This is a genomic window from Clostridium sp. SM-530-WT-3G, assembly GCF_012843905.1.
Lineage (GTDB): Bacteria > Bacillota > Clostridia > Clostridiales > Clostridiaceae > Clostridium.
On record NZ_JABAGC010000009.1, the window covers coordinates 1 to 57,671 of the forward strand.

Genomic DNA, 57,671 nt, shown 5'->3' on the forward strand with positions numbered 1-57,671 from the left:
TTATTCAAAATTTTAATGGAAAAGTATCAATTAAAATCCAATGGTAAATTTTCTTAAATTAATGCACAAGTCAAGTAATATTATTAAAGTATCTGCCAATCAGATTTATAGATTAGCAGATACTTTTAATTATTTTTATCTTTATAAAACTCTTAAAATATTAAAATGAAAACATATAATTCACCTAATTTGCAATTCTGGACATAATAGATATACTACAGCTATATCTATACAATATTCATCATATCCCATCAAAACAACATCTTGAACTCCTATGAATATATTATCTATTGTATTTGTACACCTTGCATATGATATTGCATTTACATTGATTATGTCACAAAAATTATTTCTGCATTCTACCATATGAAGCGACTGTCTGCAAGTATCTGCCGTATAAATAATCTTAGTGTATATTTCAGCACTTACTATTATTTTAGGCCCCTTCATTGTTTTTATTATTTTATAGTCTGTAACAAATGCATCAACTATTATCCTATTTATAAATTCTATAGGTAGATTTTTTTGAAATATTTCAATTTTAAAACACTGCTTTCCTTCAGTACACATTCCCTTAATATTATACTTAGAATATTCATCAATATCTGTTATTCCACTTATACCTATATTATCTGATATCACTTTAAACCCTCCAGTTTCCTAAAATCATTAAATTCATACGATTACACTGCTTTCAGTAATACGAACTGTTTTAACAAAATATATATTTATATAAAATCTGCTACATTCTATATCATTAACAAATAAACTAAATTCATTTTTCATCATATTATTTATATTTTCAATAGTTTTAATAGCCATACATATTTTCACATATACTTTTTTAGCCCTTATTTCTTTCGAATTGTCAATGGAAATCTCTACAGTATCGTTCTCATAATTAAACTTATAATCTTTAATTTTATTTTCGCCAGCTGTCACAAAGCTTTCTTCTTGAATAAATTCCATATTACTACCAATAAAATTAACTATTTTAATATTGTATTCTTTTTCCGTATTCAATGAATTAAAGTATACTAACAATACTATTTTTTGATTTTTAATAGCAGGAATTATCATTTCATCATTTTCACTTTGTAAATCAATTTTTACACTTTCAAAATAAATATCTTCCAAATATAGTTTTGTAGTAAGATCTTCTACGTTCTCATATCCTAGTATCTTCATTACAAAATCATTAGATATTGAAAAATTATTATCTACTATAACAGATAAATCAATAATTTTAGAGCATATACAAAGTTCAACTTCGCAATCCTCATCTTCTGCAGGATTATCAAATTCTATCCTCAAATAATTTTCCTTATGATCATAAACATAATTTCCAACTATAAGCTCTCCATTAGAAATTATGTACGTATTCTTTAAATCGAATGCTAAAGCCTTATTCAAAATTCCTTCTAACACAAATCCCTTATATATTGATTTATTGTTATCAGCTATAAACTTAATATTAAACTTTATTTCTTTATTATAATAGGCTATATTATTTTCCTTTTCCATAAAACTTTCCTTTTATTAAAATACTCCAAGATAAGTAATCTTGGAGTATCTAATTGAAATTTCAAAAATTATTAATAAAATTTCACCTTTTACAACATTACTATAATCGCAATGATTCACCTTTTTATTCTTCACAAGAAGGTGATGGACAAGGTCTAGAATTGTTGCACTGTGTCATTGTTGGACAAGTAGGTGCTGTAGCATTTCCGTCACCGCATACTACTTGAGCTCCTAAATTAGTCATTACTGCTAATTTCTCAGTTACTGTAGCATATACATTTTGGTTTATTACCAATGATAAATCTCCACTTGCAACAAAGCTTGAATAATTGCCTGGGAATTTATCTTCTGTCTTACAGTAATTTGAATTTATTGGTCTTATACAATCTACGATTAAACAGTTATCAAAGTCTTCAGTAATATTTAGCTTAGTGTTTGTTGGCAAACAAAATCTTCCAGCAAAGTTTATATGCTTTGGAAAGCCTATTTCTTCAAGAGCTAATCCATTAGGTAAGAAATCAACTTTATCTGATCCACTATTTGCTTTTTCTGTTCCTATTAAGCTAGCTGTAAATGGAGTTCCTCCTATTGTCCCTGAAATAGAAATTTTTAAATTACAAGCATAAAAAGGAACTTTTTTTTCAACTAATTTTGTTAAAGAATAAGCTTGTTCTACTTGGTTACAGCAACATGCTGAAGTCTTAATGCTTCCACTAAATTGATTACAAATATTAGTTACAGTAGTCTTTGTTAACATACCCTCTTTAGATATATCTTTACAAGAACATGATATTGAAGTTCCTGATAAATTTGTACATTTACTATTAACATATGCACTTATTATTGGAGTAGCTGGAACTGGGTCATTATCATCTTTACACCAATTTGGTATAAATGGATATTTCTCTAAATTCTGAGCCTGTTCTACTTCTTGAATTTGTTCAAACTCTTCATTACCATCTATTTTTTTTACTTGAGTACTATTTTTCATATAGCCTGGCTTACAACATGAAGCAGTAGAACCAACTCCTATACAATCATAACTATAAGTTATTCCACTTATACAAATTGGTCCTTCAGGTGTGCAATCTTTTGGTAAGTTAGTTTGAAATACTAAATTGTTAGGATATGCAGTTTCATATTTATTTATATTCATGCAATTTTGAATAACATCTGCAAGTACAGGTACTAAAACTTGTGTTGATATATCTCCTTTATCAATTATAACTGGTGCATCACATGGTGTGCATCCACAATTAATGTGAGAAACAACCTTAGTATCACTTTGATAACAGCTAGTAGGTTTTGTTGTTTCGTTACAATTTGCCATTATAAAATAACCTCCTTATAAGAAAAAGTCGTCTTCTTAAATTATTTTTCACCTATACTGTATATTATGATAATCCGAACACTTTGTTCCAAAATTAGGAATACTATTTACAGCTTTATCTCCACAACTATTAGTTATGTAATATATGAAAATTAAAAGTTAAGGAATTAAGGCATACTACTTAAATTCCTCAACATTCATTTACTTCTAATTTTATTAATATAACACTTTTTTTCTATTAACTATTTTAATTATAATCAAAATCATTTATTGACTTATCATAACATCGACCACTATATATAGAGTAGTTATCTTCTAAAACAGATAACAAAGTCAATGTTGATTTATAAATTCCATAAACAGAAGCACTAAAGCTTCCACTTCCATTATATAATTCATTAGGCTGCACACAAGTCACATCAAATTCATTATTAAATATAGCAATTATTTTGGATGATTTACATGCATTTGATAAGCATAAAGTACCATAATAATCATTTAAATTATACCCATTAAATCCTCCTGATGATCTTATAATAGTTTGAACATTTTCAGACACATCAATTACAATATTATTTTCTAATAATTGAGCACTATTTATTGCAATATATGAACATCTATCACTATTTAAGTAACCATCATAAAATGATTTAGCCTCAAAATGATTGCATCCAAGTGTACCACTTACTTTTATACATCCATTATCCATATAAGCTTCAACCCCACTTATGCTTAAAACTTTTTCACTCCACTGTTCATCATCACAATAGCTATTAGAATAATATCTGTTTTTTCCTTCAAAATAATTATATAAATTATTAAAGTTATTCTTTCCAATAAGAGATATACAATCTCCATTAATATTTGCCTTAATACTTGAATCAGGAATACCAATATTATCATAGTATGTTCCAATACTATCTATACATATATTGCAATTAACCGAATCTAAACTATATGGAAAATCACATGATAAATCAAAATTTATATTTCCTAAAAACTTCTTTTGTTCATCTACAATATTTATACAATCTACAATTTTTTTTACTCGTAATGGTAAAAGACTTGCATTATCTGCCTGCATTTCTGGTTCTGTACATGAACTATCGTAATCATGGTTCCAATTAGGTGGCTTATTATCACTACGAAATATCATCTATCAAATTTCATCCCCTTTTATATATAATTTATAATATTGCCAGAGTAAATACATATTATTGAATTATTCTTAACCTATCTTATACCCCTTACCAATCCAGTTATATCAACAGTAATAACTTGGTTGCCTCCAATTTCTAATGGCTTATCATTAGTTCCACCTATAGTTATCTCATCACAAGATATTGTCAATTTATAATCTATATTTTCTGAAAGAATTTTACTATTTCTCATTACGACTATTCCCTTATCTGCAATTTTAAAATTATTCGGTAGCATGTCAACAATTGATAATCCACTTTCCGGCAAATCACCACTATTTTTCACTATGATTCTATAAGTAAATTCTTCGTTACAATTAACACTTTCCGGTCCACTCTTTGTAATACTTAAATCTGAAAAAGAATTTATCAGCATAACATCTTCTGATTCTTCAGGTTCATGATTAGGACTTTCTTTATAATATACTTCTGCATTATTTAATATAACTTCTCTTAAAGGTATAGTTCCATCACTTTGTACATTAAAAGTTATTACTACATCATCATTTGCTAATACTTCTGGAATTAATACTGCCATCTTATTATTCGAATCTAAAATATACCTATACTCTCCATTATTATATTCATTAAAGCTTCTAATTCTTTCTATACGAATAGCTTTTTCATTTTGCAATAAGACAACTGAATTCTGTATTAATCTAAGAGCCTTATCAATATTATCAACAATTTTTATTGCTCTAACATTTTTGCCACTTTCATCAGTAAATATGTTTTTGCCCGTTGCTGGAAAAGAACTATAATTAATAATCTGTATTTCAAATGTAATAATTTCATCCTTTTTAAATCTACTCACTGGCCTACTGTCGATTATGTCGAGATTATCTGTAACTGCTCTTTTATGAACAGAAAGTATATTGTAGTTTACTTGTGTAGTTATTGTACAAGTCTTTACCATTTTATTATTATAATAAATCCTTGCTCCATTTTCTAAAAATGTAGACATTTCATCCTCCAAATACACTTACTTATCATTAAAGTATATTTCATTTTTGATAATTTAAGTATATTAAATTATTTATGACTGTATTTTAATCATAAATACAGTCACTTTTTAATTAATAATCTATATTTAACACTCATAATCCACTTGTCCAGGTATTGTTACATTTAAAGTCTTGCCTCCAGGTATTTGTAAATCTTTAGAATTAGCTCCCCTAATAGTCAATAAATTATTTACTATTGAAACACTATAATCAGATCCTAAAATAAGAATACTTCCATCTAATATTACCTTTATCTTGCTGCAATCAATTCTAAACTGAGCTGGAAGTTGGTCTGTTATTACAACATTATTTGCAGTAAGATTTCCTATATTCATTATTGATATAGCATAACTAAATATTTCACCACATCTTACTGAAACAGGACCTTTCTTCTTTGCTACTAATTCAACAAATGAATATTTAACTTCAACTTCTTCTGATTTCACAGGACAATCATAAGGATTTTCTTTATAGTCTACTGTTGCATAATTTAATACACAATCACCTGGATTTAATGTTCCGTCATTCTCAACATTAAATACTATTGCTACATTTGAATTTCCTGGAATTTCAGGCATTAACACTGTTAGCTTATTTCCTACTATTATAAAACTATAATCCCCTTTATAATAACTATTTATATTATTTATCTGATTCAAAGTTATTGAAACTTCATTTATAAATAACCTTATAGACCCATTTACATATTTTAACCCTGCAGGTATATTATCTACTACCTCTATAGCAGTTACTTTTTGAGTTCCATCCATTTTTAAAACTTTTCCTGTAATACATTTATCTCCATAATTAATTAACTCAATTTGAAATGAAAATATTTCATCTCTTGCAAAAATATTAGTTCCATCTTGATCTATTCCAGAAGTAATAGCTCTCTTATGAATAGCTAGCATTTCACCCTCTATTAGTGTAGTAACTTTGCATGTTTCTATTGATTTATTATCATATCTAATTCTAGCTTTATTTTCTAATAAATTACGCATTTAGTATCACTCCACAATTATATAATCTTATATACTATTATATTAATTTTAGTATTTAAATGTTACATTACTACTTAATAGCTTCCTTCTCATCATTAACCGCTATTAATAAATCAATATCCATACGATTTTATTCATTATATATTATTTAATTTTCACATTTATATTACTTATTTAATATCATACCTTATAATCATTTTGAAACTTTAAGAAATAGAGGATAATGTAATGAAAATAAAAAAAGCCCGAAATACTCCTATCCTTACAAATTTATTATTCTATAGCAATAATATTTCAAACAATGTCACTGGAATAAAAAGAAACGCAATTATTAATATAGATTCTGATATATCATTATTTACTGACAAATCAAACATCAAGATTAACACAACAAGTATTTCTTACTCTGATTTAGGATTTTTATACTCACCTACAATGATCAAAACAGAAACGCATACTTTTATTAAAAGTAACAATTTAAATCAAAATACTTTAAAATTTTATTCTATTTTAGAACTAGAACCCAATCTTGAACATACCTATAACAAAATTAATGAAATTATATGTAAAAGTATAAACTCTAAAGATTTTGTCATAAAAGAAACATATGAAATTCTAGCAATACAGTTACTTTCAAATTTTTCAATAAAATTATCAGAAAACATATCTTTAATGGCTGAAAAGCTATTCTCAAAGGAATCTTTAATTGCTCATAATATAGTTTCTAATATTTGTATTAGTTTTAGTAAAATATCAAAATCATTAAAGTTATTAACTGCTTCAATAGGTAAAAATCATATCTCTTTAAATAATTCACACAAAATTTCACAAATATTATTATCAGTTGTAAATACAATGGATTCTATTATAAAAGAAACTATAATTAATAAATTTATTCAGGCAGATGAATTTATTGTTAACTCACTTTCTTTACAAGTATTTCATTGCAGAAAATTACTAACTTCAAAGAAAACAGAAATTTGTATATCTTATTTTATAAGCTCCATACAAGAATTATTAGATTTAGAAAATTTAATACTAAATACCCTTATTACTTATATTATACCAATGAGTAATATATCATTATCTGTTCTTATTAATTCACTAAAAAACAATATAAAGATATTAAAACTTAATACCGATTGTATTTCTCTTTCATATTCTAATCTATCTAAAAATTATAATTTAATTATAGATGACATAAAGCATGCTCTTATAAATTCAAAAAATATTCTGCTTATGGAAAATAAATATACATTATATCAAAACCTAAATTTTCATTTTACAAACTTAAATTCATATTCAAAATATTTAGATACAACTAATACAAAAAACTTTTCTAATCAAAATTCATATATAATAACTGAAAGCATTAAATTAAATCTATCTTTTTATATTCGTAATCTAATTATTAAAATAAATGGTACTATTGGCTCTAAAAATTTTACTGGACATATTCATTATCCGCATTTATATAATCTTACTTTTTTCCATATAGATAATTCTACTATAAACACTAAAGTTACAATTCCTAGTGAAATAAATGCTTTCGATTTTAAAATTGATGTCGATCCTACAATTGAGATTAAAGATATAATTATACGCAAATCTTATAGTTTAGAATTTCCTTATAGCTTTATTGCTGATATAAAATTCTCTTTTTCAGTTAATAGTAATCTTTATGCTATAGCTAAATCTCAATTAGTAATAAGAGAATAAATAAAGCATTAATTGAGTACTATGTATAAACTTATATTTAATTTAATATAAATAATTAAAAAATAGATTCTGTTGGGTTGTAATATAATAAATCTTCTCTTTCAAGTGAGATATTTATTTCTAAACGAAATTATTATATCCCCTGAAATTGAGAAGAACATTTCCTATATAACTTAACAGAATAAAAAAAGTTTAGGGGGATTTTCATGACTTTTCTAAGGCAGTTTTGCACACTTTTACAAAAATCAAATGGCAACATTTATAAAATAGAATCTAAAGACGGTATTATACTTAATAGTTTTAATAAAAACTTCGAATTAATAACTTCCAAAAAATTATTAGAAGGAAGCTTTTCTTTTTTAAGTTATTGGTTTGATATAGCTAAAGATGACAATATTTATGGTGTAATAAATGACAAAAATGGAACCATTATCAATTATAATGTAATAAATAACTACATTATAAAGAGTAATTTATTAAAATATGATATAGAAGAGATATTTATAAAATTCATATATATAAAGAATATAGATAACAAAACTCATATTTTTTACTATTCTCTGAACAAACAACATCCATGTAATGGTCATATTATTCATCATTACAAAAATAATGGAGTATGGAATACACAAATTGTTGATGAAATAACATATAATATTCTTACAAATTTTGTAGTAACATATACCTCTGAAAACTCCCCCGTAATATTTTATTATAATGTTATAAACGGTTTTGAAGAACTTTTTGCTTCCGTATTTGATGCTAATTCAAATTCATGGTGTAACCCAATTCAAATAACAAATTCAAGGAAAAATAAAATTTATTTATCAGTTATTATGAACTCATTAAATTGCTACCATATATTATTTTCTGAGAATAATAATAATAAATATTTCTGCACCTATATAAAAGGTTATATAAATAATAATAAATTTGATATTGCCTCTACGTCTAAATTAGTTAACACAGTAGCTTGTACATTCCCAAGCATTATAGAATCTAATGGTACTTTATACGCTAACTGGATAGAGTATCATAATTTATTTACAGTTTCCTCTAAAGATTTCGGAGTAACATGGAATGAAACATCTATATTTAATAATTCTTATAAAATACCTTTTGTATGTTGTAACTATCATTCAAATTATGATATCAATAAATCCTTTACTTATTTTACTTTATTTATCAAAGATAATTCCTTAGAGATTTTGGGTACAGATTAATTTATAATTTTTCATAACTAAGCTACTATAAATCATATTATATACTGTAATTTTTAATATTTAAGGAGATAGTGCATTGTCTAGTATAATAAAAATAAATTGTTCACGGGCATACTTTATTGATAAGTATAATCCATTAAATAATCCATACAAATTTAATACTTTAATTACAGGTTCTATAAATAACCACAATTCTGGTTTACACTTATTTAAATCTCAACTCTACTTTAACCATATACCAGAAATAAACAACAAAAAGATACTTACTGCCTATTTATTTATCTTTATTAATAAACTTCATCATAACAATATTAATCCTACAGATATTGGTATATGTTGCTGCTATAAGGATTTAGATTATGACCATCCAAAATGGGACATATATAAAAAAAATAATTATACTCCTGTATATCATCTTAATATTCCAAAAAATTCGCCTAATTCTTATATAAAAATTAATGTTACAGACATAATAAAAAACTATCCTAAAAACACTGATTTTATTAACTTTATATTATGTCCACTAGATACAACATCACAAACTTTAGTTACTTTTAATTCCTATAATTCAGATAATCCGCCTTACCTAAAAATTGAATATGAAAATACTCAATATACTTCTGACGATGAGAATATTAATTCTTCAGATAAAATTCATAAAATTTTACCATTAAAACATAATGATACTAATAACATAGTCAAAAACTGGCCGTTACTATCATATAATAATGAATTAAAAAAGCTTGTTGAGAATATATTGACAGATTTGAGCTCTCAATATGATATGATTTCATCATTTAATAAGAATTTAGAAGAAAGTTTATCTGTTCAAAATTCAAATATTAATTCATTATCTTCATCTAACTTAAATTACTATGAAAATATAATAAATTATCTTACTAACATAAATGATAATACAACTTCAAATTTATCGTATAATGATGAATTTAAAACAATTGCTAACAACATATTAACAAATCTAGATTCTCAATCAGACATAATCTCATCATTTAAAAATGATTTAGAAGAAAATATATCTATTCAGAATTCAAATATTGATTTATTATCTTCATCTAACTTAAGCAACTATGAAAGTTTACTGAATTCCATAAATATTATAAATAAAAAACTTGATTCTTTTACTGAATTAACAACAAATATATCTGCTTATTATAATAATGAAGGAACTGATTCAGAAAATTATCAAAACTTTTTAAAACATTTTGATACTCTAATTAATAAAATATCTGAACAACAGAAATCAATAGATGCTTTGAATATTAATGTTAAAAATATAAATGAAGAAATATCAAATATAAAAAGCTCTATGCAGAGTTTTTCCGATATTCATAAACTACCTTTAGAAAATTATTCTGAAATAGATATTGAACAAATAATCAATAAGCTTTCTAATTTGAATACATCTTTAAATAAAATTTCAAAATCTATTGAAAATATTACAATTGAGCCTTTAGATTGATAACAAATAATTATTTAGTAAAATTTAAAGAGCTATCACCATAATAGTTAAAAACTATTGGTGAAAAGCTCTATTTTTTCAAACAAATTTGTGCTTTTATAATAGCTCTATTAAATGTCTAAAAATACTACCAAATTTACTATATTTTATTAAAAATTAATCATTTTGTTCAAAATATCTTTTATTATATAAAAATGCTTCATCATAAGGTTTTATTATTCCTGCTTTTTCATTATACTCTATAGCTTTTTCTTTTTGATTAAGATGATCATAGCATACACATAGTTGTATATAAGGAATATATCCATAACAATCTAGTAATTTAAATCCTCCTGATTCAAGATTTACTTCTCTAGTCAATGCTAATTCATACCAAAAAATAGCTTTTTTATGTTCATTTTCATTCATAAAATATAATCCAATTTCACAACATATTTCTGCTCTAGGTTCATCAAATTCAAAACTCCTTAATAAAGCTATTAGTGCATCATTTTTTTATTCTGTATTAAATAACAGTGTGCTAATTCATCACAAGCACTAATTTTATTTTCAACCCACGCATCTGATGAGTTAATTACATTAATTAGTCTCTCTATAGCTTTATCTATCTTATTATTATAAAATAGTTCTTTTGCATAATAATATTCTTGTCGTGAATCTAATTCTTTTCCACTTGATATTATTTTTACATAGATTCTTAAATTTCTATCTAAAGTATTTGCTTTTATCTTTTTATGAGTGACAGCAATATCCTCATATATTATATTCCCATAAAGTTCTATAACTTCATGAATCTCTCCTGTCCACATATATTTCATATCTCTTTTTAAGATTCTTTCTCTATAATAAGAAAACGTTGGTCTTCCACCTTTGTCAAAAGCCACATTATATTTGAGCATTACTAAATCTACATCATCTTTTATATTATATTTTAATTTTTTTAATTTTATCCTATCATTTTCAAGTATAACATCATCAGCATCAAGCCAAAGTATATAATCTTTAGTTGCCTTAGAAAAAGAAAAATTTCTAGCTGCTGAAAAATCATCTATCCACTTAAAATCATATATTTTATCAGTATAACTTTTTGCTATATCTTTAGTCGCATCTACTGAGCCAGTATCAACTATAATTATCTCATCTACAATGCTTTTTACAGAATCAATACATCGCCCAAGTACATCTTCCTCATCTTTTACTATCATACATAAACTTAATGTTATCATTATCATTTCCCTTTAATAATTTAGATAAAAGATTACCATTAATTAAATGTTATTCCTGCACTTGCATATCCTAAAATTGTAGTTATTACACCTAGACCTGGTGTAGATACTGAAAATACAACTAAAATCCTATTTCCTTTTTTTACATTTATAGCCAAACCTTCAGCAATATTACTAACATTGGTACCAACGCTAATTACTCCAGTCAATCCTGGTAAAGATACACTTCCAACTTGATTAAAAATATTAGATGGAGGATCAGATAAATAAATATAAGCAGTAACAATAGCTGAAGATCCAAGTATAGTCACAGCAGTTGTAACTGAAAAATATGCAGCAATAGCAGTTATAGTACCAGCCCTAGGTGCAGAAAATGCGAAATTAGTCAATCCTGTGGCTGTAGTTAAATCAATAGTCGCTCCTAATGCAGTTAATCCTACTCCCGAATTTCCAAAACCAATTAAAGCAGGAGTTCCAGCCAAGCCTGATAGCAGTGTCACAAGAGTAACAGGATTTCCTGAAGCATATGGTATTATTGCACTACTGCCAGTTGGCCCAGTTGGTCCTGTTGCTCCGACTGGACCAGCTGATCCGGTTGCTCCATTTGCTCCCGTTGGTCCTGTTGGTCCTGTTGCTCCATCAGCTCCCGTTGGGCCTACAGCTCCTGTTGGCCCTGTCGCTCCTGTTGCTCCCCTTATTCCCTGTTGACCAGTTGCTCATATGGCCCCCGTTGGACCTATAGAGCCCGTTGCTCCTCTAGGCCCTGTTGCCCCGGTAGGTCCTGTTGGTCCTTGTACACATACATCAGATCTAGTCATATCAATAGAAGAATAAAATTCAATAAGTTTATTATGTGAATTATTATTTTCAAAATCCATATAATCTCTTCTTTCAATATATTTTTTATATAATAATATATTCAAAAAATATATTATTGTGATATATTTATCTGTAAACTTAACTGATATACTACTCTTATATAAAATATATATACTTAAATGATGATAGAAATTATACTATATCCAATTTATATAATTTAAATAGTTACAAAAAAACCTTCTGTAATATTTCACAGAAAGTTTTTTTACATTTAAACTATTTATTTAATTTAACATTCAACGTCAGTAATTGCTTTATCAACCATTTTAATAAATGTTTTGTAAGCCCGTCTGCCTTTTTCTTCATCATCTAGTCTTAAGCAAAATGCTTTAGCTTGATTATACATTCCCTTAACATAAAAAACTATACATTTATGCCATAAATTCTGTTTTTTACACTCACTACTAAATATAGCTTTTAGAGAAAAAACTTCTGCTATTATTCCAAAAATAATGAAAATAGGCATTGATAATCCACATAAAATTAGAATTAATCCAACAATAGAATACATATTTGATTTTACTAATAAATCTGTTTGAATCCCAAGCTCCTTTTCTATAGCAATAACTTCATTTGCTACATCTTTTCTTTTTAGTTTCTTTCTATTCTGTTCTTTTCTCACCTTTATACTGGCCACTTTATCTCCATATCCAATCTTTTGTTGTCCACTTTTTAAATCCATAACCTCCACACCTATCCTTCAATTTATAATAAAATAAACTACTATATACCTAATTTTTACTTTATCACTTTTAAATTAGAAATACTATTATGATTACTTCCAAAAATATTTATTTTAATTGTAATAACTTTCATTTAAAAAAATAACCAAGCTCAAAAAAGCTTGGTTTACAAAATAAATTACCAAATAGTTCCAAATTACTATGAAATTTCTTTTTTATTTGATATCTTTTTAATACTATTTTGTATAAATTTCACACTTCTATCTATTACCAATGAAACTATATAAGTTATTAAAGTAAGCCAGCATACTATTATTATTGGATTATGCACTCTATATATATATGATTGAAAATAATAGTAACAAAAAAAACTATGCATAAGCCACATATATGTTGATAGCTTTCCAATTGATATAAATATATTTTTTATGTACTTTATTTCATTAACTATATTAACACATGAAATTATAAATATTGGTGCATATATATAATCATAATTCATATCTACACCTGTCTTAAATCTTAAATCAAATACTGCTACTACTGCAAATAATGACACTATAATTTTTACAAAATTATTAGTAAATAGTGAATTATATCTTTTAAACAAATCATATTTAGCAAATATATATCCGCTAAAGAAACTTGGAAGTATACTTAATGTTTCCTTTAATATGGTATAATATTTAGTTTCTCTAAAATGCTCAAAAAAAGCCAGGTCTAAAATTTGAGGCAACATAGTTGTAATAATAACAGCAGAAATAACAGTTTTTATTATATCTATGGAAATTATATTCTTCTGTTTATCTTTATCTGTATCTTTAAAAAACCTTACTATTAATGGAAAAAAAAACATTACTGCAACAAATGGCCTTGCAAACCACCATTCCCAATTATATGATGACTCTAATAAAAAAACATTATTTATAAATTCATACATGCTAAATTTTAATTTTCCTAATATCATTCCCATAGGTACAAAAATCGCAAATACTATAAGATAAATCTTATAAAATTTTAATATTTTCTTATTAACAAAATCACTTTTTCTATTTTTATATATAAAGGTTTTATACGTGGCATATCCACTTAAGAATATAAATATACATACACAAAGCTTTCCGAAGGACCCCATGAATATTTCAAGCCTTTCCCCCCACAAGTTACCAATACTATTGTAATAATTTCCATCTACAATTCTATCATCAAAATAAAATAAATGATGAAAGTACATTAATATAATAGCTATCCCTTTTGATACCAACGTATCATTCTTGCTAAATTCATAATTCATTATTCTTTTCTCCTAAATCATACTATAATTTTTTATAAATTTACACTCCCCTCCTACATCATTAGTTCTTTCTACATAAAATTCATTCTTCCTTTTTATTTTTCATATTAATTAAATATAATTATCAAATCACTATAAAAAGTACTTTTATTACAACAATTTCAATAACTTATTCATGATTTTCTAAAAAATTAATAATTATTTAACATAAAATGTACACCTTATTAAACACCATAATATTATATTCCAACAACATTTTATAACGTATAAACTATTATATCACATTAAACTCACTCATTTTCATATAATATTTATTTGATCCAAACATAAATATATAAAAAAATCAATGTTATTCACACTCTTATCTAGTTAATATTATTTTTTTACTCTATAATATATATCAGCTATTAAATTTACTGGAGGTATTACTAATGTATAGTTTTAAAAATGATTATAGTGAAGGCGCACATGAAAGAATTATAAGTGCACTTGTAAAAACAAATTTTGAACAAACTACTGGCTATGGAGAAGATCCATATTGTTTAGAGGCTATAGAACTTTTAAAAGATAAGATGGATAGAAAAGATGTTAACATACATTTATTAGTTGGTGGAACACAAACTAACCTTACGGCTATTTCTGCTTTTTTAAGACCTCATGAAGCGTGTATAGCAGCAAATACCGGGCATATATTTGTTCATGAAACAGGAGCTATCGAAGCTACTGGACATAAAGTTATTCCTGTTACTGTTGATGATGGTAAGCTTAATATAAACCATATTCAATCTATTTTAGATTCACATACAGACTGCCATATGGTTAAACCAAAATTAGTATACATATCAAATCCTACTGAAATAGGAACAATTTACAGTAAAAATGAATTAGAAGATATATATTCATTCTGTAAATTAAATAACTTATTATTATATGTTGATGGTGCTAGATTAGGATGTGCCTTGACCTCCAAAGAAAATGATATGACTATAAAAGATTTAGCATATAATTCAGATGCTTTTTACATTGGTGGAACAAAAAATGGAGCATTATTTGGTGAAGCCCTTGTTATAATAAATGATTCTCTTAATGAAGATTTCAGATTTTTAATTAAACAAAGAGGAGGACTTCTAGCAAAAGGAAGACTTCTTGGAATTCAATTTATAGAACTATTCAAAGATAATTTATATTTTGAACTTGCAGATCATGCAAATAAAATGGCTCAATTGATTCAAGATGCAGTTAAAAATTTAAATTATGAATTATTAATAGAGTCATCAACTAATCAGGTATTTCCTATTGTTCCAAATTCAATACTAGAAAAGCTTAAAGAAAAATACGACTATACACTTTGGGAAAAATATGATGAAAACAATTCAGTAATACGTCTTTGTACATGCTGGGCTACTATTCCTGAAAAGGTAGATGAATTTATATCTGATTTAACTAAATATACTTGTGAAGTATAAAACTAATATTGATAAATAGCATAAAAATAATTTTCTATCTTTATGCTATTCATCAAAAAGAGGATTTGTATTACTTATAGAATACAATATTTTTACTCCTTCAAAATTAAATATATATACTATTTGTGCAAACATTGCTCCTATGAATATTTCTTTATTAGCAGTTCTAGTTAATGCAAATCTACTTGAACTAATATTACTGATATTCCCTGGAAATCTCTGAAGTTTTATATAGTCTAATCTTGTTAATATTGTCTGTGCGTAAATTTCTAGTTTTGCAGCTAAAAATGCTATTTTATCTGCATTTATTGCTTCATTCATCATATTTTGATTTTCCTCAGAATTGTTATTTGACTCTTGCAATGAATTTATATTCTTATAAATTAATCCTATAGCCTGCTGAGTTGCTATATATTCAAAATAATATGCAAGAACTAAAATAAGCTGTGCATTTGATTGGATAGTTAATATATCCAAGTCCTGAATATCATTAATATACGTTTCCATATTATTATTAGATTGTGTTTCATCCGAATTTTGTGTATTTTTATCTTTACTGCTCATTTAAATTTCCTGTGTATTCTTATAATTTAATTATATACACAAAGCATTTACTCTGTGATAAAAAGCCATTCTTAATTTCTAGCAAAACATAATGTTTTTTTATAAACCTTATTAATAATAAATACTCTTTTTATAATAAAAATAATTTCATATTATACTTCATATATTAATCATATAAAAAGATATAAAGGAGAATTTTTTAATGAGTAATATTAAAGTAAGACATCTATTTCCAGGAAACAATACAAGTGAAGGCTTTTTCTCTTTTTATGAATATATCTTACCTCAAAAAGAAGCAAAAAGAATATTCTGTATGAAAGGAGGACCTGGCACAGGCAAATCTTCATTCATGAAAAAGATAGGAGATCATTTTTATGGCCTCGGATATACTATTGAATATCATCATTGTTCATCAGACCCTAATTCATTGGATGGTATTGTAATTAAAGAATTAAATGTAGCTATATTAGATGGTACTTCACCACATGTAGTTGATCCTATTCATCCTGGCGCAGTAGATGAAGTAATAAACTTAGGCGATTCTTTTGATACAAGCTTGCTAGAGCCTCACAAAAAAGAGATTATGTTATTGACACAAGAAATAAGTTCCTATTTTAATAGAGCTTATCGTTTATTTGCCAGTGCCAGAAAAATTCACGAAGATTGGGCTTCTATAAATTCATCTGCAATAAATATAAATAAAGTTTACCTATTAATAGATGAACTTAAGAAAAATATTTTAACTTCTAAACATAAAGATTTTGGTTTAGAAAGACATTTATTTAGTACAGCACTCACTCCAGATGGAATACTATCATACAACAAAGAACTTGCAAATGAAATAGAACATCTATATATAATAAAAGGAGGACCTGGACTTAAGAAAACACAAATTTTAAAAGCTATAGGTCATGAAGCTCAAAGGCAAGGATACTTTGTTGAATATTTCCATGACCCACTTATTCCAGATAGAATTGAAAATGTTTTAATACCAGATATATCTACAGGATTATTTACTACAAATGAAATAAGCAGAATCAATTATAACAGCAATGTATTAGATATGAAGAGCTTCTGTGATTTAAAAATCTTAAACGATAATTCTCAAAAGATATTATTTGATAAACGACATTTTGATATTTTGATAAATGAAGGGTTATCATGCATTACAACTGCTCATGAAATACATGATAAATTAGAGACATATTATATTGGTTCAATGGATTTTTCTAAAGTTGATTCAACATATGAAGCCATATTAAATAAAATTGAGAGTATTAAAAACTGATGATAGTCCTGTCCTATGAAAATAAATATTAATTTTAAAAAGTATTCTATAACAAAAAATTCTTTTTAAATTATTATTTTTATTACTTTTCTCATTAAAATAATATTTACACTTTAAAGGAGTCTTACTATCACAAAAGTACTATAGATTTAAGACTAATTAAATATATAAGAGCATTCTTATAAATATATTATAACAATTAAAAAAGCCATGAATACAACTATACTCATGGCTTTTTTTATAAATAAAATCGTACTATATGTAATATACTAATTCAATGAAATATTTGCATCAATCTTTATATCATCTATATTCATTGTTACACATATTACTTTATCTGTGCTAGCATTTGCAGTAAAAGTCCCTTGAATTAACGTAGGCGTAGAAATATCTACATTTATATTTTCTCTAGAAAAGTTTGTTGCAACATTAGCTGTAAGCATGTTTACAAGTTCAGAAATTGCACTCTGTGCCATTTCATTAAACTCATCAACAGGCATTCCCATCATCATTGTTGATGCTATTTTCTTAGCATCATCCATGCTCATTCCATATATTATATTGCCTTTAACATCTCCTATTAATCCTATTATAATTATAACTCCAGGACTTTCAATAAAATTACCTTTTAATGATATTCCACCCTTGCTCACATTGCTTAATCCAAGTTGTGGCATTATATTTTCAAATGATTCTATAACAGGGTTTATATGTTTAACATCCATTCGCATTCACCTCTTTTAAATCCTATCTTTATATCAAATTCTCCAAATTTACTATCCATTTTTGCAGAATAGTTCACTTCTAATTCAGCCTTCGATATACTTATTGATTCGCCATAAATTGTTGTAGCTGGGGCAACTCTTAATCCAAAGATTTTATTCTTTTTATTTAACATTGAACATGCATTTCCAGCATACATATTAGCTACTTCGGAAATAGCATTAAACACTTCTGTATCATCTTTAGGTTCTCTTCTTAATAACTCTGTTGCTAACGCTTTAGCTGTATTGTAGGATGATTCAAAAATAAATCTTCCACTATACTTACCAATAATTCCAATTATAATTGAAATCCCACTATTAGTACTTTCCGTATTATCAAATGATTCACTAATCATTTTTGGAAGTGTTTTTGTTAATCTATTTAATAGATTTTTTCCTGCTTCCTTAAATATATCTACATATAATTGAGTTAATTCTTCAAAACTTTCATCATCTGCAACAGCTCTCTTTATAATCAGACTCAATTCTTCTCCATCAACTGGTTTCTGAACATATCCACTTACACCAATTTTTTTTGCCTTTTCTATTAATTCATCATCCATCATTGAGCTTACTACAATAACTTTTATATTATTGTCAATTTGTAATATCGCTTCTGTACACTCAAATCCACTAGTCCCTGGGATAGTCATATCCATTGTTACTACATCTGGTCTTAATTTTTCAACTTCTGTTTTAACTTCTTCTAATGAACCAGCTTGTCCAACTACATTAAAACCTTTTTCTTTGAGAATATCACTTAACAATGTTATCTGAAAAGGTGAATCGTCAACAATCATTACATTAATATCTCTCATTATTATTCCCCCTATACCAATATCTTAAATTAAATTATTTATACCATAAAATATAATTTCTACTTAAAATTATATTATACTATTATCAAACATTCAACATTTTTCGTATTTTTTCCATATTTTAATATAATTTTCTTTTATTTTTGCACCTTGGACCATTTTTATGTCAATTAGTGCAAAAATATAAATTGTTCTGTTACAATAAATTTTTTATTCATAATAATAGTAAATTAATAGGAATATACTATTACTAAATAAGATGACTTTACATAATCTCCTAAAATAAAATTTTATATTTTCCTTATAGAATAAAAAAGTCCCTCATATTTTAGAAATAACAACTACAAACTTTCTAAATTATGAGGAACTTGTATATCATTAATTAATATATAAATTGAGGGATCAACTTATTATTAATTATAGATAACTATTAAGATTTATTAAACATATATAAATTATTTTTCTTTGTAATTATATATACTTTTTTGTTATAAATCAATAGAATTTTAAAAATTTAGTAATTTTTTTATTCTTGTTCTGCTAATCTCTTGTAATTTTGATATCTTTCCATAGCATCTGCTTCTGTTTTAGCAAATAATTCTTCAGCTTCTTCTGGGAATTCCTTAGCAAGCGCAGCATATCTAACTTCACTCATTAAGTATTCTCTAAATCCACCCTTTGGTTCTTTTGAATCTAAAGTAAATGGATTCTTAGTGCCCTTAAGTGTTGGGTTATATCTGTAAAGATTCCAGTATCCACAATCTACTACTTCCTTTTCAACACCTTGTGAATCACCCATTCCTAATTTAATACCATGGTTTATACATGGAGAGTAAGCAATTATTAATGATGGTCCATCGTATGCTTCAGCTTCTAAAATAGCTTTAATTGCTTGGTTTCTGTTAGCTCCCATAGATATTTGAGCAACATATACATATCCGTAGCTCATTGCCATCATACCTAAATCTTTCTTCTTAGTCTTCTTACCTGAAGCAGCAAACTTAGCTATTGCAGCTGTTGGTGTAGACTTAGAACTTTGACCACCTGTATTTGAGTAAACTTCAGTATCAAATACCATTACATTTACATTTTCTCCTGAAGCAAGTACGTGATCTAATCCACCGTATCCGATGTCATAAGCCCATCCGTCTCCTCCAAATATCCATTGTGATCTCTTCATTAAGAATTCTTTATCTTCTAAAATTGCTTTAGCAAATTCATTAGTTTCATTTTCAAGAGCTGAGATAACTTTTTCTGCTCTTTCTCTAGTTCCTTCACCAACATTCTTATTTTCTAACCATTCATTTAATGCAACAATTGCTTCTTCAGAAACTCCTGATTGTATTGCATCATTAGCATTTTGAGCAATTCTATCTCTTATTGCTTCAACACCAAATTGCATTCCTAAACCAAATTCAGCATTATCTTCAAATAATGAGTTTGCCCATGCTGGACCATGTCCGTTATGGTCTTTAGTATATGCAGTTGAAGGAGCTGATGCTGCCCAGATTGATGAACATCCTGTAGCATTTGCAATCATCATTCTATCACCAAATAATTGAGTTACAAGCTTAGCATATGGAGTTTCTCCACATCCTGCACAAGCTCCTGAGAACTCAAGTAATGGTTTTTCAAATTGGCTTCCTTTAAGTGTATATTTATTCATTGGGTTCTTATAAGAAACTTCGTCTACTGCATAATCCCAAGGTTCTACTTGATCCATTTGAGATTCAAGCGACTTCATAAATAATGCTTTTCCTGGTGCTGGACATACAGCTGCACAGTTTCCACATCCAGTACAATCAAGTGGGCTAACTGCTATAGTGAAATTTAATGGTTCTTCTGTTCTTAAGCCCTTAGCTGGTACTGATTTAAATCCTTCTGGAGCATTATTCTTTTCTTCTTCAGTTGTTAATATTGATCTTATAGCTGCATGAGGACAAGATTGTGAACATTGAGTACATTGTATACATTTATCCTTATCCCATTCTGGAACAGTTACAGCAACTCCTCTTTTTTCGTATGCAGAAGTTCCAGCCATGAATGTACCATCATCTAAACCTTCTTTTAAGAATGTAGAAACTGGAAGTTTATCTCCTTCACGTCTATTCACTGGAATAACTATATCCTTAACAAATTGTGGTATTTCTTTAGTTTCCTTAACTTCATCTACTGCATCTTTCCATGAAGCTGGAACATCTATTTTAACTAGTGCATTTATTCCTTCATCAATAGCACTGTTGTTCATATTTACAACTTTTTCACCTTTTTTACCGTATGACTTAACTACAGCATCTTTTAAGTATCTAACTGCGTCTTTTAATGGAATTATATCAGCAATCTTAAAGAATGCAGCTTGCATTACCATATTTATTCTTCCACCAAGACCAATCTTTTGTGCAATATCAATAGCATCTAATATATAGAATTCAATATTGTTTTCTGCAATATATCTCTTCATTTCAGCTGGTAATTTTGTTTCTAGCTCTTCTGGAGACCAAGTTGTATTTAATAAGAACTTACCATTCTTCTTAAGTCCCTCAATTACATTATACTTATTTACATAAGATTGATTGTGACAAGCAATAAAATCAGCTTTATGTATTAAATAAGGTGACTTGATTGGTGTTTTACCAAATCTTAAGTGAGATATTGTTACACCACCTGATTTTCTTGAATCATATTCAAAGTATCCCTGAGCATACATATCTGTATGATCTCCAATAATCTTGATTGCATTCTTGTTAGCACCAACAGTACCATCTGATCCAAGTCCCCAGAACTTACAAGCTGTAGTTCCTTCTTTAGCAGCATCTATTTCAATTACGTCTAATGAAGTGTTTGTAACATCATCAACTATACCTATAGTAAATCCGTTCTTTGGCTCATCTTTCTTTAAGTTTTCAAATACACCTGCAATATGTGATGGAGTTGGGTCTTTTGAACCTAATCCAAATCTTCCTCCAACCACTTGAGGAGCATTAGCTTTTCCAGCTATACATCTTAATACGTCTAAGTATAATGGCTCACCAATTGAACCTGGTTCCTTTGTTCTATCTAAAACAGCTATCTTCTTAACTGTTGAAGGTATAACTTTTAAGAATCTTTCTATTGAGAATGGTCTATATAATCTTACTTTAACTAAACCAACTTTTTCCCCATGAGCATTTAAATAATCAACAGTTTCTTCAACTACGTCTGTAACAGAACCCATAGCTACTACTATTCTATCTGCATCTTCTGCACCATAGTAATCAAAGCAGTGATATTCTCTACCAGTTAACTTAGTTATTTCACTCATGTAGCTTTCTACTACTTCTGGAATATCGTCATAGAATTTATTAACAGCTTCTCTTGTTTGGAAGTATATATCTGAATTTTGAGCTGTTCCTCTTGTTACAGGATTATTTGGATTTAAAGATCTATTTCTAAAGTTTTCTAAAGCTTCTTTGTCCATTAATTTAGCTAATTCATCATATTCAAGAACTTCAATGCTTTGAACTTCGTGTGATGTTCTAAATCCATCAAAGAAATTCATAAATGGCATTCTGCACTTTAAAGCTGCAAGGTGAGCTACTGGAGATAAATCCATAATTTCTTGTACAGAACCTTCAGCAAGCATTGCAAAACCTGTTTGTCTTGCTGCCATAACGTCTTGATGATCCCCAAATATATTTAAAGATGATGTAGCTAAAGCTCTAGCTGCAACATGAATAACTCCTGGTAATCTTTCTCCAGCCATCTTGTACATATTTGGTATCATAAGAAGTAATCCTTGTGATGCTGTATATGTAGAAGTAAGAACACCTGCTTGAAGTGATCCGTGAACAGCCCCTGCTGCCCCTGCTTCAGATTGCATTTCTACTATCTTAACTGGATATCCAAAGACATTTTTTACTCCTTGAGCTGCCCATTCATCAACATGTTCAGCCATAGGTGATGATGGTGTTATAGGATATATAGCTGCTACTTCTGTAAATGCATATGATACGTAAGCTGCAGCGGTATTACCGTCCATAGTTTTCGTTTTTCTCATTGCGTATACCTCATTTTCTTTTATATATTTTCAGAAAAGCTACTCTAAATAGCTTTCCACTTATTTTATGTTTCGTGAAACTTATTCTATAATATTATTAATTAACAAAATTTATTAATTAATAGTATTATATTTTCTTATTTCAACAGCTTTAAATATTTAAATACAATAAAAGTTAATATCTTACTAATAATTAAATATTTATATAGCTTTTAACCATCAAAAGCATTTTTTGTTTTTTTGACTAAAAGCTACATCTATATAATAAATCATATATTTTTTTTATGGAAGTAGGCACTTTTTTTATATATAGTGTCGAAAAAGATACCATGACAATTAAAATAATGGTATAATATTAATGTGAGACAAACATTAAAGGAGACTAAAATAATGAATATACATATACCATTACACGGAGAGTGTCATATGCAAACACGTTGTTCTAAATTCGCAACATGCCCTATTACAATCTTTCATAAAATAATATCAGGAAAATGGAAGATTCTTATACTATGGTATTTAACTAATAAGCCTCTTAGATTTAGCGAATTAAAAAGAAAATTACCTGATGTTACACAAAAAATGTTAACAAATCAGTTAAGAGCATTAGAAGAGGATAAGCTTATCAATAGAAAAGTGTACCCTGTGGTTCCTCCAAAAGTAGAATATAGTTTATCTGAAATTGGCAAAGAAATGATTCCTGTACTTGAATCAATGTATAATTTCGGAGTAATGTATAACAAAAACACGGCTAATAAATAGCCGTGTTTTCTTACATATAAGATTAAATTCCTTTTAATACATTTAGTTTGAATTCTTCAAGTCCAATTCTCTCTATGAAAAAGCTTAATTTTTCTCCTGCTTCTCCATTTCTTTTATAATATTCAAAAATATTATCAACTACTTTCAAAACCTGCTCTTCAGTTATGTTTTTTATAATAACATCTGCAATTCTTGGATTATATCCACCAGAGCCCCCTGCACACACTATAAATCCTGTTTTATCAGCTATCACTCCAATGTCTCTTGCATATACACTTCCACATGCATTAAGACATCCTGCCACTCCTATTTTAGTTCTACATGGAACCTCCATCCAAGTATATTTTTTAGAAAGCTTCATGCCTATTCCAATAGTATTGTATTTTGATCTCTTACAAAAACCTGCCGGACACATCTCAACATTCTTTACACTATTAACACTTTTTACAGCTGGCTCCATCCCCAATTCATCCCATATATCAGGTATTTGTTCTTTTTGTAGGTTAGTAATCATTATTCTTTGTCCCGATGTAATCTTAATTACACCTTTATATTTTTTTGCAACACTCACTATCTTCTCCATAGTCTCTATTGTCACAAATCCACCTGGTATATGTGGTGTAATACTATAAGTCCTTTTGCCATCTATTACTTTCTGAAGGTTACTATAATCCATTAAAACAATACTCCTTTTCTGTATAATTTTCAATTAATATCATTTTTAACTATAATTTTATTAAAAAATATTATTTAAGTGTGTATCAAATGTTACACTTTTAAATAGTCAACTAAATAATACTATCATTTAACAGTATAACATTATAAATAGTGATTTATATAAATAAATAATAAAATCTTTTAATATTTTAATATAATATATATCTTAATATAAAAACAAAAAAGCAGCAGCGCTGCTTTTTATTATTCTTAAATAATTGTCCTATTTATTTTTATTAACTGATATATTAATTATTTCATTTTGAAATGCTTTTAGTAATGCTTTTTCTAGTACTTTTTCTTTATCAAAGTTTTCAACATCTCTACATTCAGCGAAAACTTTATTTACAACACCACTTGCATTAGTGTATGTTAGTGTAACATAAGGCTTTTCATATTCTACATTTATTATTTTAAGCCCCCAGGCTATTTGAGCATAATCTCCTTCTACTAATAAATGAGTAAGTTCTTTAAATTTTTCTATTTCCTTATTTGGATCTGTTATGACAATTAATTCATCTCCTACTTTATACTTAGACATTAGTATACCTCCTCAATTTTATCCCTCTTGTAAAAAATTTATACACATATTTAATTTAACACAAGATAGATAATTAATCCATAAAAAATAACATTTATACAAAGTAAATATTTTATTTTTCCTATTTCTCAGGATACATTCGTAACACTAATTATAACAAATTAATTTATTTTGTTTGAAATTTAATGCATAAAAACTGCTACCCTATTATATAAAGTAACAGTTTTTATCTTCTGTTAAGTAATTAAAATCTATTATATTCAAACTATTATGATGTTGAACCTAAAATTGTAACTTTTACGTTTTGCACGCCCCAGTTATTACATTCATGTTCGTAGTCATAATATATATCTATCTTATTCCCCTTAATTGCACCACCAGTATCTGCTGCTACGGCATATCCATAACCTTCTATATACATAAACGTCCCAAGTGGAATAACATTTGGATCAACAGCAACAGTGCTGATTCCATCTGGTTTTCTTACGCATTCTAATCCTGAAGCAGTTGTTCCCCCACCACAATAGGCTGTAGCAGAACAATAAATATCATAATTTTCTTTAGTTTCTGCATGTACACCTTTACTTGCTCCTAAAGTCGTAACTGATAATGCACATAATAATGTAGCTGTAAATAATTTAATTTTTCCCTTCACCTTTCTTATCATCCAACGTCCCCTTTCAATTTAAATTACGATTATTATTTTACACCTTCCCCCTCTTTTTGTAAAGTTTATTCATGTAAAAGTATACATTTTGTTGTTTTTCTTTATTTTATTATCAAGTTAAAAAATGTAGCGATACTAGTAAATAACTAGCTTCGCTACATTTTAAATTTTCAGAATATTTTTTTATTTTTCAATTAAAATTTTGCCCTCAATAGGTAGCTCTTAATATTATTTTAATATTTTCTTAATTATTGTAATTATTTTATTATTATCTTTTATTCTCGTTCCCATTAGATTTAAATTTAATTCTAAGAAAATATTTTACTACTTCATTTACCAATACTACAGTTGAACTTAAAATGAATATCTTTATCCACATGTATATATCTAATGGTACTGAATTGAAGAATTCTCTAAATAATTCTACACATATTACTTGAGCTATTGCAGTAATAACTATAATTTTAAGTGCTAATGTATTTCGTGTAAAATTAGGTATGATACTGTCTGTGCCAAATTCTCTGCTATTTAGTGCATTAAACAGTACACTAAATGAGAATAAGCAGAATAATACTGTTGATTCCTCTTTTGGAGAAGCATTAAGCACATTAAAGTTCTGTTGTAATAATAAAATAGATATTATATAAATGGCATTTAAAATAATTGTAGTCATCATTGTCTTTGTAATGATACTTGCATTTCTATTAATAGGCTTTCTTTTCATAACATAATTTCTAACTGGCTCAAGACCTAATGCTAATGCTGGAGGTCCATCCATAATTATATTCACCCATAAAAGCTGAATAGTTGTAAATGGCATTCCTTTACCAGTAATCTGAGATAATATTGCTATAATAAAGGCTATTATATTAACTGTAAGTTGGAATTGAATAAATCTTTGGAAATTATCATAAATTCCTCTCCCCCATTGAATTCCCTTTACTATTGTTGAAAAACTATCATCTGTTAATATTATATCTGCTGCATTTTTTGATACTTCTGTACCAGAGATCCCCATAGCTATACCTACATCAGCTTTTGATAATGCTGGTGCATCATTTATTCCATCACCTGTTACTGCAACGACTTCATTATTTCTTTGAAGCGCATTTACTATTCTCATCTTTGTATCAGGTTTTGAACGTGCAACTATAGATATATGTTTGATTTCATCACATAATTCATCATCATTTAATGTATCAATATAAGATGATTCAACAGCTCTCATTCCATTATCTAAAAGCCCTAATTCATCTCCTATTGCTTTTGCAGTATTTATATTATCTCCAGTAAGCATTTTTACTTCAACGCCTGCTTCCCTTGCAATTTCAACAGATTCCTTTACATCTTGTCTTAAAGGGTCTCTTATTCCTACAAATCCAGTAAAAATCAAATTATCTAACTGATAATTTTCCTCATTCATTACATTTTCTAATTCTATTTTATCCAGTTTACAATATGCAAATCCCAATGCTCTCATGGATTTTAACTGTAGTTTTTGAATTTCTTCTAAAATTTCACTTTTAATTGTTTCACTAAGCTTTACTAATCTGTCTTTTATTAAAATAAACGAACACTTTTCTAATATTACTTCTGGTGCTCCTTTAGTTAATAATATATTTTCTCCATTTTCCTCAAAAATTGTACTCATTCTTTTTAAACGCGAATCAAATGGTTTCTGCCATATTATATTGTTACTAATTCTAAATTTTCTGTAATCAATATCTCTATAGTGAACAAGTAATGCACATTCTGTTGCACTTCCAATGTACTTAAATTGTCCTTCATATTCATCTATATCTGCTGTTGAATTCAATAAACAATTTTCTTTAAAATAACTATTATCAGTATATAATTTTGATTCTTCTAAATTAGCTGATAATGTACATGCACTTTCTTCAATTCCACTTTCAACTTCTTCATTAATATTAGAGTCATATGAGTATTGTCCTTTATCAAACACCACTTCTACTGTCATTCTATTTTGTGTTAATGTACCAGTTTTATCAGAACATATAACTGATACTGAACCTATTGTTTCACATGCTTCCTTTTTAGTTACAAGTGCATTTATTCTTGCCATTTTATTCATTGTTACTGCAAGAGTCATATTAATTAAAGTTGGAAGTCCTTCTGGTACTGCTGCAACAATTAATGCAACACATATAGTAAATGTAGTTTTTATAGGTTCTATTGACTCTAAAAATGGAATAATTCCACTAGTATCTATATCCAATAAATTTTTTGCTATCATATTGAATATCATGATTATAAATAATACCCCTGCAACTCCACCAGATATAATAGTTATCTTTTTACCTAATGCACCAAGCTTTACTTGAAGTGGTGTTTCACCTTCATCTTCATTTAAATTTTCTGCTATTTTACCCATTTCTGTCCTATCTCCAACACTTGTTACAACCATAGTTCCTCTTCCATATGCAACAAGAGTTCCACCAAAAAGCATATTAGTCTGTTTAGCTGGTACAGGATCTTGTTCAATAATCATACCTTTTGACTCAATTCTTTCAAAATCTATAATTAAATCTTCATTTTTACTTACGTCATCTGATTCACCAGTAAGCATGTCTTCTCTAACTTTTAAATTTATACTTTCTATGAGTCTTCCATCTGCAGGTATCATGTCCCCTGTTTCAACAAATACAATATCGCCTAATACAAGTTCACTTTTATTTATCTGATGTACTTTTCCTTTTCTTAATACCTTTACTTCTATATCCTCTGTAAGTTTTGATAATGCTTCAGCTGCCTTTTTTGATTTTCCTTCTGTAATCATACCAATACTTACACCTATTATAATAGCTCCTATTATACCAACAGCATCAGTAAATTCTCCAATTATTGCACTTATAATAGCAGCTACTATAAGTATAAGCATCATCGGTTCACTTAGTGAATCTAAAAGATCTTTAAAAAAACTTCCTTCTTCTTTAACAGTAAATATATTTTCACCATATTTTTTTCTACTTTCTTCAACTTCCTTTCCCGTAAGTCCCTGATCCTGATTTACATCAAGTATCCTTAGGACTTCATTTTTGCTCATGTTATAAAATTTTTCTTTCACACAAACACCATCCTTATTTATTTTTCAATATATTTGTCACACTTTTATCCTACAAATTAATTTTAAAAATTTATATATCGCGTAATTTAAAAATTAAGTATGATAAAAATGTTTTAAACCAACTTAATAAAGTCTCATATAAGCACAAAAAAGCGAAACTCACGTACAACTTTAGGTTGTACATGAGTCTCGCTTTTTAAGATTAGACCAGATTTATTCATAAATAAATCATGATTGTTGACCTAATCACATATCATATATGCAAACTACTCCCTCAAGGACATTAAAATTCTATTAAACTACTACATTTATATAGTAAAATAAACCATATAATTTGTCAATACTTAAATTATACATAAAATAATACACATTATTGAACTTTAAAATATATTTTAATTTCCTAATCGATATTATCCTTTATCTTATATCCATCTTTAACATTATTCATGCTTGATGTCACAGTTTCTTTTACAGCCCATATTATAGGAAGATATAAATTAATTCCAAAAACTGCCCCAAATGCACCATAAGCATACAACTTCTTAAAAAATGCTCCAGCAAATGAATTAAATAAATCGTGAATTTCTTTAGAATCCATAATTTTTATCTGTTCATGAGTAACAGTTTTTAAATCAACTGATTTTACTAATTCATTACTATTAATAATTATACTGTTAAGTGCCCCTTCAATAATTTTATTAGAAACTTTTCTCCTAAAATTAGAATCTATAAAATCAAATTTAGAATCTATTATATTATCAGTAATCTTTTCTATCGAAGATTTAATTTCTCTTAGCACTTTATCATTAGATAATAAATTAATAAATACTTTTTCAAGAATCTCAGTAATCATACTTTCATTATAAATATCTTTAAGCATAGTATTACTTACTTGTTCATCATAAATATCAATTAAAACAGATTTCAATTCTTTATCTACAGCTTCATTAGAAAACGCCTTGTCAAGTAATATATCTGCTGCATAATATAAATCATTTCCCTTAATTCCTGCTAATATTCCATTCAATGGCATTGCTATTAATTTAGAAATAAATTCATTTTGAATTATATCACCAACATATTCTTGTAGATTTTCTTTATTCTTATCTAGATTAATTTTTAAGTTTTCTAATACATAACTAATATCGTCATGGAATTTATCTTTTATTCCATCTATGCTATTTAAATTAACAATCGCAAGTAAATGACTAATATTTTCATTATATATAGAATTAATTACTATTTTACATAGTCTATTAATTTCACTTGATAAAATATTACTATTTTGCCCCTTTTCAAATATGCTATTTAAAAGACCACTTATATCTAACTCATCAGCTCTTAATTTTAATTCTTCTATATTCATAGGATAGATATCATTATCAAGGCTCTTTTGAATTAAATTATTTATTTCATAAAACTTCATGTCAATAAATATAGGTATTTTCTTATTTACTGCAACAGATACACAGCTTTCAACAATGGCATCTCCTCCTGCCATCGAATATGCTATCTTTTCAAAGAAATTCAAATTATTATTAACTTGTTCCTTTACTTTATTCTCTATTAAAGTTTCATTATTCTTCAGTACCTTAGTTAACTTTTCAATAATTATATCTGTAACCTTATTTAAATTTTCATTAATTAAAATTCTAATTTTTCCACCAAATAACGATCCAATACTTTCATCTACACTAAATTCATTAGTAACTTTATTCTTTAAAACAGATATAGCTGCATATTTCATTTCATTAAAAACAAAACTTTCAGCATTGTTCACCATATAACTTTCTAATGACTTTTTCATATCTTCATTAACAATATCATTAATAGTTCTATTGATTACTTTGCTATACTTGTCTTCAACCCTGCTTAATAAACTGTTTACTGATTTATAATCAATATTATTCAATATTTCCTCATATATATTAGCATTTATACTATTATTAATATTTGAATTTATATTATATAAAATATTATTTGATATGGACTCTTCAATAGTTTTATTATTAATTTTCTCAACTAAATAATTAGCAGATAAATTTGCTATTTTATTTTTATTATTCTTCAATTTATCTATTAAAAGCAAAAATTTATTCTGTGATACAAAAGAATCCATATGAATATTGCTTATCTTGCAACCTATGTTAGAAACGTTTTTGTCCTCAGATATATTTTTAATTAGCTTTTTATAAATAAATTCTATAACATTATTTTTCTTATTGTTAAGAAGCTTCATTAAAACACTATAATTACTATTTTCAAAATACTCTATAGTATATTGTAATATATTTTCCTTATTATTTATTAATAAATCTTGTATTTTATTACTATTTAATATATCATCATCAATTACTTTTCCAATGCTTTTACCAAGATTATCTTTATGTGCAGGTATATACCCTAATGCAAATTTATTAAGTAATGGTATTTTACTTAATATTTTATTCTTTTTATATGGCTTAAATAGCATTGCTATAGCTATTACATTTGTAAGAACTCCAATTGCTCCCATAAGGACTATTGATAAAATCCCCTCTGAAACACTATTGTAAAAACCAAATATATTTACATTTTTAAAGAATGCTCCAAATGCAAGCCCTGCTATCAAGCCTAGTACTCCACCAAATATAGATAAAGGTTTTAATTCATTTCCCATAAATCTTTGTGCCAAGTCACAAATTTCTTCTTCATCATACTTAATCAAGTTATCATAGACAACTTTTCTAACTTTACCTTTTAATAATTCTTCACTATTATTATCAATATAATTAATTAACTCATTTCCAATAATATTGCTTATATTTTCTTCTTCTAAAATTTTATCAATAAGATCATTTATAGGTTTATTTTTATATTTATTAATAGCATCCCTTTCATAATCTATGGTTATGTTTATAATTTCATCCAATATTAATTTTTTATTTTCTTCAAATTTATCATATAGGTTGAAATTTATCATATAACCTGAAAGTTCCTTTTTTATTTTTTCAACTACTATATTCTTATTTTCGCTCAGAGTTTCTTTTAAATTATCAAATACATTTATTGATGGTATAAGCTTTTCAATTGGCTGTGATAACATGTTCTGTATTTTATCATTTATATATGTCTGCATATAATGACTTATACTATTTTTAAATTTATTCCTATTATCTAATATATATTGAATAATTTTTTCTTTTATTTTAGAATCAAACACCACATTAAAATCAAACTTTATCATTGTACCTACAGTTTTTGATGCTAAAGACTCAATTAGCTCTTCTATAAGGCTCATACCATGCTTCTTATATTCACTTACCAACAACATACTTAATTTATTTATATACTCTTCATTAATAATATTATTATCTTTTAATAATACTATAACATCTTCAATTTTTGTCTTCTTTAAATATTCTTCTATTTTATTATTAAGTTCTTCTGCTGATTCATTATCCATAGTATAACCTTCTACATAAGACACTATCTTATTTACAACTTCATTTTTAGCGCTTACATTATCTAAGAAGAATTCACGTACTTTGGATATTATAAGTTTTTTAATATTTTCATCCATATTGCCTATAGCTTCGTCTATAGACTCCTCAATAACAGTATCAAGTTCATCTTTATTATTAAGTATCCACTCTGAAACATATGGCATTATTACTGGAAGCCTTTGATTTATAAAATTAATTACCTTTTCACTGAATTCAGGACCTAAAAACTCATATATTGTATAATCTGTTTCTTCAGCAATTTTAATAAAATTATTTATAAGATTATATGGTAATTCATTGCCATTTTTATCTAAATATATATTAATTTTTTCAAAAATATATTTTGATATTGCCTTTTTCTCATCATCACTAATAAAATCTGAAAATTTCTTTTCTTTAAATTTTTGCTGAAATTTTTTAATTATATCATATACATCTGAAATTTCTAATACTTTATTTAAATTTTCAATAATCTTTTCTTCATTATCAACAAAACTAAAAACAAGCTCATCTGCAATATTATTTATATTATTAGTAATATGATTTTTTGAGTTTTCAGTTAAAATTCCATCAATACTAATATCTTTAATGCTATTATAAAAAGCCTTTTCTAATTGCTGTATCCCCTTATTTTTTTCCACTTCTTCTAAAATTATATTGTATATCTTTTCAGAACTATGTATTATTTCTCTATCATCAACAAAATCTAACAGCTTAATATTTTGTGCTAATACTTCTGCTAATTTAGATATACATGATTTCATATTACTTTTTGAAAACTCTAATATTGACTCTTCTGTTTTATCAAATCCAGATATCGCTGAAAAATTAAGTTCTCCAAAGGATTCTTTTAATGATTTATCTATAAAATTATAAGCCAACTTATCTATAGCACTCTTAAAATCATCAGAATCAAATTGTGATTTTATAGTTTTACCATTTACTATATCTCTTTCTACTAAATCACTTAATTCCTCTATAAATTTTTCCTTTCTATTTTTGATAACTCCTCCAAATTTATAAGGTAGAATAACCTTTTCACCAATTCTAAAAGGTGTATATTCTTTAAACAGCATATTTACTGCATATTTATTTGTTATGTATCCTGCTATAGCTCCAGAAGTCCCCTGTAAAAGCCATAACAGTGTATTAGTTATATTCAACATTTTTTTCACCTCGCAAATATTTTAGCACAATTTGATTTTCAGTCCAAATTCAAGAAAAAATTCATTATGATAATTAATATTTTGTTCAATATATATTGTATTATATCCATAATTTATTTTTACACTCAACTATAACATCCTTTTAACAAATAGTATTATTTTATAAAAATAAGGACCTATTTTCTTTAATAGATCCTTACTTAATAATATTCTATTTATTTTCTTCCTCAACATATTGAGCAATATTTAATGCATGATCTGAAATTCTTTCTAAATTACTTATTATATCTATGAATAGCACTCCAGTTTCAACATTATAATCTTTTTCAAGCAGTTTAGAAATATATTTTTCACGAATATCAATTTCAATTCTATCAACGTCATTTTCGTATTTATAAACCTTCTTTATTTGATCTCCACTGCCAGCTTCTCTCATCTTTATAGCTAATTCTAGAGACATAACAACATGATCTTTCATTCTATTAAGTTCTTCTATTACATCTTTAGAGAATACAAGATTATCCTTCTTTAATTTGTATGCAAATTCAGCAATATTTTTAGCATGATCACCTATTCGTTCTAAATCATTAATTGTATATAATAAGTTTTTAACTGTTTTATGTTGCGTGTCATTTAAATTTAAATTATTGATTTTTACAAGATACTTAGTAATTGTCTTTTCGAATTCATTAATATTCTCTTCATTTTCATAAGCAAGTTTTATATCTTCCTCTTTTAAGAACATAGCTGATTTTACTGAAAGTTCAACATTTTCAAGAGCTAATCTTCCCATTTCATTAATTTCTTTTAATGCAGCTTCTATTGCAAAAGATGGAGTCTTCATAATTCTATCATCTAAATGATGCATTTCTATTCCATCACCATTAGTAAGTTCTTTATCTTCATCTTTATCTTTTACAATGATGCATGAAGCCTTAACTAAAAAATTAGCTAATGGGAACATAATAACTGTAGTAACTAAATTGAAAACTGTATGGAATAAAGAAATTTTAACACTATCAATAGATGATGCTGCAAGCGCCGTATTCACCTTAAATAATATAAATGCTATTGTTCCAAAAATAGTAACTCCAAAAATATTAAATAGTAAATTAATAACAGCTGTTCTTTTCGAATTCTTAGACGCACCTATACTTGAAAGTAATGCTGTATAACAAGATCCAATATTTGATCCAAGACAGATATAAACTGCTGCATTCGCTGTAACTACACCATTCATAGCAAGAGTTTGTAACACCCCAACTGAAGCTGATGAACTTTGCATAATTGCAGTAACTACCGCACCTGCTAAAATACCTAATATAGGATTTCCACCTAACAATGCAAATGCTTTTGAGAATATTGGTGCATCTGTATAAGGCTTAATAGATCCAGACATCCAATCTAAACCAACAAATAAAAGGCCAAGTGCTATTAATATAGATCCTATGTTTTGTCTTTTTTCCTTCTTAGAAAACATTACAAAAAGAGCGCCTATACCAATCATAAGTGGTGCATAAAAACTTGGCTTCATTACTGTAACTGCATCACCAAGCTGTCCTGCTGATACAATCCATGCTGTAATTGTAGTTCCAATATTTGCTCCCATGATTACTCCAACTGTTTGGAATAAATTCATAAGACCAGCATTTACAAAACCTATTACCATAACCGTTGTAGCCCCTGAACTTTGAATTATGGCTGTAATAAGAGCACCAACAAGTATTCCCATAAATCTATTATTTGTGAGAACACCAAGTAAATGTTTCATCTTGTCTCCAGCTGTTTTCTGAAGACCAGTCGCCATCATCTGCATTCCATATAGGAACATTCCTAATCCGCCTATAAATTGAAATAGCATTGAAAAATCGTCAAATGTCATGTTCATTCTCCCATCAACACAGGGAATTTCTCCCTTGATATAATATTGTATTTTTGATTTACCTAAGTATGTAAATCAAATTTAAATAAACCGCAAGATTTTGCATTATACATAGATAAATCTTACAATCTTCTTCATTATATCATATTTTTTTAATACGTAAAATATATTATTTTACGTATTAACTTTTTAGAAGCAATCATATTATTTAATACTCCTAGATGCATTCTATACATAATAATTTCCTTTGCTATATCTAGAAGTTGTATTATCTAAATTTTATCAATAATCAGTCTAAGCATTCCCCTATGAACTACTAAAAGAACTAATTATTATAATAGTACTTTTCCTTTACTTTTTTCTTTCATTACTGCGCCACCTTAAAATTATTCAACTTCTTTACACTTTATATATAAATAAATGTCTAATATCTACTAAAATTATACTCACATAAATAATTACGATTTATATTACTGTCTTAATATTATTGAAGAAATTTTATGAACATCTCCATCTAATATTTTAAAGGAAGGTTTAATATTTTCTTCTATTTCAGGTGATAAATTTGATTTTATATATAATGTATCAATTCCACATTCCTGAGCTCCCTTAATATCTGAAATCAAATCATTTCCCACCATAATTGTTTCCTTTAAATCTAGATTATGTTTTTTGATTAAATTCATATAAAATTTATTATCAGGCTTACAAACAAAATTATCTGAAGATATAAATATATCATCAAAATATTTTTCTATTCCTAAAGCTCTCATTTCATAAATTGTAAAAATTCTCTGAGCATTTGACAACAGATATATTTTCTTATTGTTTTTCTTTAGTTTTATTAACAGCTCTTCTGCACCCTCATATAATCTTACATACTCCATTGACATTATTCTAAATAAATGTGCCGTATTTTTTATAAGTTCATCACTTGGCTTAATGCTCTTATAGGTGTACATTTTTTCAAAAACTCTTTCTAAAGGAAAATCCTTAAATTCTGTATCTTTTATTTTATCTTTTTCATATTTTACATATTCATCATATTTTTCTTTAATCTCAGCTTCTCTATATAATGCATTATTAAAAGAATAAAATGCAGCTAATTTTCCCCATAATTTTTCATCTTGTTCATCTGTATGGATATCTACCAATGTTCCATATAAATCAAATATAAAATTCTTATACATTAATTGCACTCCCCAATATTATTATAGTAATTTTTCACATTTTTATTTTATAGTAACCTATTATAAGTTTTAATTCTATACTATTAATTATTTTTATTTAATATAACAAAATAGCTTGTTTAAATAGTATTTCTACTCTTAAACAAGCTATAATTCATTTTATTTACTTCTAAAATTCTTTTGGAAATTCTATCAAAAACTTTACATATCCATTTTCACAATTTTCAGCATAAATACTACCGCCATGCATTTCAATAGCAGATTTTACAATAGATAATCCTATGCCGTTTTTTCCTTTACTTCCTTTATAAAATCTTTCAAATATATGGAGTATATCTTTCTCATCAATAAACTCCCCATCATTTTCTATAGAAATAATTATTTTATCTTTATTATTTCTACAACGTATTATCATTTTACTTTTAGAATATCTTAATCCATTATTAATTATATTGATAAATGCTCTGTAAAGACTTTTTTCCTCACACTCAAAAAAGACAGGCTCATCATCAAAATCATATATTATTTCTATAGAATTCTTTAAAGCAATACTTTTTTCTTTTATTACACAATCTGAAAGTACCTCACGCAGATCTCTTTTAGTTCGTACAGAATCTTTTGTTATATTATCCATTCTAGATATATATAAAAGTTCCTCCACTAATTCCTCAAGTCTATTTCCTTCTTCTAATATTATATCTGCAGCTTCATCATCATTCATCATCTTATATTTTATTGCTTCAGCATAGCCCTTTATAGACATAAGTGGCGTCCTTAATTCATGGGAAACATTTTGAAAAAATACTTTCTGATCCTTATCATATTTATCTAATTCATTAGCTGTCATATTCATAACAGTGGCTAATTCATCAAGTTCCCTATCACTAAAGTCAAAGTCGCATTGCTCGAAATTTCCTTTTCCTATTTGCTTTGCAAATGCGCTAAGTTGCTGAATAGGTCGTGATATTTTATTTGATAACATACCTACAATAAAAACTGTAATTACTAATACAAAAATCAATACACATATTAATATTACATTGACGCTTCTTTCGAAGTTTAACATATTTGTTACATTTATAAATGCAACAAGATAATAATCATTTTCCCCATCAATCTTTACAACTGATACATAATATGTATTATCATTTTCTTCATCATATATTTTTATATTTTTATCACTATTTAATTTTATTTTACGCTTTTTAAGAACTTCGGCTAAATTTTGGCATTCTATAATATTATAATAATTATCTTCATTTAAACACGGTTCCTTAATATCATAGTTATCATCAATCACCATAATATTAGTATCTGAAAATCCTTTTTCTTATAATCCTTGCTTTCAACCATTTTCCTAAAATGATTAAATCCTTTATTTTTATTGCCAGAATAGGATTCTCCGTTCAATGAATTCCACACATCTCTTCTTTCAGCTATATTTTTAATTTCATTCAGCTTCCTATTACTAGTTTTATCTATATATTTATTTGCAATAAGATTAAAACTAACTGCAATAATTGAAAACATTATCACAACAAGCATTAACATGACTTTAAAAATTCTTACTTTTATACTTTTCTTAGCTTTATTCTTCACGTTAATTCTCCTTAAGCCTGAAGCCAAATCCCCATACCGTCTCAATTGCAATATTAGTATTTGAAATTTTCTTTCTAAGCCTCTTAACTGTATCATCAGCAGCTCTTGTCTCAACTTCACTATCATAGCCCCATATTTTATTTAAAAGCTCTTCCCTTGATACTGCCCTATCCTTATTTTCAAACAAATATGTCAGCAAACTTAATTCATTTGGTGTAAGTTCAATTGTTTTTCCATCATATTTAACATTCTTACTCTTTTTATCTATTGTAACACCACCAAATTTTAAATTTTCATACATATCTTCAACATTATTTTTTTCTGAATTTTCAAAATCTATTCTTCTAAATATTGCTTTTACCCTCATAACTAAAGACATAGGACTAAATGGTTTTGTAAAATAATCATCACTTCCAAGTGTTATTCCTGTAACATAATCCATATCACTGTCTCTTGCTGTAAGCATAATAATAGGTGCTATACTCTTCTCTCTAAGCTTAGTGCAAATTTGAAATCCATCACTTCCTGGCATCATAATATCAAGTATAACAAGATCACATGGTTTTTTTTCAAATTCTTCTAAAAGTTTATCTCCATTATCAAAAGCTTCAACCTTATATCCACTACTTTCTAAAAACCTCTTCACAAGATTTCTTATATTTTCTTCATCATCAGCAATATAAATTAATTTGTCCATTTATTTTCACTCCAGACATATTTAACATTCATTTGAATTATTTTAACACTTTAAATAAGGCTTGTCACTTAAAAACACATTACTTTATATTCTTGAGTTAATGTAAAATTAGCTAAAAGATCTTTTGTAATTATTATTTCATCATCAGTTGTAATCATTATTCCACTTATATTATTTTTTTTCATGAATTCATATGCTTTATATTTTCCCATTATAAATAACGGCGTAGATAATCCATCTCCATCAATTGATGCATCACTGATAATTGTTATACTTTTTAAATCAGACTCAGCAGGATATCCTGTCTTAGGGTTAATTATGTGATGATAATATTTATAACCACATATAAACCCTCTTTCATATGCTCCTGATGTCACTATAGACTTATTTTCTAAATTTATAGTACATACAATGTTATTGCTATGCTTTTCAGGCTCATATATTCCTATTTCCCAAAGTTTATCCTCTTCTTTCCTACCAAGAACTTTTATATTTCCACCAAGGTTAATAATTGCTGATTTAATATTGTTTTCCTTATATAATTCTATTACCTTGTCAGCAATATATCCCTTTGCAATTCCTCCCAAATCAATCATTGAACCTGACCCACATTAACAGAAACTTTTTGATATATTCTTGTTCCAAAAATCACATCCCACTTTTCAACGTACTTCATCCTAATTTACCTCCATTATAAAAATAATTTTATATAATATATTAATTTATCTAATTATTATTAAGTGCATTATTTACTGCATTTATAATCCCCTTGCTTGTATAAGTTGCTCCTGAAACAGTATCTACATCCGTGCTCTGCTTTTGTATTATACTTGCTGGAACCTGTTCAAAAGCTTTTTCACAAAATCCTGGTGTTTCATTATGACTCAATATTTCAATATCACTAATCTTTCCACCACTCACCTGAACTTGTACCTTTAAATTATTTGAATAACCATTTGCTGTTCCTTCATAAGTACCATCTTCATAAGAACCTGAAGCCATATCAATACTTTCAGTACTTTCTAGTGATGCTGCTCCTTTATGGCCTCCTTCTCCATGCTTATTTCCTTTTTTCTTGTGGTCATGATGTTTTTCCTTCTCCTCCATATCATCTAATGACTTTACAGTGTTATGACTTGTACTAGTTGATACTGATGTGGATTTATTATTATTCTCATTCTCATCATCTATCTCATCTTTACTGCTTAAATAAATAGTATGTTGTTTTGGACACACTTTTTCTTCCACACATTCAAAACATGATATACAATGTAAATCTCTAACTTCCTCCTTTTCTGACACTTCTATATTCATAGGACATGATCTGCTACATTTTTTACATCCTATACAAGTACTTTTCCTTCTCACAACTCTAAATACTTTAATTTTATTGAACAGTCCTAAAAGTGCTCCATATGGACATAAGTACTTACACCAAGGTCTATAAATAATAAGTGAAATTCCAATAATTATTATTAAAACTATAATACTTATTAAACTGAATTTTCCATTAAATAATGATAAAAAACCATGGTAAGGATTTATTTTTTCTAAAATAATTACACCGCCACTTACTGCTGTCAATATAATAGTTAACACAAGCATAATATATCTCAAATATTTCATTTTAGAGTGTATTGAATATGGTACAAATGTATTGTATTTTCTCTTAAAAATTTTCTTTCCTAATCTGGCACATAAATCTTGTATTGCTCCAAATGGACAAAAGAAACCACATATTATAGGACCAAATAAAACACTTAAAATTATTACAGCACCTATTACTAGTCCAAGTATACTTTTAACTTTTACTACAAATAGACTACTTGATGTTATAAACTGATATATGCTTGTAACACCACATATAGGACATATATAATGGAATATGGATTCCGATATCCATGATATTGACTTGCCTATAGAACTTAAATAATGATTGAATGCTGCTATAAAAAAAAGCTATAAATCAAAATGATTTATAGCTTCTTGCAAAAATTTATTTAATTACTTATCAAAATCAATTTCTTCTGAAACAACACCTGAATTCTTAAGTTCATCAACTGCTTCTATGTAACGTTTATCTTCTGGCGCCACTTTACTTGCAAGCTCATAACAGTATAGTGCTTTTCCTATATCATCAAAATGATAATAACACGCCGCAAGTCTATTTAATAAAGTTGCATTTAATTTATTTATGCTTAAAGACTTTTTATAATATTTTAACGCTAATTTATAGTTCATCTTCAATTTATCTGTTGAATCAAACTCTAAAATATCTTCTCTTGATAAATAAATATTACCCATACATTCGTAAACTAAACAGATTAACTCCTTATTTTTTTCATATTCTTCATTATCTATGTCCTCTAATCCTCGATTAAAATAATCAATTGCCTTTTCATTTTCATTTGCCTGCATATAACATAAACCAACATTAAACATGCTTTCTCTATCGTTACATATTGTATAATGCTCTTTAAAAATCTCGATAGCCTCTTCTATTTTCCCAAGAAATCTTAAAGCTAATCCATTTAAGAATAATGAATCATAGTTTTCTTTATCAAATTCTGATGATTTCTGTGCAAAATATAATGCTTTTTCAAATCTACCTTTATTAATTTCATTTTTAGCAAGTTTGTTTAAATAAAATGCAAGCTGTTTATAATCTGTTATCTTGCCTCCTGAAACTCTAATTTTATTATATTTTAAGAAATTGTCTATAATCTCCTGTTTATTTTCTTTATTATCCATAATTCCACCTACTCCTTGATTAATACAGCTATTATATCATTTAAGAAAATTAATTACCACTCTAATCCAACGATTTATATAATGTAATTAATTATCATATAAATCATGGTGCTAAAAGAGAATATCTACATATAAACAAAAAAAGTGTTGTGATTCATTACTTTCACAACACAAAATCAAAATAAATATTGTAAGAAAAATCAAATAACCACATTGTATTCAGGCTTTTATTTTATGATAATTATAATTAATAAAAATATAGGCAAAATAAGTTACATATTTTCAATTACCATATTAATAAAAAGCGTCTTGGAACATAATTTATATACATCTCTGAATACTTAATTATATTATTTTCCCTTCTCATTTATGTTACTTTACCACTATATCACCCAATAATTTAATTGTCAATATATCCCAAAAAGCAAGACCATATATCCTTTAAGACTAATTCGTTTCAAGCTTAATAAGTGCATATATATTATTAATTTTTTTTTCATAAGATAAAAATTTTCCCCTTACTTCTCTTTCATCTAACACACCAAGCATAAACGGCATATAAATAATATTATACTTTTGAAATTCTTTAAATTTATCAATTTTAAAAGTTGAATTTTCCATCACTTTAATATTATCAATTATATTAGAACCTCTTATATTACTTCTTGTTTTATATGACTCATTATGAATTGTTTTAAATTCCTCATTATTTGCAATATCACAGCTGGCAATCACCACAATTTTCTTTCCCTGTATCTCACTTATTTTCCTAATAGCTTTTCCAAATTCAAAAAGTCTATTACTATCTATTATTGATGTATTTATGGTTACCAGTTCATAATTTCTATAATTCTTATTAATAAAATATAAAGGCACCATAGATCCATGATCAAGCTTATAATTCTTAGATTCGCTATCATTAACAGTATAATTTATAGAATTGCTTTCAAAATAATCTATGACACCTCGTGAAAATATATTATCCAGTTTAACTACAAAGCTTATATCTACATTTTTAAATTCTTTAAAATTACCATATATATATTCTCCCATACTTATTGTGAAGAAATTTTCTCGTAAATTTCCATGTGGAGAAAGAATAACAATAGTTTCCGGTTGAATTTTGCTTATCTCCTTTCCAATTTCTTCACATGCTTCACTAGTCTTTTTTAATCTTTGCATATTTGAGTCTGCTATTTCATCTATTATTTCTGGTATATGTGGCATTAAATAATATCCTAATATGTTATCCACCTTAAAACACGGCCTTTCATCTTTTGAATTAGTTTATACTTAGTATATATTATCAGATATTCATATTTTTATATACATATTTATTATAATTTGAAAGAAACTATTTTTCAGTAGACTCCTAAAGCACCTTTAAATAACCTGCCATGGATTATCTTCATCATTCATAAATGCAATACAACTTTTTATTGAAATTTCAACATTATATTCCTTACTAAACTTTTTAAAAAATTCTGTTTCATCATCCCTGTGACTATAAGCTAAAATTTTCATAAGAATCCCCCCAATAAGATGTAAAATTAATACCTTAATAACAATATAATAACTCTTTTTCATACATTAAAATAGCAATATATATTTTTCTTATTTTTAATATATATTGACTATTTTTTATCAATATATTTATATTATGTAATATTTATTAATCTTTTATCAATACTTGACTAATTCTTTTAACAATTATATAGTATTATTATACATATATTAAGGGGGCATAAAAAATGAGTTTTTTAAACATTAGAAAAATACCATCTCCAGAAGAAGTCATAGAAATGACACCTCTAGATGAGCATTTAAAAAAAATTAAAGCTGAAAGAGATGCAGAAATAAAAGATATATTTGCTGGAAAAAGCGATAAATTTGTGGTTATCGTTGGACCATGTTCTGCAGACGAAGAAGATTCTGTATGTGATTATATAAACAGACTTGCAAAAATTAATGAAAAAGTTAAGGACAAGCTATTTATTATCCCTAGAATTTACACTAATAAACCAAGAACTACTGGTGAAGGTTATAAAGGTATGCTTCATCAACCAGATCCTGAAAAATCACCAAACATGGTTGAAGGTCTGCTTGCAATAAGAAAAATGTTTATCCGCTCAATAAGAGAAACATATCTTACTCCTGCAGATGAAATGTTATATCCTTGTAATCATATTTACTGTGGAGATTTGCTTACTTATGTTGCAGTTGGGGCAAGAAGCGTAGAAAATCAACAGCACAGACTTACTGCCAGCGGAGTTGATGTTCCTGTTGGAATGAAAAATCCTACTAGTGGTGATTTAAGCGTAATGTTTAATTCAATACACGCTGCTCACTGCAAACAAGATTTTATATATAAAGATTATGAAGTATCTACTACTGGAAATCCATATACTCATGCAATTTTACGTGGTTCTGTAAATAAACATGGAAATTCTATTCCTAATTATCACTATGAAGACTTATTGAGAGTGAATGATATGTATAAGCAACATGATTTTCCAAATCCCGCTGTAATTGTAGATGCAAATCACAATAACTCTAATAAAAAGTTCTATGAACAACCACGTATAGTAAAAGAAATATTAAGAAGTAGAGAATATAATCCTGAATTAAAGAAACTTGTAAAAGGTGTTATGATAGAAAGTTACATTGAAGAAGGTTCTCAAAAAATTAACGAACATATTTATGGTAAATCTATTACTGACCCTTGTCTTGGAATTAAAGAAACAGAAAAACTTTTATATTGCATTGCTGAACAAGTTTAATTAATAAAAAATCCTCCACTATGGGGGATTTTTTATTAATTTTATACTCATAATATATATACCATAGTATTTAAAAGATTGCTTGTATGAAGTTTAAGTATATATACTAAAATACAAAATTAGAATATTAAATTTAAGGTAATAATTTATTTTTATTAACATTTATTTGAATTTAAGTTAAAATTTATATTGTAAAACAAATATCACAATAAAGGAGCGAAACACATGGATATGTTAAAAACTATAATAGAACTCATGGGTGGACTTGGTTTATTTATTTATGGTATGAAGCTCATGGGAGATGGACTTGAAAATGCAGCCGGAGAAAGCCTTAAACATATTTTGGAAAAAGTAACCAGTAATAAATTTATGGGAGTTGCAATTGGAGCTATTATAACTGCTATAATTCAAAGTAGCAGTGCAACTACAGTAATGGTAGTTGGTTTCGTTAATGCTGGTCTCATGAACTTATCTCAAGCTCTAGGAGTTATTATGGGTGCAAATATAGGTACTACTATAACTGCTCAACTTGTAGCTTTTAAATTAGATCAAATTGCTCCTATTTTTGTCTTTGTTGGTGCAGGTGTTGTAATGTTTGCAAAAGCAAAAGAAAGAATAGAAATAGGTAATATAATATTAGGTTTTGGTATTCTTTTTACTGGTATGGGTGCTATGACTACTGCTATGGCTCCAATCGCTTCATCACCACTATTTACTCAAATTTTAATTTCTGTAGGCAATAATTGGATTATAGGTATTTTAACTGGTTTAGCACTTACTGCAATATTGCAAAGTTCTTCAGCAACTACTGGTATTCTTATAGCTCTTGCTTCAACTAACACAATAACTATAAACCTTGCTATTCCAATTCTCTTTGGTTGTAATATTGGAACTTGTGTAACAGCTCTAATTGCAAGCATAGGCACTAGTAAAACAGCCCATAAAGCAGCTCTCTTACATTTAATATTTAATGTAGCAGGAACTATAATCTTTATTCCTTTTATAGGATATCTATCAGCATTTGTAAAAACCACAAGTCCTGATATAAGCAGAGAAATAGCAAATGCTCATACTATTTTTAATATTACTAACACTGCTATACTTTTACCTTTCAGTTCCTATATAATAAAATTTGTTAATAAAGTTATTCCATCTGAAGACAAAATTGAAAGTATGGGACCAAAATTTATTGATAATCGATTCTTAGAAACACCTGTAATAGCTGCTGGCCAAGTTATAAAAGAAACAATAAGAATGGCAAATAAAGCAAAGGAAAATGTTGAACTTGCGATGAAAGCATTTTTGACTAAAGATGAAGAATTAATAAAACAGGTTTATGAAAATGAAAAGTTGATAAATCTTTTAGAGGAATGTATCACCACATATCTCGTTAAACTATCAAAATGTATTTTATCAGATAAGGAAAAAGTTATCGTTGCATCTACATTCCACATAATAATAGATATTGAAAGAATAGGTGACCATGCTGAAAATATAGCTGACTTAGCTGTAGAAAATAAGAATAAAAAATTAAAATATAGCAGTGAAGCTTTAGATGAGCTTAATCAAATCTATAATTCTGTTATAGATGCTTTAAATATTTCAATAACAGCATATGCAACAAGAGATATTGAAAAAGCAAAAAGTATAATTAAAGTTGAAAATTTAATTGACTCTTATCAAAAAGAATATCGAGAAAAGCATATTAAAAGGCTTTACGAAGGAAAATGCAATGCTTATGAAGGCGCAATATTCCTTGACTTAATAACTGATTTTGAAAGAATAGGTGACCATTCTACTAATATTGCTGAAAATGTAATTGAAAATTATATAGATTAATATTTTTATAAAAAACACTTCTATACAGCTTACAGAAGTGTTTTTTACAATTTTAAATATTTAACTTTCAAACATATTTTCTATGATGCATCATGAAGTTTCTCTATTAAAATATCCCTCTCATTCTCCGCTTTAATTTTTCCAAATATAGTTTTTAATATTAACATTCTTAAATCATCAGATAAATTCTCTAAATTTTCTAATACTCCATTCTTATCTCTCTTTAGAATATCGTTTACAATACTAGTTAAAACAATTTCACTACTATTATTATCAAGACTTTCTTCAAAGCATCTTCGTATAATCCAGTTATTATTTTTACTTCCAAGTATTATTTGAAGTATATCTAATGTATCTACTGTTGATACTCCATATTTTTTAATTATATCTAATATTTTTATAAGCCCACTATTAATAGCAATTATATCAGTGTTTTGTTTTATTCCAGCAAAATCAGCTATATATCCAGCATCCTTTACTATTGAGTTTCTTAAGTAGTCTTTATTACTTATATCCACTTTCTTTTTTAAATTATCATATAAAAGATTTATTACATATAAAATCATCTCGTTCCTCCACCATACTCTTTATTAAAACCTTTTCATAAATTTCAAAAATTGAATCGATATTTATATCTTTGATTATATAATAAATAATAAAAACTTTAAAGTTAAAGTTTTAAATTTTAATGAATAAAAAATCACCAATCATAACATAATAAATATGATACGATTAGTGATTTTATACCGTAAAATTTAACATACAGAAAATTACTGATTGTCAGTTCTGTTTAATACTCTTCCAGAATATTTCATATTGGATGTGCTTAACTGACTTATTTTTATTACATCACCTGTATGTGGAGCATGAATAAACATATCATTTCCTATATACATTCCAACGTGTGTTGAGTTTGATTGATGATTAAAAACTAAATCTCCTGGTTTTATTTCAGCTATTGATATTGGTTGACAATAGCTTTGTTGATCCTGAGATACTCTAGGTAGAGTTATTCCATGTGCTGCAAATATATACTGCATATATCCAGAACAATCAAAACCTGCTGGAGTTGTTCCTCCCCATAAATAAGGTATTCCTAAATACTTTTGTGCTTCAGTTATTAATGCCTTTGCATCTTCCGACATATCAGAAGGTAATGTTATAGGCACTATATTGCTCGTACTTAAATCTAATAAATCACTGTTAGCTTTTATGTAATCTAAAAGCTTAGCTTTATCATCTTCTAATTTTTTAATTTCTGCTTCTAATATGTCTTTGCTTTTTTGAAGTTCATTATTCTCTTTTTCAATTTTGCCTTTTATGTTTGTAAGATTTTGTTTTGCATTTTTTGCTTCATTTATAAGTTTTTTATCTGTTGTACATATTTGATTTATCAGTTTTACTTTTTGTATAGCTTCTAAAATATTATCTGAACTTAAGATTACATCTATATACTTTAATATAGATGTTTCAAGACCACCAGTCACTTGTATTTGCTTTATTCTTTCCCTTAACGCCTTGTCCTTTTCTTCAATATTCTCTTCTGCAGCATTTATTGATGCTTCATTTTCTTTTATTTCCTCTTCTTTTTGTGCTATCTGATCCTTAAGTTCATTTAATTTTGTCATTTTGTATTCAATTTTACTATCATAATCCTGTATATTTTCAACTACCTTTTCAATATTCAAATTATTATTTTCAGAAACAGCACTTGTAACCTCCTGATTATCATATGGCTCTGCAAATGCTGGCAATGCACTAGTTGTAGTAATAGTCATAATTGTTAAAGCAGCTACTAGTGTATTTATACATTTCCTTTTCATTTTTGGCTCCTTCTTTTTTAGAAACTCTAAATTAGTCTCTATTTTTTTGAATTATAATAACATATTTATAATTACTATTCTATCTGTATTTTACTTTAAAATTATTATATTAAATTCTATTTTTAAAGTGATTTGTAATTATTATACTTATATTATATCAATTCAATTCTTTTCAATCAAATATAATACCGTTTTATATTATTAAGAAAATATTACATTAGTATTACTTTATAACTAAACCTTATAAATTTAGTATAAAAAAGTAAATTCAAAACATATAAAAAAATCTCTCATAGTAAAAATTACTATGAGAGATTTTTATATGTTTAAGTATTATTCATTTAATAAATTATGTATAACTCTTGTAGCATCCATATATTTTGCTATAGATTTTCCATAGTTTAATCTATTTATTATTCTTGCAGAAAGTTCTGATAAATCCACAGAATTAAACCATGGTGCAGCTAAAAGTTGTGGAGATGTATATGTTAAGTTTGTGCAGTAAATTCCTGAAAGAATTCCTTCCTCATAGAATTTATTGAATTTTTCAATACCTTCTGTAAAGAATCCAAATGTAGCAGCAACATATACATGCTTAGCATTTCTTTTCTTTAATTCTTTTGCTATATCAAGTACAGACTCTCCTGACGCTATCATATCATCAACAATTAATACATCTTTACCTTCAACATCTCTTCCCATATATTCGTGTTGAACTATTGGGTTTTTACCATTTACTATTGTTGAATGGTCTCTTCTCTTATAGAATAAACCAACGTCTACTCCTAAAGCTCCAGCATAATATATTGCTCTATCCATAGCTCCAGTGTCTGGGCTAATAACAAGTAATTTTTCTTTATCTAATTTTACGTCTTTTTCATTAGATACAAACGCTTTAACCATATCAAAAGTTGGATATATATTTTCGAATGATAATAATGGAATTGCATTTTGGATGTTTGGATCATGAACATCAAATGTAATTATTTCATCTACACCTAATCTTTCTAATTCTTGAAGTGCTAAAGCACAGTCAAGTGATTCTCTTCCTTTACGACGGTGTTGTCTTGATTCATATAATAAAGGCATGATAACTGTAATTCTAGCAGCTTTACCTCTTATAGCAGCAACAGTTCTCTTTATATCTTGGAAGTGTTCGTCTGGACCTTTATGACTTACCATTCCAAACATCTTATATGTACAGCTGTAATTTCCTACATCACATAATATATATATGTCTCTTCCTCTTACTGTTTCTGAGATCTTAACCTTACCTTCACCATTTGAAAATCTTATTTCATCTAATGGAATTAAGTATGACTCTTTGTGTCCTCTTCTTTCTCTTATATGCTTATCAATAGCATTTCCTAATTCAATACAGCTTTCTAACGCTATGATTCCAAGTTCATGATTTAATTCAGTCATTTGTGTCTCCCCTTTTTAAATTATATTAATAAGAATTCTACTTTTAGAATACACTCAAACATTATCAGTATATACTAAAAATAAGAATTTATAAACAACTTATTAAAAATTTTTTTAAACATTATATATTTTTTCCAAATAATAGCATTTTTTATTGATTTAAAGATTAGTTTCGTAGATTTCCTCAAAATATTTATCAGTTATAATCGTAATAAAATTTCATTTATTAAACTACTAACCTTAATTCTCTCTTCATATACCCAATTCACATCAAATGTCAAATTGAATATCTTAGAAAATGAATAATACATATTTACCTTTTGATAATATATTTCCAAATCATCAAGATTTCCATTGTAGCACTCAGGCTTAAACAATTCTTTTTGTTTGTTTACAAATAATTCATCTACATAATCAAGAAATGTATCCATTAAAGCATCACTCTTAACATCAAATGGAACCTTAAGTAAATCCCACTCTATTTCTTGAGTAAGTTTATATTTTTTTATCTTTTCTAAAATATAAAGATATTCACTTATATCCATTTTTCTATAATAATCTAGTTTTTCTTCTCTAGTACTCCACAAAGCAAGCTTTTCATTTAAAGGAAGCCCTTTAATATTTAAAATTGCTTCTGATGGCCCTATAACAGCTTCTCTTATAGTAGGGTCTTCACTTTCTATTTTTTCTTTTATTATATGTGCATTACCACCAACAGAAGCAACATATCCTGTATCATATATTCCGATTCTTCCTGCTCTGCCTGCTACTTGTTTAACTTCCTGAGAGGTAAGTTCCCTTAATTCTTCACCATCAAATTTTCTTATTGTCATAAATATTATTCTTCTTATAGGAAGATTAACTCCCATACCTATTGCATCTGTAGTAACAAGTACTTTTGTTTTTTTAGTTATAAATTCCTCATACTGCATTTTTCTTACTTCTGGTGGAAGATCTCCATATATTACACTTGCTTTTATTCCTTTTTCTGAAAGTTCTTCTGCAATTTCAAGCACTCTTTTTTTAGAAAATATAACTATTGCATCACCTTCGGCAATGTCATTATAGCTGAAGTTTTTATCTTCTACTATAAGGGGTATATTTCTTTTATATTCTTTTATACTATATTCGTCTTTACAATCGCTTATAATTTCTTCTAGTATCTCTCTGCTGTTTAAAGCTCCACATATATGAATTTCATCACATTGTAAACCTAATACTGCTTTACTCCAAGACATTCCTCTAAATGAATCACTTATCATTTGTATTTCATCTATTACTGCAACATCATAATGTTCTTTTAAATTTACTTTTTCAATTGTACATGACGTATGAGTGGAACCAGGTTTTATTATTTCTTCTTCACCTGTAAGCAAATCGCATACTATCCCTTCATTATTAAGTCTTTCATAATTCTCTAATGCTAGAATTCTAAGCGGTGATAGATATACTCCATTCTTTGCTGTTTTCAATCTTTCTATAGCATTATGAGTTTTACCTGTATTAGTATCTCCTAAATGAATAAAAAACTTTCTTTTCATAGATCTTGCTCTAGAATATTCATCTTTAGGATTTAGTGGAAAATTTTCTTCAAATTCTTTACTTATTAATTTAGGTATATGCATCTTTGTTAGAACTGTCATAAATCCTGAATTTAAAAATGAATTATAATTTCCACGCACAACTTCATAAAAATCAAAATCTGTATTGTTCTTTTTATTATAATCTTCTAGCATCCTCTTAGATACATATTCTAATAGTTCTTCATATCGTTCAACAACAGTTTCGTATTCCTTAAGTCCACATTCTTTTAATTCCTTTAGACTTCTAAGCTTTTTACGTATTGAACTTTCATGCTCTAAAAGTGCTCCGCTCTTTGAATGTTCTACTATCTCTTCAATATTATTTATCTGACTTTTGTACTTTTTAAATTCTCTTATTGCAGCATTTTTTTTCAAATCAAGACCTCCGTTTAATTGCCTATATCACATAAAATTATTTTGCCACTAAAATATTATTTTATAATATAAGTTTAAAATATATTTTAACCAATTTAACTCTAATTATTAATTATAATAATTATTACTACTTTCCACTATAATAAAAATATCAACATTGTCATAAGTGACAACTATAAAAATATCATCTTTTCCTTATATAAATAAAAACCCTAGAAAAACACTATATTCAGTTTTTCTAGGGTTTAAATACACTAACTGTTCAGATTATCTAGCAGCAAAGTCTGCTAGTATAGTCTTATCTATATCTTCAAACTCATATTCATCTATCTCTTTTATATTTATCCACTTAGCTTCATCATAAGATTTATCTAAAACAAATCTTCCTTTAAGGTTACCAATTAATACCTTCAAGCCTTCTTCTTCATTTATTTCATATTCTTTAAATTCTTCAAGGTCAAAAACTATTGTCTTTAAAATTTTATTACATGCTTTATTTACGCATTTTTCAAAGCTTTCTTTTCCTCTAAGTTTTTGGTTTACTAAAGACCATTTACCTATTTCGCCCTTTTTAACTTTCTTTTTTAAAACTAGAATATTATTAAAATCATCTTTTAATATTAATGTGCAAGCAGTAATTTTCATCATTTAATTCTCCTTAGCTTTCAAAATTATGTTAAATCAAATACCACATATATGCATATTATACATTAAAACTATATATTTTAAAATAGTTTTTCATTTTAAAATATTTATTCTATTATGTAACATTGTTATGTATAAATCATAATATGGTGTATAAGGAGGCAGTGCTATGTCAAAAAAATTAAAAATTATAATATGTTTGCTTTCACTATCTCTTTCTTTTTCTCTTCTTTACCTTTATATAACAAATAAGCATGTAGTTAATCAAATAAATACTAATGTGAGCCTTAGAGAAAAAGTACTTCAAATTGATGAATTTAAATCAAATATCACAAATATGTCCTCCATGACCAATTATTATATAATAACCCAAAAAGAAAGCTATAGAGCCGAATATAACAAGAATTTCACTTCAGCCCTTGCTAATATAAATGAATTATATGATTCAAATTATATTACAAAAGAGGATAAGGTATCATTAGAAGATGGATTAAATAAATACAATGATTTAACCAATAAATTTATTTTTATTAACAGAGGTACACCCCTTCCAATTACGGAAGACAATAAAAATACTTTTTTAAGACTAAATGATATAAAATCTAATTTAATGCAAGATACTTCTGATGTTCTAGCCAGAAATATAGAAATAAGTAATTCAAATTCAGGAACAGTTATAAATTTAGTTGATAATCAAAATAGCCTCATTCAAATAATAGGTGGATTTATAACAATGATATTATTATCACCTTTATACTTTCTCAAAAAGAATTCAACCATAATTACAGATCTTATTAAAAGATTTGTATCAAACCACTTAAAAAAAGACAAGGTTTCTTCTACTATTAGTGAGGAGAAAAAAAATAATGATATAATAAAATGTGATGATAAATTAATTGAATGCATAAATTCTGGTTATTTAAATAACCTAGAAACACTTCTTACAGAACGAGAATTAATGATTTCAAATCTAAAAATAATATATTCTCATAATAAATATATGAAAGAAGAATGGATGAAATCAAAGGAATCTTTAGATTCAATTGAGCATGATCTCATTGATTTAAAAAAACAATTAAATCATTTAATGAACAAATCAGATATACCTTACGAAGAGATAAATGTATTAGAAAATAAATTACTAAAAATCCGATTTTTATTAGAAAAACTTCCTGAATATCATGAATTTATAATGAAACTTACCGAAAAGTACTAAAAATCATAGTTTAAAAAGCAACGCGTACAGTGCGCTGCTTTTTTTTCAACAAACTAATACAATCTATTTATAGTATTTAAGCTGCATAGTTCTTAATTACACTAAAGTTCATAGTTCCTAATCATGCTAAAGTGCATATTTTTTTAAAATTTCTATTATTATATTTGTACAGATATCCATACCTTCAGCAGTTATATGTTCAAATTCTCCATGATATGCAAATCCACCTGTTCCAAGGTTAGGACATGGTAATCCCATATAACTTAATGTTGCTCCATCTGTACCTCCTCTAATAGGTTCTATAACAGGAGTAACTCCTAAAGTAGCCATTGCAGCCGTAGCATTATCTATAAGATGGAAACAAGGCTTAATATGTTCAACCATATTTTTATATTGTTCTTTAATAGTTACTTTAACTGTACCTTCTCCATACTTTTCATTTAATAGTTTTTCTGCAAGCTTCAATGTATCTTTCTTAGCTTCAATTTTAGCTGAATCATGATCTCTCAATATATATTCCATTGTAGCTTCATCAGTATTTCCGCTCATCTTTTCTAAATAATAGAACCCTTCATATCCTTCTGTTGTTTCAGGTCTTTCACAAGCTGGAAGCATTCCATTTAATTCTATAGCAACATTTAATGCATTTACCATTGTGTTCTTAGCACTTCCTGGATGTACTGATATTCCATGTATTTCAACTTTAGCCATGGCAGCGTTAAAGTTTTCATAAGATATTTCTCCTTCAATACCACCATCTATTGTATATGCGAAATCTGCTCCAAACTTTTCAACATCAAATAAATGTGCTCCAAGTCCAACTTCTTCATCTGGAGTAAAACCAATGCATATCTTTCCATGAGGAATATTTTCATTTATTATTCTTTCACATGCTGTAAGTATTTCAGAAATTCCAGCCTTATCATCTGCACCAAGAAGTGTAGTTCCATCAGTTGTAATCAATGTTCTTCCCTTTAAGTTCTTTAAATGAGGGAATTTTTCTGGTGAAAGAATACTATTATTTCCTTTTAATAGAACGTCTCCTCCATCATAATTTTCAATTATTTGAGGTTTAACATTTTCACCACATGCTGCAGGTGCAGTATCTAAATGTGCGATTAATCCTATTGATGGTTTATCTTCATATCCCTTTGTAGCTGGAATATACCCATATACATAGCAGTGTTCATCACATCTAACACCTTCTATACCCATTTCCTTCATTTCTTCAACTAACATCTTAGCTAAATCAAATTGTCTCATTGTAGTTGGATGAGTTTCTGAATATTCATCTGAAGTTGTATATACCTTTACATATTTTAATAAACGTTCGTATGCTCTCATTGATTATATCTCCTTTTCTTGTCATACTATAATTAATAATTTAATTTATACATATATAAATTAAATTATTCTATATAAGTAATATATATATTTTTTATATAGGCTGTCAAATTTTTTACTCTAATGTCATGAATATAAAATGTTAATACTGCTAAAACGCATTAACTAATACTTTAAAACTGCTTTAATAAATCCTTATATTTATTAACTATTATTATTTTTCTTTAAAATAGTAATAGTTTTTTATTTTTTTCATATACTAAAACATAGTTAATATTAAGTAATACAAAAAATGATATTAATGTATAAGCTGAATCAGAGCTTCTAGATTTAGTTAAATGAAATGCTAAAATAAATCTAGTTTCTGAATCAATAGCTAACCAGAGATAGTACTTTTCGCCGTTAATGAAAACAACTGTTTCATCCGCATGCCAATCATCATATTGGAGATTTAAATATTCTTTAAACTTATCAGCTTTTAATTTGAAGAAAGGTGCAAATTTATTAGTCCAGCTTGCTATAGTAACGTGAGAAACTTTAATACCTGAGTTTATCATTAGGAACTGAGAAATCGCTCTTGTTGATGAATTGTTGAGAAAGTATAAAGTTAGTGCAGTTAATATAACATGAAGTGGAAAGCGCATTCCTTTCATGGAAAGGGAACCGGTGACTAGTTTACTAGAAGCATCATCAATATTAGTGGTATGATATTTGACTACAATATGGTTACATTTTTTATTATTACACTTATAACGATTGTAATGTTTATAAGCATGATGTAAATATGTACCTTTGCCACACTTTGGACATTTAGGATAGTTCATTTTTGGTAATCCGTCACCATCGCCTAAGGCGAATTGGCGCTTGCAATGCCTACATTGATATTTTTGATTAGCCTGCTTATTCAATCCAAACTTATATAGTTTATCAGAATTACAGCGAGGGCATTTTATATTAGTTTTGCTCATTGTTCTTCTCTCTTTTTTAAGGGGGGATTATTAAGTCTCGCAAACCTATTGTATTTCCTAAGGGCGAGAAGAGCAATGTTCATATAATTTAACAGATCTATAATAGTATATAGGAGGTATTTATGGATATTATATATGTAAAATATAACGGACTTAAAAGACAGACTGTAATAAAAAATAAATCAAATATAATCAAAGATAACACACTACTTTCTAATAATAATTCAAAAATTGTTGCTACACCTTCAAAAATAGTTGATATACAAGATTATAAAGATAATGAGTGCCAAACATTAGATGATGAAATATCAAATTACTTTTTTGAACAAATTCATAAGAATTATTTAAAGTATAGAAAATTATCGCAATCATAATTATAGACCTGCTATATACTGTTTTTATATAATTTTAGCCAAGAGCATTAAACTCTTGGCTAAAATTTCATAAATAGTTATTTCAATAAATTAATAAATAATGTTATGCACGCTGAATTTACAAAATCTATGAAAAGACATCCAACTAGCGGAACAACAAAATATGGTGTTTCTGCAAATCCATACTTTTCAGTAAGTGCATCCATATTAGCAACTGCATTAGGTGTTGCTCCCATTCCAAATCCACAATTAGCTGAAGCAAAAACTGCGGCATCGTAATTTTTTCCCATAACTCTGAATGTTATAAAATATGCGAATAATCCCATTAAAAGAACTTGAGCAATAAGCATTACTATTAATGGTATAGCTAAATCTAGTAGTTCCCAAAGCTTTAACCCCATAAGTGCCATTGTTAAAAAGAATGCTAAACTTATACTTCCTATGGCTTCAATTTCTTTTTCTTCTATGGTAACTTTTAATGCATCACATACATTTCTAATAATTGCTGCTGCAAGCATAGCCCCTATGTATGATGGAAATGTAAGACCAGTATCCTGTATAAGTCCTGAAATAACTGATCCTGCTCCCATTGCTATAAATAAAAATGCACATCCATTCATAAGCCTGCTATGGCATAAAATAGCCACATCATCTTCATGGAAGTCACTTACTGGTATTTCATGATTATTAGATTCCTTAGGAGTTTTTATCTTATACCTATCAATAAGATTTCTCGCAACATATCCTCCTACAAAGCTTCCCATTACTAATCCAAATGTTGCTGATGCAAATGCTACAGTAGTGGCACCTTTAACTCCTAGCTCTTCAAGCATAGGCCCAAATGATCCAGCTGTACCATGACCACCTACCATTGGTATTGAACCAGTACATAATCCTAAAAGTGGACTCAAGTCAAATAATTTTGCTATTGATACTCCTACAACATTCTGCAGTACACATAATATAGCTGCAAGAGCTAAAAAGATGAATACTTTTATTCCCCCATTTTTTAATACTTTTAAACTAGCTGTGTAACCAATACTTGTGAAAAAAGCAGTCATAAAAATATTTTGAAGTGTAGTATCCAATGTAATTGTAGCAAAATTTGTAATCTTCATTATAAAAACAACAATTGCAAATACTAATCCACCAATTACAGGTGCTGGTATACAATATTTAGCCAGTATCTTTATCTTCTTTCTTAAATACATTCCAAAATAGAAAATAATACATACTAAAGCCATTGTTTCAAATATATT

The 57,671-nt window shown here is 27.1% G+C and carries 48 protein-coding genes and 2 pseudogenes (1 of these 50 running past the window's edge); 10 read left to right on the plus strand and 40 right to left on the minus strand.

What is annotated here, in order from left to right:
- Positions 1-180 precede the first annotated feature (180 nt).
- The 6 genes from HF850_RS05330 to HF850_RS05355 form a co-directional block, all read right to left on the minus strand.
- On the minus strand, positions 181-642 hold the full coding sequence (locus HF850_RS05330) for a hypothetical protein (RefSeq protein WP_169104444.1): 462 nt from the start codon (positions 640-642) through the stop codon (positions 181-183).
- 33 nt (positions 643-675) lie between these two features.
- On the minus strand, positions 676-1,524 hold the full coding sequence (locus tag HF850_RS05335; RefSeq protein ID WP_169104445.1) for a ubiquitin--protein ligase: 849 nt from the start codon (positions 1,522-1,524) through the stop codon (positions 676-678).
- Positions 1,525-1,648: 124 nt separating this feature from the next.
- Entirely contained in the window at positions 1,649-2,854 is a 1,206-nt protein-coding gene (locus HF850_RS15665; RefSeq protein ID WP_243159407.1) for a hypothetical protein, read from the minus strand.
- Between the two features lie 247 nt (positions 2,855-3,101).
- Entirely contained in the window at positions 3,102-4,010 is a 909-nt protein-coding gene (locus HF850_RS05345) for a hypothetical protein (RefSeq protein ID WP_169104446.1), read from the minus strand.
- 77 nt (positions 4,011-4,087) lie between these two features.
- Positions 4,088-5,017 carry a DUF11 domain-containing protein gene (locus HF850_RS05350; protein ID WP_169104447.1) on the minus strand — a complete coding sequence of 310 codons (930 nt, stop codon included), beginning with the start codon at positions 5,015-5,017 and terminating at the stop codon, positions 4,088-4,090.
- 126 nt (positions 5,018-5,143) lie between these two features.
- Complete coding sequence (locus HF850_RS05355) at positions 5,144-6,058, minus strand: DUF11 domain-containing protein (protein WP_169104448.1); 915 nt, start codon at positions 6,056-6,058, stop codon at positions 5,144-5,146.
- 228 nt (positions 6,059-6,286) lie between these two features.
- Between HF850_RS05355 and HF850_RS05360 the strand changes: the two genes are divergently transcribed.
- From HF850_RS05360 to HF850_RS05370, 3 genes are all read left to right on the plus strand, one after another.
- Entirely contained in the window at positions 6,287-7,777 is a 1,491-nt protein-coding gene (locus tag HF850_RS05360; RefSeq protein ID WP_169104449.1) for a hypothetical protein, read from the plus strand.
- 206 nt (positions 7,778-7,983) lie between these two features.
- Positions 7,984-9,000, plus strand: a complete 1,017-nt coding sequence (locus HF850_RS05365) for a hypothetical protein (protein ID WP_169104450.1) — start codon at positions 7,984-7,986, stop codon at positions 8,998-9,000.
- A 76-nt stretch (positions 9,001-9,076) separates the two neighbouring features.
- Positions 9,077-10,480, plus strand: coding sequence for a hypothetical protein (locus HF850_RS05370; RefSeq protein ID WP_169104451.1), 1,404 nt, complete (start codon positions 9,077-9,079; stop codon positions 10,478-10,480).
- Positions 10,481-10,636: 156 nt separating this feature from the next.
- Here HF850_RS05370 and HF850_RS16115 read toward each other — a convergent pair whose 3' ends face one another.
- The 6 genes from HF850_RS16115 to HF850_RS05390 all read right to left on the minus strand — a co-directional run bounded on the left by HF850_RS16115 (position 10,637) and on the right by HF850_RS05390 (position 14,562).
- On the minus strand, positions 10,637-10,888 hold the full coding sequence (locus tag HF850_RS16115; RefSeq protein WP_347564408.1) for a hypothetical protein: 252 nt from the start codon (positions 10,886-10,888) through the stop codon (positions 10,637-10,639).
- 71 nt (positions 10,889-10,959) lie between these two features.
- Positions 10,960-11,706, minus strand: a complete 747-nt coding sequence (locus HF850_RS05375; protein WP_347564409.1) for a glycosyltransferase family 2 protein — start codon at positions 11,704-11,706, stop codon at positions 10,960-10,962.
- Between the two features lie 38 nt (positions 11,707-11,744).
- Complete coding sequence (locus HF850_RS15670) at positions 11,745-12,206, minus strand: exosporium glycoprotein BclB-related protein (RefSeq protein WP_347564410.1); 462 nt, start codon at positions 12,204-12,206, stop codon at positions 11,745-11,747.
- Between the two features lie 216 nt (positions 12,207-12,422).
- Positions 12,423-12,629 (minus strand): collagen-like protein, encoded by a 207-nt coding sequence (locus tag HF850_RS16010; RefSeq protein ID WP_279285831.1) that lies wholly within the window; start codon positions 12,627-12,629, stop codon positions 12,423-12,425.
- Between the two features lie 185 nt (positions 12,630-12,814).
- Positions 12,815-13,267 carry a hypothetical protein gene (locus HF850_RS05385; protein WP_169104452.1) on the minus strand — a complete coding sequence of 151 codons (453 nt, stop codon included), beginning with the start codon at positions 13,265-13,267 and terminating at the stop codon, positions 12,815-12,817.
- 200 nt (positions 13,268-13,467) lie between these two features.
- Positions 13,468-14,562 carry an acyltransferase gene (locus HF850_RS05390; protein ID WP_169104453.1) on the minus strand — a complete coding sequence of 365 codons (1,095 nt, stop codon included), beginning with the start codon at positions 14,560-14,562 and terminating at the stop codon, positions 13,468-13,470.
- A gap of 431 nt (positions 14,563-14,993) precedes the next feature.
- On the opposite strand from HF850_RS05390, the gene HF850_RS05395 reads away from it, so the two are divergent.
- Positions 14,994-16,028 carry an aminotransferase class I/II-fold pyridoxal phosphate-dependent enzyme gene (locus tag HF850_RS05395; RefSeq protein WP_169104454.1) on the plus strand — a complete coding sequence of 345 codons (1,035 nt, stop codon included), beginning with the start codon at positions 14,994-14,996 and terminating at the stop codon, positions 16,026-16,028.
- 45 nt (positions 16,029-16,073) lie between these two features.
- On the opposite strand, the gene HF850_RS05400 is transcribed toward HF850_RS05395, so the two are convergent.
- Positions 16,074-16,592 carry a hypothetical protein gene (locus HF850_RS05400; protein WP_169104455.1) on the minus strand — a complete coding sequence of 173 codons (519 nt, stop codon included), beginning with the start codon at positions 16,590-16,592 and terminating at the stop codon, positions 16,074-16,076.
- Between the two features lie 202 nt (positions 16,593-16,794).
- On the opposite strand from HF850_RS05400, the gene HF850_RS05405 reads away from it, so the two are divergent.
- Positions 16,795-17,880 carry a PRK06851 family protein gene (locus HF850_RS05405; RefSeq protein WP_169104456.1) on the plus strand — a complete coding sequence of 362 codons (1,086 nt, stop codon included), beginning with the start codon at positions 16,795-16,797 and terminating at the stop codon, positions 17,878-17,880.
- 269 nt (positions 17,881-18,149) lie between these two features.
- Here HF850_RS05405 and HF850_RS05410 read toward each other — a convergent pair whose 3' ends face one another.
- The 3 genes from HF850_RS05410 to nifJ form a co-directional block, all read right to left on the minus strand.
- Positions 18,150-18,605, minus strand: coding sequence for a chemotaxis protein CheX (locus HF850_RS05410; protein ID WP_169104457.1), 456 nt, complete (start codon positions 18,603-18,605; stop codon positions 18,150-18,152).
- Positions 18,587-19,462 carry a response regulator gene (locus HF850_RS05415; RefSeq protein WP_169104458.1) on the minus strand — a complete coding sequence of 292 codons (876 nt, stop codon included), beginning with the start codon at positions 19,460-19,462 and terminating at the stop codon, positions 18,587-18,589. Before HF850_RS05415 ends, HF850_RS05410 begins: the two co-directional genes overlap by 19 nt.
- Positions 19,463-19,988: 526 nt before the next feature.
- The gene (gene nifJ, locus HF850_RS05420) at positions 19,989-23,498 is read right to left on the minus strand and encodes a pyruvate:ferredoxin (flavodoxin) oxidoreductase (RefSeq protein ID WP_169104459.1); all 3,510 of its coding nucleotides are present in this window, start codon (positions 23,496-23,498) and stop codon (positions 19,989-19,991) included.
- Between the two features lie 426 nt (positions 23,499-23,924).
- Here nifJ and HF850_RS05425 point away from each other — a divergent pair, with 426 nt between their 5' ends.
- Positions 23,925-24,260 carry a helix-turn-helix domain-containing protein gene (locus HF850_RS05425; RefSeq protein WP_169104460.1) on the plus strand — a complete coding sequence of 112 codons (336 nt, stop codon included), beginning with the start codon at positions 23,925-23,927 and terminating at the stop codon, positions 24,258-24,260.
- A 22-nt stretch (positions 24,261-24,282) separates the two neighbouring features.
- Here HF850_RS05425 and HF850_RS05430 read toward each other — a convergent pair whose 3' ends face one another.
- The 16 genes and pseudogenes from HF850_RS05430 to HF850_RS05500 form a co-directional block, all read right to left on the minus strand.
- Complete coding sequence (locus HF850_RS05430; RefSeq protein ID WP_169104461.1) at positions 24,283-24,936, minus strand: NAD(P)/FAD-dependent oxidoreductase; 654 nt, start codon at positions 24,934-24,936, stop codon at positions 24,283-24,285.
- Between the two features lie 264 nt (positions 24,937-25,200).
- The gene (locus HF850_RS05435) at positions 25,201-25,518 is read right to left on the minus strand and encodes a hypothetical protein (protein WP_169104462.1); all 318 of its coding nucleotides are present in this window, start codon (positions 25,516-25,518) and stop codon (positions 25,201-25,203) included.
- A gap of 268 nt (positions 25,519-25,786) precedes the next feature.
- Positions 25,787-26,185, minus strand: coding sequence for a 3D domain-containing protein (locus HF850_RS05440; protein ID WP_169104463.1), 399 nt, complete (start codon positions 26,183-26,185; stop codon positions 25,787-25,789).
- A gap of 268 nt (positions 26,186-26,453) precedes the next feature.
- Positions 26,454-29,249, minus strand: a complete 2,796-nt coding sequence (locus HF850_RS05445) for a cation-transporting P-type ATPase (RefSeq protein ID WP_169104504.1) — start codon at positions 29,247-29,249, stop codon at positions 26,454-26,456.
- 421 nt (positions 29,250-29,670) lie between these two features.
- Positions 29,671-33,921 (minus strand): DUF445 family protein, encoded by a 4,251-nt coding sequence (locus tag HF850_RS05450; protein ID WP_169104464.1) that lies wholly within the window; start codon positions 33,919-33,921, stop codon positions 29,671-29,673.
- Between the two features lie 211 nt (positions 33,922-34,132).
- Positions 34,133-35,803 (minus strand): Na/Pi cotransporter family protein, encoded by a 1,671-nt coding sequence (locus HF850_RS05455; RefSeq protein WP_169104465.1) that lies wholly within the window; start codon positions 35,801-35,803, stop codon positions 34,133-34,135.
- Between the two features lie 470 nt (positions 35,804-36,273).
- Positions 36,274-36,993, minus strand: coding sequence for an HAD family hydrolase (locus tag HF850_RS05460; RefSeq protein ID WP_169104466.1), 720 nt, complete (start codon positions 36,991-36,993; stop codon positions 36,274-36,276).
- Positions 36,994-37,162: 169 nt separating this feature from the next.
- A complete protein-coding gene (locus HF850_RS05465; RefSeq protein ID WP_169104467.1) occupies positions 37,163-38,296 on the minus strand; it encodes a HAMP domain-containing sensor histidine kinase in 1,134 nt (377 codons plus the stop codon).
- Positions 38,290-38,592, minus strand: coding sequence for a hypothetical protein (locus tag HF850_RS05470; RefSeq protein ID WP_169104468.1), 303 nt, complete (start codon positions 38,590-38,592; stop codon positions 38,290-38,292). The genes HF850_RS05465 and HF850_RS05470 overlap by 7 nt, the downstream gene beginning before the upstream one ends.
- Before the next feature lies 1 nt (position 38,593).
- Positions 38,594-39,289 carry a response regulator transcription factor gene (locus tag HF850_RS05475; protein WP_169104469.1) on the minus strand — a complete coding sequence of 232 codons (696 nt, stop codon included), beginning with the start codon at positions 39,287-39,289 and terminating at the stop codon, positions 38,594-38,596.
- A 68-nt stretch (positions 39,290-39,357) separates the two neighbouring features.
- Entirely contained in the window at positions 39,358-39,885 is a 528-nt protein-coding gene (locus HF850_RS05480; RefSeq protein ID WP_169104470.1) for an FAD:protein FMN transferase, read from the minus strand.
- 130 nt (positions 39,886-40,015) lie between these two features.
- On the minus strand, positions 40,016-40,915 hold the full coding sequence (locus tag HF850_RS15680; protein WP_243159408.1) for an FMN-binding protein: 900 nt from the start codon (positions 40,913-40,915) through the stop codon (positions 40,016-40,018).
- 48 nt (positions 40,916-40,963) lie between these two features.
- Positions 40,964-41,239, minus strand: a pseudogene (locus HF850_RS16120) (4Fe-4S binding protein); the annotation flags it as partial.
- A 54-nt stretch (positions 41,240-41,293) separates the two neighbouring features.
- Positions 41,294-42,040, minus strand: a complete 747-nt coding sequence (locus HF850_RS05490) for a tetratricopeptide repeat protein (RefSeq protein ID WP_169104471.1) — start codon at positions 42,038-42,040, stop codon at positions 41,294-41,296.
- A 447-nt stretch (positions 42,041-42,487) separates the two neighbouring features.
- The gene (locus HF850_RS05495; RefSeq protein ID WP_169104472.1) at positions 42,488-43,294 is read right to left on the minus strand and encodes a hypothetical protein; all 807 of its coding nucleotides are present in this window, start codon (positions 43,292-43,294) and stop codon (positions 42,488-42,490) included.
- Between the two features lie 129 nt (positions 43,295-43,423).
- Entirely contained in the window at positions 43,424-43,564 is a 141-nt protein-coding gene (locus tag HF850_RS05500; RefSeq protein ID WP_169104443.1) for a hypothetical protein, read from the minus strand.
- Positions 43,565-43,791: 227 nt separating this feature from the next.
- Here HF850_RS05500 and HF850_RS05505 point away from each other — a divergent pair, with 227 nt between their 5' ends.
- Both HF850_RS05505 and HF850_RS05510 read left to right on the plus strand, forming a co-directional pair.
- Positions 43,792-44,820, plus strand: a complete 1,029-nt coding sequence (locus HF850_RS05505) for a 3-deoxy-7-phosphoheptulonate synthase (protein WP_169104473.1) — start codon at positions 43,792-43,794, stop codon at positions 44,818-44,820.
- A 225-nt stretch (positions 44,821-45,045) separates the two neighbouring features.
- A complete protein-coding gene (locus HF850_RS05510; protein WP_169104474.1) occupies positions 45,046-46,659 on the plus strand; it encodes a Na/Pi cotransporter family protein in 1,614 nt (537 codons plus the stop codon).
- An 80-nt stretch (positions 46,660-46,739) separates the two neighbouring features.
- On the opposite strand, the gene HF850_RS05515 is transcribed toward HF850_RS05510, so the two are convergent.
- From HF850_RS05515 to HF850_RS05535, 5 genes are all read right to left on the minus strand, one after another.
- A complete protein-coding gene (locus tag HF850_RS05515; RefSeq protein WP_169104475.1) occupies positions 46,740-47,225 on the minus strand; it encodes a hypothetical protein in 486 nt (161 codons plus the stop codon).
- Between the two features lie 204 nt (positions 47,226-47,429).
- Entirely contained in the window at positions 47,430-48,482 is a 1,053-nt protein-coding gene (locus HF850_RS05520; protein WP_169104476.1) for a C40 family peptidase, read from the minus strand.
- A gap of 333 nt (positions 48,483-48,815) precedes the next feature.
- Positions 48,816-49,907: a ribose-phosphate pyrophosphokinase gene (locus HF850_RS05525; protein ID WP_169104477.1), complete on the minus strand. Its 1,092-nt coding sequence runs from the start codon at positions 49,905-49,907 to the stop codon at positions 48,816-48,818.
- A 200-nt stretch (positions 49,908-50,107) separates the two neighbouring features.
- Positions 50,108-51,865 (minus strand): DEAD/DEAH box helicase, encoded by a 1,758-nt coding sequence (locus HF850_RS05530; RefSeq protein ID WP_169104478.1) that lies wholly within the window; start codon positions 51,863-51,865, stop codon positions 50,108-50,110.
- A 267-nt stretch (positions 51,866-52,132) separates the two neighbouring features.
- Positions 52,133-52,513, minus strand: a complete 381-nt coding sequence (locus HF850_RS05535; RefSeq protein WP_243159409.1) for a hypothetical protein — start codon at positions 52,511-52,513, stop codon at positions 52,133-52,135.
- A 166-nt stretch (positions 52,514-52,679) separates the two neighbouring features.
- Here HF850_RS05535 and HF850_RS05540 point away from each other — a divergent pair, with 166 nt between their 5' ends.
- Entirely contained in the window at positions 52,680-53,726 is a 1,047-nt protein-coding gene (locus HF850_RS05540) for a hypothetical protein (RefSeq protein WP_169104479.1), read from the plus strand.
- 126 nt (positions 53,727-53,852) lie between these two features.
- Here the strand turns inward: HF850_RS05540 and pepT are convergent, their stop codons facing one another.
- Together pepT and HF850_RS05550 are read right to left on the minus strand one after the other, a co-directional pair.
- Positions 53,853-55,070, minus strand: a complete 1,218-nt coding sequence (gene pepT / locus HF850_RS05545; RefSeq protein ID WP_169104480.1) for a peptidase T — start codon at positions 55,068-55,070, stop codon at positions 53,853-53,855.
- A 299-nt stretch (positions 55,071-55,369) separates the two neighbouring features.
- Positions 55,370-56,038: pseudogene (locus tag HF850_RS05550) on the minus strand (DDE-type integrase/transposase/recombinase); the annotation flags it as partial.
- A gap of 122 nt (positions 56,039-56,160) precedes the next feature.
- On the opposite strand from HF850_RS05550, the gene HF850_RS05555 reads away from it, so the two are divergent.
- Complete coding sequence (locus HF850_RS05555; protein ID WP_169104481.1) at positions 56,161-56,412, plus strand: hypothetical protein; 252 nt, start codon at positions 56,161-56,163, stop codon at positions 56,410-56,412.
- Positions 56,413-56,489: 77 nt separating this feature from the next.
- On the opposite strand, the gene gltS is transcribed toward HF850_RS05555, so the two are convergent.
- Positions 56,490-57,671, minus strand: partial view of a sodium/glutamate symporter gene (gltS, locus tag HF850_RS05560; protein WP_169104482.1) — the 3' portion only. 15 nt of this gene lie beyond the right edge of the window; the window shows 1,182 of its 1,197 coding nt (coding positions 16-1,197); its start codon lies off the right edge, out of view; it ends in the stop codon at positions 56,490-56,492.

Bases quoted from the DNA above. Each gene is read 5' to 3' on its own strand.
- HF850_RS05405 (WP_169104456.1), top strand. From the start codon at position 16,795: ATGAGTAATATTAAAGTAAGACATCTATTTCCAGGAAACAATACAAGT.
- HF850_RS05375 (WP_347564409.1), bottom strand. From the start codon at position 11,706: ATGATAACATTAAGTTTATGTATGATAGTAAAAGATGAGGAAGATGTA.
- HF850_RS05350 (WP_169104447.1), bottom strand. From the start codon at position 5,017: ATGTCTACATTTTTAGAAAATGGAGCAAGGATTTATTATAATAATAAA.
- HF850_RS15680 (WP_243159408.1), bottom strand. From the start codon at position 40,915: ATGAAATATTTGAGATATATTATGCTTGTGTTAACTATTATATTGACA.
- HF850_RS05390 (WP_169104453.1), bottom strand. From the start codon at position 14,562: ATGAATTATGAATTTAGCAAGAATGATACGTTGGTATCAAAAGGGATA.
- HF850_RS05480 (WP_169104470.1), bottom strand. From the start codon at position 39,885: ATGATTGATTTGGGAGGAATTGCAAAGGGATATATTGCTGACAAGGTA.
- HF850_RS05415 (WP_169104458.1), bottom strand. From the start codon at position 19,462: ATGAGAGATATTAATGTAATGATTGTTGACGATTCACCTTTTCAGATA.
- HF850_RS05460 (WP_169104466.1), bottom strand. From the start codon at position 36,993: ATGTATAAGAATTTTATATTTGATTTATATGGAACATTGGTAGATATC.
- HF850_RS05455 (WP_169104465.1), bottom strand. From the start codon at position 35,803: ATGACATTTGACGATTTTTCAATGCTATTTCAATTTATAGGCGGATTA.
- HF850_RS15665 (WP_243159407.1), bottom strand. From the start codon at position 2,854: ATGGCAAATTGTAACGAAACAACAAAACCTACTAGCTGTTATCAAAGT.
- HF850_RS05520 (WP_169104476.1), bottom strand. From the start codon at position 48,482: ATGAAAAGGAAATGTATAAATACACTAGTAGCTGCTTTAACAATTATG.
- HF850_RS05525 (WP_169104477.1), bottom strand. From the start codon at position 49,907: ATGACTGAATTAAATCATGAACTTGGAATCATAGCGTTAGAAAGCTGT.
- HF850_RS05395 (WP_169104454.1), top strand. From the start codon at position 14,994: ATGTATAGTTTTAAAAATGATTATAGTGAAGGCGCACATGAAAGAATT.
- pepT (WP_169104480.1), bottom strand. From the start codon at position 55,070: ATGAGAGCATACGAACGTTTATTAAAATATGTAAAGGTATATACAACT.
- HF850_RS05345 (WP_169104446.1), bottom strand. From the start codon at position 4,010: ATGATATTTCGTAGTGATAATAAGCCACCTAATTGGAACCATGATTAC.
- HF850_RS05410 (WP_169104457.1), bottom strand. From the start codon at position 18,605: ATGGATGTTAAACATATAAACCCTGTTATAGAATCATTTGAAAATATA.
- HF850_RS16115 (WP_347564408.1), bottom strand. From the start codon at position 10,888: ATGAATGAAAATGAACATAAAAAAGCTATTTTTTGGTATGAATTAGCA.
- HF850_RS05535 (WP_243159409.1), bottom strand. From the start codon at position 52,513: ATGATGAAAATTACTGCTTGCACATTAATATTAAAAGATGATTTTAAT.
- HF850_RS05540 (WP_169104479.1), top strand. From the start codon at position 52,680: ATGTCAAAAAAATTAAAAATTATAATATGTTTGCTTTCACTATCTCTT.
- nifJ (WP_169104459.1), bottom strand. From the start codon at position 23,498: ATGAGAAAAACGAAAACTATGGACGGTAATACCGCTGCAGCTTACGTA.
- HF850_RS05360 (WP_169104449.1), top strand. From the start codon at position 6,287: ATGAAAATAAAAAAAGCCCGAAATACTCCTATCCTTACAAATTTATTA.
- HF850_RS05515 (WP_169104475.1), bottom strand. From the start codon at position 47,225: ATGATTTTATATGTAATAAATCTTTTATATGATAATTTAAAAAAGAAA.
- HF850_RS05450 (WP_169104464.1), bottom strand. From the start codon at position 33,921: ATGTTGAATATAACTAATACACTGTTATGGCTTTTACAGGGGACTTCT.
- HF850_RS05490 (WP_169104471.1), bottom strand. From the start codon at position 42,040: ATGGATAATAAAGAAAATAAACAGGAGATTATAGACAATTTCTTAAAA.
- HF850_RS05385 (WP_169104452.1), bottom strand. From the start codon at position 13,267: ATGGATTTAAAAAGTGGACAACAAAAGATTGGATATGGAGATAAAGTG.
- HF850_RS05465 (WP_169104467.1), bottom strand. From the start codon at position 38,296: ATGGTGATTGATGATAACTATGATATTAAGGAACCGTGTTTAAATGAA.
- HF850_RS05500 (WP_169104443.1), bottom strand. From the start codon at position 43,564: ATGAAAATTTTAGCTTATAGTCACAGGGATGATGAAACAGAATTTTTT.
- HF850_RS05440 (WP_169104463.1), bottom strand. From the start codon at position 26,185: ATGATAAGAAAGGTGAAGGGAAAAATTAAATTATTTACAGCTACATTA.
- HF850_RS05505 (WP_169104473.1), top strand. From the start codon at position 43,792: ATGAGTTTTTTAAACATTAGAAAAATACCATCTCCAGAAGAAGTCATA.
- HF850_RS05425 (WP_169104460.1), top strand. From the start codon at position 23,925: ATGCAAACACGTTGTTCTAAATTCGCAACATGCCCTATTACAATCTTT.
- HF850_RS05475 (WP_169104469.1), bottom strand. From the start codon at position 39,289: ATGGACAAATTAATTTATATTGCTGATGATGAAGAAAATATAAGAAAT.
- HF850_RS05335 (WP_169104445.1), bottom strand. From the start codon at position 1,524: ATGGAAAAGGAAAATAATATAGCCTATTATAATAAAGAAATAAAGTTT.
- HF850_RS05365 (WP_169104450.1), top strand. From the start codon at position 7,984: ATGACTTTTCTAAGGCAGTTTTGCACACTTTTACAAAAATCAAATGGC.
- HF850_RS05400 (WP_169104455.1), bottom strand. From the start codon at position 16,592: ATGAGCAGTAAAGATAAAAATACACAAAATTCGGATGAAACACAATCT.
- HF850_RS05555 (WP_169104481.1), top strand. From the start codon at position 56,161: ATGGATATTATATATGTAAAATATAACGGACTTAAAAGACAGACTGTA.
- HF850_RS05430 (WP_169104461.1), bottom strand. From the start codon at position 24,936: ATGGATTATAGTAACCTTCAGAAAGTAATAGATGGCAAAAGGACTTAT.
- HF850_RS05445 (WP_169104504.1), bottom strand. From the start codon at position 29,249: ATGAGCAAAAATGAAGTCCTAAGGATACTTGATGTAAATCAGGATCAG.
- HF850_RS05355 (WP_169104448.1), bottom strand. From the start codon at position 6,058: ATGCGTAATTTATTAGAAAATAAAGCTAGAATTAGATATGATAATAAA.
- HF850_RS05435 (WP_169104462.1), bottom strand. From the start codon at position 25,518: ATGTCTAAGTATAAAGTAGGAGATGAATTAATTGTCATAACAGATCCA.
- HF850_RS05510 (WP_169104474.1), top strand. From the start codon at position 45,046: ATGGATATGTTAAAAACTATAATAGAACTCATGGGTGGACTTGGTTTA.